This is a genomic window from Agromyces archimandritae, assembly GCF_018024495.1.
In the GTDB taxonomy this organism is placed as follows: Bacteria; Actinomycetota; Actinomycetes; order Actinomycetales; family Microbacteriaceae; genus Agromyces; species Agromyces archimandritae.
The window spans coordinates 1,825,608-1,883,278 of record NZ_CP071696.1 but is presented as its reverse complement, the minus strand read 5'-3'; the positions used below and the strand labels follow the sequence as shown (position 1 = coordinate 1,883,278).

Here is a 57,671-nt window from a genome sequence, read left to right as displayed (position 1 = left end):
ACGCGAGTCGGGGTCCGCGGCGACGATATCGAGGGCGAATCCGTCGGCGGCTGCGCGCCGGGCAAGAACGCGGGGCAGGTCGCCGCCGCCGGTGCCGATGTCGAGCAGTCGCAGGGGCGTCGTGCCCGGGTGGATGCCCTGGCACGCCGATGGGTTCGACGGGCGATCCCGCCCCGCCGCCGATTCGGAGATCGCCACGGATTCGGATGAATCGAGCGGTATCCATCCGGAACCGTGGCGATCTCCGGAACCGTGGTGCGCCGGGTGCGCCGGGTGCGCGGGGTCCGCGGGGTGGATGCCGAGCACGGGGTGCGCGGGATGGATGCCGTCGGGCACCGCCTGACCGACGCTCGGACCAGACCGGCCTGGCCGGCCCGGCCCTCGGGCCGCCACCGATTCGGAGATCGCCACAGATTCGGATGAATCGAGCGGCATCCATCCGGAACCGTGGCGATCTCCGGAACCGTGGTGCGCCGAGTGCGCGGGGTGTGCCGGGTGCGCGTGGTGCGGCGGCCGCGCGGGGTGCGCCGGGTGGATGCCGCGCGCGGGCTGCGCCGGGCGGATGCCCTGGCGCGCCGCGAGCCGGGGGCGGATCTCCCGCCGGTACACGGCGCCCCAGCCGGAGACGAACGCGTTGACGAGGCCGAAGCGCGCGTAGGTGCGTTCGAGGGCGGCCGGATCGGCGTCGGCCGCGTCCATGAGTTCGACCGCGTCGGCGTCGCGCGTGCGGAGCGGCGGCCACACGGCATCCACGGCCCGCATTGCGAGACTCGCCGTGCGGGCGAGGCGGCCGGCGGATGCGCCCGGCCGCCGCCGCCCCGCCGGCTCGCTCACGCCCGCACCGTCATGAGCCCCGTCTCGACGGTGAGACCCGGCCCGAAGGCCATCGCCGCCACGCGGTCGCCGTCGGCGACGGGGCGCGCCCGCGGCACGGCGGCGTCGGGCGCCGCCCCGGCATCCGCACCCGCGGTCGCCCGCGGCATCCACCGCACCCGAGCCCTCGCCGCCGCCGCTCCCGTCGAGCACCGCCCGCAGCACGAAGAGCACGGTCGCGCTCGACATGTTGCCGTAGTCGCGCAGCACCGCGCGCGGCGGTGCGAGCTGCTCGGGCCGCAGCGCGAGCGTCGACTCGACGCGGTCGAGGATGCTGCGCCCGCCGGGGTGGATCGCCCAGTGCCGCACCTCGTCGGCCGCACGCGTGTCGGCGAGGGCCGCGGCGAGCGCCGGTTCGCCGGCGAACAGCGGTTCGAGGGCGGGGGTGATGTATTCGTCGATGATCGCCGGCACCGCGTTCGAGAGCACCATCTCGAAGCCGTGGTCGCCGATGCGCCAGGCCATGTCGCCCTCGCCGACGGGCGTGATGCGGGTCTCGAAGCGGTCGAGCTGCAGGGCTTTCTCGCCGGGTTCCGGCGGGCGGGCGGTGACGATGCCGGCCGCGGCCCCGTCGGCGAAGAGGGATGCGGCGACGATCGAGTCGGGGTCCTCGGAGCTGCGCAGGTGCAGGGTGCAGAGTTCGGCGCTCGCGACGAGGACGACGGCGTCGGGGTCTGCGGCGACGAGCTGCGCGGCGAGCCGGAGGGCGGGCATCGACGCGTAGCAGCCCATGAATCCGAGGTGGAAGCGCTGCACCGAGGAGTCCAGCCCGAGCTCCCGCACGAGCATGAAGTCGGGGCCGGGCGCATAGAAGCCGGTGCACGACACGGTGATGATGTGGGTCAGATCGCCCGGGTGGATGCCGGGGGTCGCCGCGATCGCGGCCCGCGCGGCGTCCGCGTACATCCGGGTCGCGTGTTCGGCGTAGAGGTCGTTGCGGGCGGCGGTTCCGGGCGAGAGCAGCAGCCCGATTGCGCGATCGAAGAAGAGGGGTTCGCCCGGCGCCTCGCCGCCGAGTTCGGCGAGCACGGTGCGGCGGGTGCGGATGCCGGAGGCGTCGAACGCGGTCGTCACGATGCGCTGGGCGAGGCGCCCGAGGCCCGGCTGGTCGCGGAACACATCGCGCACCTCGTCCTGCACGAGCACCGTCGGCGGGACGACGGTGGCGATGCCTCGGAGCAGTGCGGCCATCAGCGCCCCTCCGGCGGGGTGATCGTGTGCGTGGTGCCGGCGGCCGCCTGCACGACCACGAGTTCGGTGGGCGCCTTCGGCTTGAGGCGGCCGAAGAGCCAGACCATGGTGATGCCGAGGGCGCACCAGATGCCCATCGAGATCATCGACCAGGAGAATGCGGCGGCGAGCGCGTCGGCGTCGGCCCAGCCGGCATTCGTGCGGCGCATGTCGACGCCGGCGTACACGGAGGCGATGATGGCGGTCATCACGGCCGAGCCGACGTAGCGGGCCATGTTCGAGATGCCGGAGGCGGCGGCGACCTGGCGGGGTTCGACGCAGGAGGTCGAGATCGACGAGCACGGTCCGTTCTGCAGGCTCATGCCGACGGCGAGCGCGATGAGGGGCACGACGAAGAGGGCGTACCCCCAACCGGCGTGCACGAAGGCGAGCACGATGCACGCTGCCGTCATGATGACGAACCCGACGCCGATCGTGGTGCGTGCCCCGATCTTGGCGACGATCGGGGTGATGAGCGGCGAGAGCACTACGGCGGCGGCCGCGACGGGCAGGGTCGCCAGGCCCGCCTGGAAGGAGTCCATGCCGAGCGCGTCGGGGTCTTGGAAGTACGGCTGACGACGTACATGATCGCGTTGATGGTGCCGGCGCCGAGCAGGATCGACAGGGTCGCGCCGACGAGCACCCGGTTCTTCAGCAGTTTCAGGTCGATGAGCGGGGCCTTCACGCGTCGTTCGACGAGCACGAATCCGATGGCGGCGGCGACGGTGATCGCGAAGCAGAGCAGCGTCGGCAGCGACAGCCAGCCCCACACGTCGCCGTTGGTGAGGGCGAAGATGAGCGGAGCGAGCACGGCGGCGATGAGCACGGAGCCGGCGAAGTCGATGGATCGGGGCCGGTCGGGGTCGTTGGATTCGGCGACGGCGGCGAGGGCGACGGGGATGCAGGCGGCGCCGATGGCGGCGTCGATCCAGAACAGTCCCTGCCAGCCGAGGGTGGATGCCAGCAGGCCGCCGACGAGGGGGCCTGCGGCCGCGCCGACGGCCGAGGCCGCACCCCAGAGGGTCACGGCGCGCAGTTGGGCTTTGCCGGTGTTCGCCGCGGAGATGAGGCTCATGCCGCAGGCGAGGATCGTGGCGCCGGCGGCGCCCTGGATGCAGCGGCCGGCGATGACGGTGATGCCGTCCTGGGCGAGGGCGATGAGCACGCAGGAGCCGACGAAGAGCACGAGCCCGCCGAGGAAGATCTTGCGGCGGCCGAAGACGTCGCCGAGGGATCCGGCGGTCACGATGACGGCGGCGCCGACGAGGGAGTAGCCGGTGACGGCCCATTGCAGGGTGGTCGCCGGGGTGCCGGTGTCGTCGGCGATCGCGGGGATGAGGATGGCCACCGCCGAGGTGTTGGCGTTCACGACGAGCGCCGAGATGCACGTCGCGATGAGCGCCCCCATGGCGTTCCGTTTCGCCGTCGCCGTCTGTTCGCTCACGTGGTCCCCCCGACTCGTGCGCCTGTCTGGAACGTACCCCGGACGGGGTGGGCGGTCAATGGATTGCGAGCACGATGAGGCCGCCGCCGTGAACTCCGCCGCAAGCGCAGCGCCCGCCCGGCATCCGCCCCCGCCCTCACCGGCGAGGCCGCCGCCGGCCGCTGACCCGCCTGCTCCGCAGCCTGGCAAATCTACGACGAACGCCCCGCGAACCTACGACGGGCTCGCATCGGCGCCGCGAGCACGACGCGCCGACTCACCCCGCGAGCCGGCTCGCCGCGAGCCGATTGAGCGAGACCTGCTGCTCGGCCGCATCGATCGCGAGCCGCCGGTGCACCTCGGGGGGCACGCGCACCATGAACTTGCCCGAGTAGGAACGATCCGCCAGCGCCTCGGGCGGCATCTCCCCCGAGTCGCGCATGTCGTCGAGCACTTCCGCCACGAGGTCCCGGATGCCCTGGAACGCTTCTGCCTGATCCTCGGCGAGCCAGGACAGCGAGGGGAATTCGGCGACCGTGCCGACGAACTCGTCGTCCTCGGCCGACCAGCGCACCCGGTAGGTGTAGTGATCTGCGTTCACGATGCCTCTCCTTCCAGCTTGTCGATCGCGGCGAGCACCTGCCGTACCTGGTAAGGCTTCGCCGATCCGTGGTCGTTCTGGATGTTCACTCGCGGGTCGCCTCTCCACGGCATCCGATACACGCGATGCGAGGTGCCCTGCTGCCGGGGTTCTCCGAAGTAGTGATCGCATACCTTCGCGAGGTCCGCGAACCGGATTCCCTTCGGACTGTTCCGCATCTTGCTCAGCAGCGTCGCAATCCCCGGCATGCAAAGATGATATCACTATTGATACTGCAATCGGGATCACCCCCTGGCAAAGCTACGACGAACACTCCGCGAACCTACCGAACACCCCCTGGCAAATCTACGACGGACGCCCCGCGAAACTACGACGGGCGGATAGGGTGGCCCCATGGAGCTCATCAAGCGCCACATCACCGGCTTCGCCGAGGAGGTCCTCGACGCCTTCCCGGCAACCGTCATCCAGGGCGCACGCCAGGTCGGCAAGTCGACGCTCGCCGCGGAGCTCGGCGCCACCCGCAACGCCCGGTTCTTCACCCTCGACGATGAACGGACCCGGGCCGCCGCCGTCGAAGACCCGGAAGGGTTCGTCAATCAGCACCCCGACGGCCTCACCGTCATCGACGAGGTGCAGCGCCTGCCATCCCTGACCCTCTCGATCAAGGCCGCCATCGATCGCGACCGCAGGCCGGGGCGTTTTCTGCTCACCGGCTCGAGCGACCTCCTCCGACTCGCCGGCCAGAGCGACAGTCTCGCGGGTCGGGCGGTCACCGTTCGCCTCCGACCGTTCTCGCAAGGCGAGATCCGCGGCGTCCACGATGATTTCGCCGCACGCTTCCGCGCGGGCATCCCGTTCTCCGACGTGACGACGGAAGTCGACCGCGCCGCATACGCGCAGATGATCGTCACCGGCGGTTACGCGAACGTCCAGGGGCTCACCCTGAAACTCCGCGGCGCCTGGTTCGATGCGTACGCGGAACGGCTCGCGACCCGCGACGCCCCCGAAGTCGCCGGCATCACCGATCCGAGCCGACTCGGCTCCCTGCTCCGTCTCCTCGCCGCGAACCAGGCCGGCGAACTCGTGAAGGCTCGCCTCGCGCGGGCGGCCGGCATCCCTCCGACCTCGATCACGGCGTACCTCGATGCGATCCAGACCCTCTATCTCATAGACGTGCTTCGCCCGTTCACCGCGAACCTGACGAGCCGTGAAGTCGGCCGAGTGAAGGCGTCGGTCGCGGATTCGGGACTTGCCGCCCGCCTCTCGCACGTCACCGCGGCACAGCTGCTCCCGATCGACGGCACCGCGAACCATCTGGGCGGCCTCCTCGAAGGGTTCGTCGTCGGGGAGCTCCTGAAGCAACGGTCGTGGTCGAGCGAGGAGTACGAGCTCTCGCATTACCGAACCCGCGACGGTCATGAAGTCGATCTCGTGCTCGAGTTCGCCGACGGGCAGATCCTCGGTCTCGAGGTGAAGGCGGGCGAGACGTTCCGGCCCGACCACTTCTCGGGACTGAGAACGCTGCGCGACCGGCTCGGCGATCGCTTCGCCGGGGGAATCGTGCTGAACACCGGCAGGACCGGGTACCGCTTCGCCGAACGGCTCTGGGGATTGCCCGTCTCGGCCCTCTGGGAACCCCTCCCCTCTTGACGCGCCACCGCCCCACCCGGTTACCTGAGAACGACGGCGTGGGGGCGCCGACCGAGGGGGGACGATGGCCCAGGGCATCTCGAGTGGAGAGGCGCTCGCGACGAACGCCTACCGCTACTATTTCCCGCTCGTGCGCAACCTCGGGCAGGTCGAGCGCTTCGTGACCACGGGGCTCGACGCCATGCCGCCGGCCCGCTTCAACGCCTTCTCGCACGCGCGCGGGCTCGCCGGCCCCGCCGACGACACCCCGCGCTCGATGGCGCAGCTCGACCTCTCCGTCGGCCCGCTGCTGCTCGACGTGCCCGCCGCCGGCGACCGCTATTTCGTACTGCAATTCGTCGACGCCTGGACGAACGACATCGCCTACCTCGGCACCAGGAGTTCGGGTGCGGATGCCGTGAGCGCCGTCATCCTGCCGCCCGGCCGCACCGGGCCGCTGCCGGCCGGCGCCCCGGCCGATGCGATCGTCATCCCGGCATCCACCGGCATCGTCTCGATCGTCGGCCGATACGCGTGCGACGGCCCCGCCGACCTGCCGGCCGTGCACGCACTGCAGGAGCAGCTCGTGCTCTCGCAGCTGCGCGAGAGCTTCGCCCCGGCGGCAGGCATCGCCCTGCCCGAGGAGGTGGATGCCGAGCTCACCTTCTGGGAGCAGGCGCGCTGCTGGTCGCTCGCCTACCCGCCGGCCGAGCACGACGTCGAGTACGCGCTGGCGTTCGCCGACCTCGGGCTGGTCGATGCCGACTCGCCGTTCCCGCAGCTGGATGCGCCGACGCGCCGATTCCTCATCGCCGGCGCCGAGGCGGGCCGCTTCGCGGTCGAGACCGCCGTGCAGGACGCATGGGCACCCGGCATCCACGCCCACGACTACAACGTGGACTTCTTCGGCCCGGGCACGATCGACGCCCCCGAATGGCGCATCGACGACCCCGAGGCGCGCTTCACCGCCCGCGCCGTCGCCGCCCACGCCGACCTCCGGGGCGCGCACGGGTACGAAACCGAGTACGCGCGCGAGCACCGCGCGCCGCACCGGCCGGCCGGCCCGCCCGCGGCGGCCGCGCCGGCATCCGCACCGGCATCCGCACCCCCGCCGGTCTCGACGCAGCCGTTCTCGGGCTGAGCGCCCCGCCGCACCCCCTGGACCCGGGCCGGGCGTTGCACTAGATTCGCGAGTGAGCGCTCGGGGGAGCGCACGCGGAGCCCGGCTCCGCACGGGGGGAGAGCACCATGAGCTTCTGGCAGAGTTTCTGGGACGTCATCTGGTGGTTCCTGTGGGCGTTCGTCTTCATCGCCTACCTGTTCGCCCTGTTCGCGGTCATCATCGACCTGTTCCGCGATCAGAAATTGAACGGGTGGTGGAAGGCCGTGTGGATCATCTTCCTGATCTTCGTGCCCTTCCTCACGGTGCTCGTCTACCTCATCGCGCGCGGATCCGGCATGGCCGAGCGCAGCGCGAAAGAGGCCGGTCAGGCGCAGAAGGCGACCGACGACTACATTCGCGACGTCGCCGGATCGAGCCCGTCGGACGAGATCGCCAAGGCCAAATCGCTGCTGGATGCCGGAACGATCACACCCGAGGAGTTCGCCTCGATCAAGGCGCACGCCCTCAGGCGCACGGGCACGCCGGCCTGAGGCCGCGGGCGCTGCCGCACGGCGGCCTGGGTCTCGATACGGCCGCGAGCGGCCTACTCGACCGGCGGTCGTCGGTCGAGTAGCGGCGTATCGAGACCCGGCGGTGCCGTCGGTCGAGTAGCGAGCGCCAGCGAGCGTATCGAGACCCGGCAGTGCGGTCGTCGGCGGGTCTCGATACGGCCGCGAGCGGCCTACTCGACCGGCGGTCGTCGGTCGAGTAGCGAGCGCAAGCGACGCGATCGTCGGTCGAGTAGCGAGCGCCAGCGAGCGTATCGAGACCGGCTGCCGCGGCCCCACGGCATCCACTCGCCGCCCGCGCCTACCCGTCGGTCGGGTCGAGCACCTCGAGCATCGAGCCCTGCACGAACCCGGCCCACTCGTAGGCGGCGCGCAGATAGTCGTCGCGGCGAGTGTCGCCGTCGATGGCCACGACCGTGTCTTCGTCGAGTCCGACGCGTTCGGCGAGGATGAGGCGCAGGTCGGTGAGGAAGGTCAGCCAACCCCATGCCTGCGATTCGTCGAGCACGATCTCGACGCCGTCGGCCTCCTCGTCGAGCGAGGTCGCATCCCGCACCGCCTGCGCCGCCTGGCGTTTGCCGTCGAGGAGCCCGTCGCGCGTGTACCGGGCGAACTCGGCGGCGGCCTCGCGGTCGTCCGGGTAGGCGTTCGGCAGCAGCCGGCCGAGGGCGGGGTCGTCTTCGGCGCCGAGCAGCAGCACCGAGTCGACCTGGTCGGCGAGTTCCGACAGCAGCAGCGCCTCTTCGGATTCGAGGACGAGCTTGACGCCCTCGCCTCCGGGGCGCGTGGCGACGATCATGATCCGCTCCGCTGCAGGGTGGCCTGCAGGCCGTAGCCGTGCATGGCCTCGACGTGGCGTTCCATGGCCTCGCGGGCGCCGGTGGCGACGACGGCGCGGCCCTCGTGATGCACGCACAGCATGAGGCGTTCGGCTTCGTCGGCGCCGAATCCGAAGTAGCTGCGGAAGACATAGGAGACGTAGGTCATGAGGTTGACCGGATCGTCCCAGACGACGACGTTCCACGGCACGGCGCGGCGGGCGGATGCCTCGGCCTCCGTCTCCACGGCTTCGAGCGTGTCGGTCACCCTTCCAGATTGACACGATTCCCCGCGCCGGGGAGCCTTTGCCGCCCCTCTTCCCCCTTTTCCCAGCCTCCCCGCGCTGCGCCTCCCCGCCGCGCCTCGCCTGCTCCCTCCCCATCTGCTCCCTCCCGTCTCTCTGCGCAATGCAGGAGCGCACACGTGTCGCGAGCGGTTCTGCCGCATACCGGGAGGCGACACGCCGTGCGGCTTCCTGCATTGCGCAGAGAGCAGGCGGGGGTGGATGCCGGGGCGCGGTGCGGATGCCGGGGCACGGCGCGGATGCCCGGGCGACAGTGCGGATGCCGAGGCACAGTGAGGATGCCGGGGGCGATGCCCGGGGCGATGCCGGGGCACGGCGCGGATGCCCGGGGCGCGGCGAGCCCCGGGCCCCCTCAGCGAGCGCGCGTCGAGGCGGTGACGGTGAACTTCGCGTTGCGCGCGATCTGGCGGGTGGGGCCCACGATGCGTTCGAGCCGGCCGCGGTAGCGGAGGTGCGAGTTCCAGACGCACCAGAGCTCGGCGCCGGGCGCGAGGGCACGGGCGGCTTCGGCGAAGAGGTGCTCGGCGATCCCCTCGCTGAGGGCGGCGCCGGAGTGGAAGGGCGGGTTCAGCACGACGAGCCCGGCCGCGCCGTCGGACAGGAACTCGAGCCCGTCGGCGCGGTGCACCTGCACCTCGACTCCGTTCGCGGCGGCGGTCTCGCGGGCGGATGCGGCGGCGGCGGCCGAGCGATCGCCGGCGACGACGTCGAACCCGCGGCGGGCGAGCCATGCGGCGACGATTCCGGTGCCGCAGGCGAGGTCGACGGCGGGGCAGGGCCGTGCCCCGGCATCCATCGCGTCCCGGCGGCCGTCCGCGCGCCCTGCCTCGTCGCCACCATTCCCGAGATCGCCACCATTTCGGAGATCGCCACCGATTCGGATGGATTCAGCCCCATTCATCCGAATCCGTGGCGATCTCCGAATCGGTGGCGGCCCCCCGGTGTCTCCTGCGGCAGCGGGTGCCGGGCCGGGCGAAAGCGCCCCGGCATCCGGCGCCGGGCCGGGCGAGAGCGCCCCGGCATCCACTGCGGCATCGAGCTGCTCGAGCAGGAACCGCGTGCCGATGTCGACGGACGCGCCCGCGAACACGCCGCCGTGGGCGACGATCTCGAGGCCGAGGGCGTCGTCGCGGCTCCGCTTCGGCCAGGCCACGGCGCCCGGCACGGGCTCGCGCGCGATGAGCACGCGCGATTTCTGCCGGGCGAGGCTGACGTCCAGGCGCCGGAAGTGCCGGCCGAGCACCTCGTTCATCGCCGTCGTCATGTGCTTGAGGCGACCGCCGGCGACGACCGCGACGCCGGGGTCGGCATGGCGGGCGATGAGGGCGGCGAGCTCGTCGAGGCGGTCGAGGGAACGCGGCAGCCGGAGCAGCACGAGGCGCGCGCCGGCGAGCAGCTCGGGGCCGAGCGGCAGGGTGCGGATGCCGCGAGCACCGACCCGTTCGGCGTTCGCCGCGATGGCCCGCTCCCCCGTGATCGCGTCGGTATGCGCGCGAACCCCCTGCCCCGAGTGGATGCCGTGGCGCGCCGCAGCACCCGCCGCGCCCATCGCCGCCGCACCCGCGGCATCCGCCCCCGCCGCACCCGCGGCATCCGCCGCCGCTGCGCCCGCAGCACGCGCAGCATCCGCCCCCGCCGCACCCATCGCCGCCGCATCCGCGGCATCCACCGCACCCGCGGCATCCGCCGCCACCGCCTCGACGGCGCCGATCGTGAGCGCGCCGTATGCATCGTCGAGGGTCACGACCTCGTCCGGCGCAGCCTCCGCGAGCCACGGCGCGGCCTCGTCCAGGATGAGCGCGTCGGCGGCATCCCAGGCCCGCAGCCCCTCACCCTCGGGGTCGGGCCACCGCCGCAGTCGATCGAAGTCCACCCTCCGACCGTAATCGCACGCTGCCCGCGGGGTCGTCACGGCGCTCGAGGCTCCGCCCCACCCTCGGCGCCGGAATCTCTGCGCAATGCAGGATCGCGCACGGCGTGTCGCGGCGCCCATGCGGGAGACGGGGCCGCGACACGCGCGCACTCCTGCATTGCGCAGGGGGTATGGAGGCGCACAGCATGGGGGGCGCACAGCATGGGGGGCGCAGGCGGCACGAACCACGATTGGGCCAAGCTCGTGCTCGTCGACGGCGGCTGGCCGGTCACCGAGGAGAACGTCGCGGTGATCACCCGGTGGATGCGGCAGGAGAACGGCCCCGACAACTGGTGGAACCGCAACAACCCGTTGAACAACGGCTACGGTTCGGGCGGCGGTTCGGGCCTGGGCAGCTACGGCACCCTGGTGGATGCCGCCCGGTACGCCGCCGACAACCTGAAGGCGCGTTCCTTCTATACCGACATCGTCGCAGGCCTCGAACACGGCGACGACGCGGATGCCACGGCGGCGGCGATCTGGGCCTCGCCGTGGGCGTCGAGCCACTACGGCAACGGCACGCACTGGTCGACGACGCCGGTGCCGGTCGTGACCGCGCCGGCCGAAGCCTGGGGCTGAGCCCCGGCGCGTTCCGCATCCCCGAGTGGATGCCCCACGCGCCGTACGCGCGGGCGCGAACCATACCGCATCCACCCCGGAACATCGTGGCGTGATTGCGACACCGATCCACTCGCTTTGGCGGCGATGAGTCGCGCTCTCGCACGCCGTGCTGCAGATTATTGCGCCGGAAACGTGTCGGAAACGCGATTCGATCACGATCTTGCGAAGGAATCGCACATCCTCGCCACGTGTGGTTAGACTCCGATTCATCCTGCCGTGACGCAGGAACCCGACACATTCATCACTGCGATCCCTAAAGGGGGGTACCCGGGCTGTGATCAAGTACCTGTTGCGACGCACGGTCAGCTGGCTGCTGCTGATCTTCGTCGCGACCAACGTCACGTATTTCCTGGCCTGGGGATTCCTCGATCCGCGGAGCAACTACGTCGGCCGGCGCCCCCCGCTCAGCTACGACCAGATCTCCGCGATGCTCGAACCGCACAACCTGAGCGACGCCGTGCCCCTCGCCGAACGCTGGTGGACGTGGCTGACCGGCATCTTCCTGCGGTGGGACTGGGGCGTCAGCGCCGTCGGCGACTCCGTGAACGACCAGATCGCCTACCGCATGTGGGTCAGCGCCGAGCTCATGCTCGGGGCGACGATCATCATGACGGTGCTCGGCATCGGCCTCGGCGTCTACACCGCCTCGCGGCAGTACAAGCTCGCCGACCGCATCGGCCAGGCGACCTCGATCATCACGATGAACATCCCGATCATCGTCGCCGCCCTCGCGATCGTCATCATCGCGATCGACATCAACCAGGCAGTCGGCACCCGCATCTTCTACGTGACCGGGTCGGCGAACCCCGAGATCACCGGCTTCTTCCCCGCCCTCATCGACGTCCTGCAACACCTGATCCTGCCCACGCTCGCGCTCGTCCTCACCGGCTACGCGGCGACGCACTTCCTGCAGCGCTCGCTCCTGCTCGACAACATCAACGCCGACTACGTGCGCACGGCCCGCGCCAAGGGCCTGACGAAGCAGCAGGCGATCCGCAAGCACGCGCTGCGCACCTCGCTCATCCCGGTCGCCACGCAGGTCGCCTTCTCGATCCCGGCGATCTTCACGGGCGCGATCCTGACCGAATCGATCTTCGGCTGGAACGGCATGGGTCGCTACTTCATCACGACCATCGCGACGAACGACGTCCACGGCGTCGTGGCCGTCGCGGCCTTCGGCGCGGTGCTCACCGCGATCGGCGCCCTGCTCGCCGACATCGCGGTCGTCATCCTCGATCCTCGAGTGCGGGTGAGCTGACATGTCCGATATGACCACCGATCCCCTGCAGCACGGCGACACCGACGTCGCGGCGGTCCAGCCGCTCGGCGAGGGCGGCCCGTCCCCCCGCAAGCGCATGTCGAAATGGCGGCTGTACACGCGCCGTTTCATGCGGAACCGGCCCGCCGTCGCCGGCGCGATCATCTTCGTGATCATCGCCCTGTTCGCGATCTTCGGCGACCTCATCGCGCGGTACCCGTACCAGGATCTCGACTTCCTCTCGATCTCGAAGCCGCCGTCGGCCGAGCACTGGTTCGGCACGAACGACGTCGGCAACGACACCTTCGCGCAGGTCGTGCACGGTCTGCAGCGCTCGCTCATGATCGCCCTCATCGTCTCGATCGGCACGACCGTGATCTCGGCGATCATCGGCGCCTCGGCCGCGTTCTTCGGCGGGGTGTACGAGCGGGCGATGCTGCTGCTCATCCACTTCCTGATGGTCATCCCGACCTTCCTGCTGCTGTCGATGATCTCGAACGACTCGGGCGGCGACTGGCGGGTGATCGCGTTCGCGCTGATCATCATCGGCTGGTTCTTCCCGGCCCGCACGATCTGGACGCTGTCGCTGTCGATCCGCGAACGCGACTACATCGCCGCCGCCCGATACACCGGGGTCGGCGGGTTCAAGATCGTCATGCGGCACATGCTGCCGAACATCGGCTCCCTCCTCGTCATCCAGTTCACGCTCGGCGTCGTCAGCGCCGTCATGACCGAGACGGGCCTGTCGTTCATCGGCTTCGGCGTGAAGACCCCCGACGTCTCGCTCGGCTCCCTCATCGGCCTCGGCGCGAGCTCGATCACGAGTTCGCCGTGGCTGTTCTACTTCCCCGCCGGCGTGCTGACCCTGCTGACCGTCTCGATGGCGCTCGTCGCCGACGGCCTGCGCGACGCCCTCGACCCGACCTCCGCGGCTGGAGGTCGCGCATGACCGCCCCCGTCCTCTCCGTCCGCGACCTGCAGGTCACCTTCCCCTCCGAAGCGGGGCGGGTGGATGCCGTCCGCGGCGTCTCCTTCGACCTCGAGGCCGGGCGAACGCTCGGCATCGTCGGCGAGTCGGGCTCCGGCAAGTCGGTCACGTCGCTCGCGATCATGGGCCTGCTCGCAGACACCGCCCACGTCGAGGGTTCGGTGCGCTTCGACGGCAAAGAGCTCATCGGCCTCACCGACCAGCAGATGTCGCGCATCCGCGGCAACGGCATGTCGATGGTGTTCCAGGATCCGCTGACCTCGCTCACCCCCGTGTTCACGGTCGGCGACCAGCTCGTCGAGGCCCTCACCATCCACAAGGGCATGTCGAAGCGGCAGGCGTGGGCGCGTGCGATCGAACTGCTCGAGCTCGTCGGCATCCCGAACGCATCCAAGCGCGTGAAGTCGTTTCCGCACGAGTTCTCCGGCGGCATGCGCCAGCGCGTCGTCATCGCGATCGCGATGGCCAACGACCCGAAGCTCATCATCGCCGACGAACCGACGACGGCCCTCGACGTCACCATCCAGGCCCAGATCCTCGACCTGCTGCGCACCGCGCAGCGGGAGACCGGTGCCGCGGTCGTCATGATCACCCACGACATGGGCGTCGTCGCGAACATCGCCGACGACGTGCTCGTCATGTATGCGGGCAAGCCCGTCGAGCAGGCCCCGGTCGGCGAACTGTTCGCCCACACGCGGATGCCGTATTCGATCGGTCTGCTCGCCGCGATCCCGCGCGTCGACAAGTCCGAGAAGACCCCGCTCGTGCCGATCAAGGGCAACCCGCCCTCGCTCGTCGAGCTGCCGAAGGGCTGCCCGTTCGCCCCGCGCTGCCCGATCGCGATCGACGCATGCCGCGAGGCCGAGCCCGAACTGCTGCCGGTGCCCTCGCTCGTCGAGGCCGGCACGCACGTCGCCGACCACAAGGCGGCCTGCATCCGCGTCGCGGGCATCGAAGACGGCCTCATCGACGGCGAGCCGGTCTTCCCGGTGCCCGAGATCCCCGAGTCCAAGCTGACCCGCACGCCCCGCGAGGAGCGCCCGATCACCCTCGAGGTGAAGAACCTCCGCAAGGAGTTCCCGCTGCTGAAGGGCGCGTTCCTGAAGCGCCGCGTCGGCACGGTCTACGCGGTCAACGGGCTCGATTTCGACGTGCGCCAGGGCGAGACGATGGCGATCGTCGGCGAGTCGGGTTCGGGCAAGACGACGACGCTGCTGGAGATCATGGATCTCGCCAAGCAGCAGCACGGCGACATCAAGATCGGCGGCGTGAGCGTCGCCGATCTGAAGAGCCGTTCGGCCGAGCGCAAGCTGCGCCGCGACCTGCAGATCGTCTTCCAGGATCCGATGGGCGCGCTCGACCCGCGCATGACCGTCGGCGACGTCATCGCCGAACCGCTGCGGACCATCGGGATGAAGACCGACCCGGCCGGGCGCCGCGTCGACGAGCTCATGGAGCTCGTGGGCCTGAACCCCGATCACGCCGACCGGTTCCCGGCCGCGTTCTCGGGCGGGCAGCGCCAGCGCATCGGCATCGCCCGTGCGCTTGCGAGCGAACCGAAGATCGTCGTGCTCGACGAGCCGGTCTCGGCGCTGGACGTGTCGATCCAGGCCGGCGTCATCAACCTGCTCGACGAGCTGAAGGTCAAACTCGGCCTCTCCTATCTCTTCGTCGCCCACGACCTCTCCGTCGTCAGGCACATCGCCGACCGGGTCGCGGTCATGTACCTCGGCTCCTTCGTCGAATACGGCGATGTCGACGCCGTATTCGACAACCCGCAGCACCCGTACACCGAGGCGCTGCTCTCGGCGATCCCGATCCCCGATCCGGTCGCGGAACGCGGGCGCGAGCGCATCGTGCTCACCGGCGACCTGCCGAGCCCGACCGACGACAGCCCCGGCTGCAAGTTCGTCAGCCGGTGCCCGCTGTACCAGACCCTCGACGACGCGCGGAAGGCGCGCTGCGAGACCGAGACCCCGGCACTGACCGGCGCGGAGGGGGTGCACACGAACGCCTGTCACTGGAGGTGACGGGCGCCGGGCATCCACTCCGCGAACCCCCTGCACTGGCATTCCCCCCGAGAGGAGCACGAGCGAAGAGCATTGAGCGTGACCCACTGACAACACATTCCATTCCAACCGGAGCGCCCACGAGGCGTGAAAGGAACATCATGAAGCTCAAGAATCTGGCCGCGATCGCGGCGGGCGCGGCACTCGTGCTCACCGTCAGCGCGTGCAGCAGCGGTGGCGGCAACGAGGCCACCGAGTCCAAGGCCCCGGCCGAGACGAAGACCGCCGACTACAACCCCCAGGAGCGCGACGCGCTGCAGGAGGGCGGCGAGGTCACCTTCCCGATCGGCGAGATCCCGCCGCAGATGAACCCGTTCCAGGCGGACGGTTCGGTCGACACCTCGACCCTGTGGGACTGGTACAACCCGCAGCTCATCCTCTTCACCCCCGAGGGCGAGGCGTACAAGAACGACGCCTACCTCGACGGATGGGACATCGAGACCGAGGACGGCAAGACCGTCGTCACCTTCACGTTCAACCCCGACGCGCACTACAACGACGGCACGCCGATCGACTGGACCGCGATCGACACGACGTGGAAGGCCAGCAACGCGACGAACGAGGCCTACCAGGCCTCCTCGACCGACGGCTACAAGCTGATCGAGTCGGTCGCGGCCGGCGCCGACGACAAGCAGGCCGTCGTCACCTTCGGCCAGGAGTACGCCTGGCCCGAGGGTCTCTTCAACAACATCCTGCACCCGGCCGTGAACTCGCCCGAGGTGTACAACACCGGCTACCTGAACACGCCGAACGAGCAGTGGGGCGCCGGGCCGTACACGATCGACAAGTTCGACTCGAAGGGCGGCACGATCACCTTCGTGCAGAACCCCGAGTGGTGGGGTGAGAAGGGCCTGCTCGACAAGGTCACCTTCCGCATGCTCGACGACACCGCCGAGATCAACGCCTTCAAGAACGGCGAGGTCGACATGGCCGCGACGGGCACGAAGGACCGCCTCGCGCAGGTCGAAGACCTCGACGGCGTCGTCACCTACCGCGCCATGCGCACGGCGACGAACCTCTTCACGCTCGACGCCGAGAACCCGCTGCTGTCGGACCTCGACGTCCGCAAGGCGATCTTCATGGGCATCGACCGCGACGCGCTGAAGGAGGTCGTCTGGGACGGCCTCGACTACAGCGAGGAGCCGGCCGGTTCGTTCACGCTGTTCCCCTTCCAGGAGGGCTATGAGAACAACCTCGACGCCGCCGGCTGGTCGTACGACCCCGAGGCTGCTGCGAAGCTCCTCGAGGACGCCGGCTGGGAAGAGGGCGAAGACGGCATCCGCGAGAAGGACGGCGAGAAGCTCTCCCTCACGCTGCCGCTCTTCGGCGACGACCCCATCGTGGAAGCCCGCGGCAAGGTCATCAACGCGCTCCTCAAGGAGATCGGCGTCGACATCAAGATCGACGTGCGCCCGTCGTCGGACTTCTCGACCGACTACAGCTCGAAGAACTGGGACGTCATGATGCTGGGCTTCAGCTCGTCCGACCCGTTCGGCTTCGCGTACTTCTGCCAGCTGTGGTGCTCCGACTCGGGTCTGAACCTCTCGGGTTCCGGCACGCCTGAGCTCGACGAGAAGATCCACGCGCTCGAGGCCATCGGCGACCCCGCCGAGCAGATCGCGGAGGGCAACAAGCTCGAGGCCGAGGCGTTCGCCGAGACCTGGGGTATCTTCCCGCTGTACGCCGGCCCCTCGATCTTCACGGTCAAGGAGGGCCTGGCCAACCTGACGCCCGAGTTCTACACCGGTCTCGACGGCTTCGGCCGCCAGCCCGTGGAGAACGTGGGCTGGGAGAAGTAACCTCTCTCGCACCTCGCAGGGGGTCGGCCTTCGGGCCGGCCCCCTGTGGCGTTGCCGAGTGTGGATGCCCCGGCGCGCCGCAGCTCAGTCGTCGCCGCGTTCGAGGGGCCGCCAGACGACGACTGCGGTCTCGCGGCGGGTGCGGGTGCCGGCGCGGAGCGTGATGACCTCGCCCTCGGTTCCGGCCGCGAAGACACGCCGGCCGGGGCGGTTCAGCATCTCGTCGGCGAGCGCCGATTCGAGTTCCCGCACCCGTGCTTCGAGCTCGGAGACCCGGTCTTCGAGGCCGAGCACGCGGCGGATGCCCTCGAGGCCGACGCCGTCGGCGGAGAGCTGCGCGATCTCGCGGAGTTGTTCGACGTCGCGCATCGAGTAACGGCGGGAGCGGCCCGCGGTGCGCCGCGGCGAGACGAGCCCGAGCCGGTCGTACTGGCGGAGCGTCTGCGGGTGCATGCCGGCGAGTTCCGCGGCGACGGAGATCACGAACACGGGGCTTGCGCGATCCATGTCGTCCTCCGTTCTTCTCGTTGCCGCCGTTCTTCAGCGGCGCCGTCGCTCGGCGGGTACCGTCCGGCAGTCATCGCCGCCCGGCATCCGCCGGCTCAGTCCTCGGCCCGCTCGAGCAGCTCGGCGCGCGGGTCTTCCTCGGGCAGTTCCGCGTCGAACGCGCGAAGCTTCTCCTCGGCATCCTTCGACAGATGCGACGGCACCGCAACCTGCACCTCGGCGAGGAGGTCGCCGGTGCCCTTCTGGGTCTTCACGCCGCGACCCTTGACCCGCAGCACGCGGCCGCTCGGGGTGCCGGCGGCGACCTTCAGCTTCACCGGGTCGCCGCCGAGGGTCGGCACGCGGATGGTCGCGCCGAGCACCGCCTCGGCGAAGGTGACCGGAACCGTCACGCGGAGGTTCAGTCCGTCGCGTTCGAAGACGGGGTGCTTGCGCACCGAGACGGTGAGCACGAGGTCGCCGTTCGCGCCGCCGTCGGGCGAGGGGTGGCCCTTGCCGCGCAGGCGGATCTTCTGCCCGTCGGCGACGCCGGCGGGGATGCGCACGGTGATCGGCTTGCCCTCGGGGGTCTGCAGGGTGATCTGGTCGCCCTTGGTGGCGGTGATGAAGTCGAGCGTCGTGGTCGCCGCGACGTCGCGGCCGGGGGTCGGCCCGCCCGCACCGCGGTAGCCGCCGGTGGACTGGCCGAAGCGACCCGAACCGAACAGGCCGCCGAAGAGGTCGTCGTAGTCGGCGCCGCCGCCGCCCTGCTGGAAGGTGAAGCGCTGACCGCCGCCGCCCTGGTTGAACATGCCGCCGAAGACGTCTTCGAAGCCGCCGGCCCCACCGGCGCCGCCGCCGGGCGCGGTGAAGCGCGCCCCCGAGCCCATGGCACGGATCTGGTCGTACTCCTTGCGCTGCTCGGCGTCGGAGAGCACCGAGTTCGCCTCGCTGATCTCCTTGAACTTCGCCTCGGCGGCCGTATCGCCTGGGTTCTGGTCGGGGTGGTATTTGCGCGCGAGTTTGCGGTACGCCTTCTTGATGTCGGCGTCGCTCGCGTCTTTGGAGACGCCGAGCACCTGGTAGAAGTCCTTGTCGAACCAGTCCTGGCTGGCCATCGGCACCCCCTTCTGTGTGTTCGTTGGTATGTGGACGCCGGTCGAGGAGCGAAAGTGGGGCGGGACCCTGGAAAGGGGGTCTCGATACGCTCCTTCGTCGCTACTCGACCGGCGGAGGTCGCTACTCGACCGGCGGAGGTCGCTACTCGACCGGCGGAGGTCGCTACTCGACCGGCGGAGGTCGCTACTCGACCGGCGGAGGTCGCTCCTCGACCGGCGGGAGGGGATGCGGTTACGCGGGCGTCTTGACGACGACCTTCGCCGCCCGAAGCAGCGTCGAACCGAGCGTGTAGCCCGTCTCGACCACCTCGGCGACGGTGTCGACCTCGACGTCGGACGAGGGCTGCTGGAAGATCGCCTCGTGCCTGGTCGGGTCGAAGGGCTCGCCGGGCTCGCCGAACGGCTCGAGCCCGAGCTTGCCGACCGCCGCGCGCAGCTTCGCCGCGATCGTCGCGAACGGGGCGTCGCCCTCGAGGTCGCCGTGCTTCTCGGCCCGGTCGAGGTCGTCGAGCACCGGCAGCAGCACGGCGACGGCGGAGCCGACCGCACGCTCGCGTTCGACCTCTCGGTTCGCCTCGGTGCGCTTGCGGTAGTTCGCATACTCGGCGGTGACCCGCTTGAGATCGGCGAGGTGCTCGTCGTTCGGCTCGGCCGTCTCGGCATCGGCCGCGTTCAGGATGTCTTCGACGGTGAGGGGCGCCTCATCGGCATCCGCACCCTCGGCATCCGGTGCCGCGGCATCCGCACCCGAATCCGGGGCGGCCCCGGGCGCCGCATCGGCACCCGGGGCGGCAGGCTGACGAACCTCGCCCGTCTCGGGGTCGATGCGCCGCCCAGCACCCTCAGAGGGCTCAGGGCGGATCACCGGCTCTTCGGGGTTGGTGTTCTCGTCGGTCATGGCCTTACTTCTTCTCGTCCTCGTCGTCGATGACCTCGGCGTCGACGACATCCTCATCGGAGTCGGCCGGCTGCTCGCCGGCGGGCTCGCCGCCCTCGGCACCGGCAGCGCCCGCGGCATCCGCCTGGCCCTGCTGGTAGATGGCCTCGCCCAGCTTGGACTGCGACTGCGAGAGCTTCTCGAACGCGGTCTTCACCGCGTCGTCGTCGTCGCCGGCGAGCGCCGTCTTCAGGGCGTCGACGTCGGCCTGCACCTCGGACTTCACGTCGCCGGGCAGCTTGTCCTCGTTGTCCTTGATGAGCTTCTCGACCGAGTAGGCGAGCTGCTCGGCGGAGTTGCGCGTCTCGGCGGTCTCGCGACGCTTCTTGTCTTCGGCGGCGTGCTCCTCGGCCTCGCGCACCATGCGGTCGATATCCTCCTTCGGCAGGCTCGAACCGCCCGAGAGGCGGATCGACTGCTCGCGACCGGTGCCCTTGTCCTTCGCGGTGACGTGAACGATGCCGTTCGCGTCGATGTCGAAGGTGACCTCGATCTGCGGGATGCCGCGGGGGGCCGGGGCGATGCCGGTCAGCTCGAAGGTGCCGAGCGGCTTGTTGTCGCGGGTGAACTCGCGCTCGCCCTGGAAGACCTGGATCGCGACCGACGGCTGGTTGTCGTCGGCGGTCGTGAAGGTCTCGGACCGCTTCGTCGGGATGGCCGTGTTGCGCTCGATGAGCTTGGTCATCATGCCGCCCTTGGTCTCGATGCCGAGGCTCAGCGGGGTGACGTCGATGAGCAGCACGTCCTTGCGCTCGCCCTTCAGCACACCGGCCTGCAGGGCCGCGCCGACGGCGACGACCTCATCGGGGTTGACGCCCTTGTTCGGGTCCTTGCCGGTCTCCTTCTTCACGAGTTCGGAGACGGCCGGCATACGCGTGGATCCGCCGACGAGCACCACATGGGCGATGTCGGAGACCTTGATGCCCGCTTCGCGGATGACGTCTTCGAAGGGCTTCTTCGTGCGGTCGAGCAGGTCGCTCGTCATGTTCTCGAACTCGGCGCGCGTGATCTTCTCGTCGAGGTTCGCCGGGCCCGATTCGGTCAGCGACAGGTACGGCAGCTGGATGCTCGCCGACATGCCCGAGGAGAGCTCCTTCTTCGCCTGCTCGGCGGCCTCCTTGAGGCGCTGCAGGGCGATCTTGTCGTTCGAGACGTCGACGCCGCTCGTGTCCTTGAACTTCTTGATGAGCCACTCGACGACGCGCTGGTCCCAGTCGTCGCCGCCGAGGCGGTTGTCGCCGGAGGTCGCGCGCACCTGGATGGTCGAGAAGTCGTCGTCCTTGCCCACCTCGAGGAGGGAGACGTCGAAGGTGCCGCCGCCGAGGTCGAAGACGAGGATGAGCTCGTCCTCCTTGCCCTTGTCGAGGCCGTAAGCCAGGGCGGCCGCGGTCGGCTCGTTGATGATGCGCAGCACGTTCAGACCCGCGATCTCGCCGGCCTCCTTGGTGGCCTGGCGCTCGGCGTCGTTGAAGTACGCGGGGACGGTGATGACGGCATCCGTCACCGTGTCGCCGAGGTACTGCTCGGCGTCGCGCTTCAGCTTCTGCAGGATGCGGGCCGAGATCTCCTGCGGCGTGTACTGCTTGCCGTCGATCGACTCGGTCTTCCAATCGGTGCCCATGTGGCGCTTGACCGACGAGATGGTGCGGTCGACGTTGGTGACGGCCTGGCGCTTGGCGGTCTCGCCGACGAGCACCTCGCCGTCCTTCGTGAAGGCGACGACCGACGGGGTCGTGCGGAAGCCTTCCGCGTTGGCGATGACGACGGGCTCCCCGCCCTCGAGGACCGAGACGACCGAGTTGGTCGTGCCCAGGTCGATTCCTACTGCACGTGACATGTGTGTTTCTCCTTCTTTCCGATGCGTTCGCCCGTTCGGCACCGCATCGGCGTGTGGCCCGGCCTGTACCCGACCCGCAGCCGAAAAGTCGTGCCCGTCAGAGTTGAGCCCTGACGGCTCAAGCTTTTCAGGCGCTCATTCGAGTGTCAAACTCGCTCCTCGAAACTTCAGTGTACTTGACTCAACTCTGTCGAGACCCCCGATATTCCCCCTCGTATCCCCCGAGTGGATGCCGCATGCGCACCCTGAGCCACATGCAAGCCGGAGACCTTGCGAATCACCTGGACGCAGCCGCCCCCGTTCGGGGGTCTCGACGCGCGTGCCGGCACCTCGCCCGCCTCACACGCCCCCGAAGAGGCACGTCACACCCGGCAGCTCGTCGAATCCCGCCGCGCGATCGGTGGTGAGCACGGTGCGATCGGTGGCGACCGCGGTCGCGGCGATGAGGAGATCGTGGGCGCCACGGGGGCGACCGGCCCGGTGGACGTGGGCGAGCAGGCGGGCGTGCGCTTCGGCGACCTTCGTGTCGTACACCTCGACCGGCAGGAGTTCGAGGGCCGCACGCACGAACTCCAGCCGTGACGCGCGCCGGGGTTCGGCGGCGAGCTCGACGCCGGTATGCAGTTCGGCGACGGTGACGGCGGCGACCGCCACGTCGTCGTCGGGCTCGATGAACGACCCGATCGCCCGACGCTCGCGCTCCGACGCGATGAGCACGCCGGTGTCGACGATCAGTCTGCGGGCCATGCCGGCTCGTCGAGTCGGACCGCCTCACGGGCCGCGCGGACGTCCGATGCGAACTCGAGGTCGACGCCCGTGCTCCACAGGAAATCGGCGAAGACGCGCCCGTTGCCCGCCCCCGCCGGGCGGATCTCCGCGATCCGCCGCCCCGCCCGGGTGACGATCACGGACTCCCCCTGCTCGACCCCGTCGAGCAGTGCCGCGAACGAGCGGCTCGCCTCGGTTGCACTCATCACTTTCATCGAATCAGATTATCTGATTCATCGAGCGTGCGCAATCCTCCGGCCGGCGCCGCGCCGAACCGCTACCCTGACGACGACGGACGGTTGGGGGAACCATGCGTGTCTGGAAAGCCGGAGCGGCGATGCTCGCCGCTGGAGGCCTCGTACTGATGCCGCTCGCTCCGGCGAACGCGGCCACAACGGTGACGGACTGCGACGGCCTCGTCGCCGCGCTCGGCGCGGGGGAGGATGTGCTGCTCGGCGCCGACATCGGCACCCCGGCCGGAGACTGCCCGACGGCGACCGTCGTCGGCGACGTGCGGCTCGACCTCGCCGGCCACACCCTGCAGCTCGTCTCGGCAGCCGTGAACGGCAGTGCCCTCCAGATCAGCGGCAGTGATCGCATCACCGTGGCCGGCCCCGGCACCCTCATCGCCGACGCGAGCGGCACCGACGCGGGTGCCGGCATCGGCGACGGCACGGGCCGGGCCGGTGGAGGCCACATCGTCATCGAGAGCGGCGACGTGATCGCCACCGGCAGCGAAAACGGGGCTGCCATCGGCGATCCGCTCATCCTGAAGCCGGCCGAGGGGTCGATCCTCATCGCGGGCGGCACGGTGCACGCGAACGGCGGCTTCCGCGCCGGCATCAATTCCCCCGATATCCGCATCACCGGCGGCGAAGTGACCGCAACGGTCGGCGCGGGCGGCGGCGGGGCAGCCATCGGCAGCACATTCTTCAGCGCGGGCGAGGTGCACATCAGCATCGAAGGCGGCGTCGTGGATGCCACGGGCAGCGATCGGGGGGCTGCCATCGGTGCCGGCTACTTGTCAGAGCACGCCGCGGTGACGATCACCGGCGGCACGGTCACGGCACGAGGGGGCGACCTCGGGTCCGCCCTCGGCGGCGGCGACATCTTGACCGGCGGCTCGGTGACGATCTCGGGCGGCGAGGTGAACGCGATCGCCGGCGCGAACGGCCGCGCGATCGGCGGCGGCGCCGGCTCCGGCACCGTCGCGTTCGCCCTCGACGGCCCCGCCGCGCTCACGACCGGCGGTATCAGCACGGCGACGACGACCGTGTCGAGCGGGTCGATGGATGCCGGCGGCGATCCATCGCTCGAAGCCTGGCCGACGACGCCGGGCGGCGACCCGGCCTACCTCTGCACCGTGCGGGTCGTGGGCGAGGACGGCGAGCCGGCCGACGGCGCCCTCGTCACCGCCGGCGCCGACTACCTCGCGCCCGCGCCGGGCGGCACCTCGTACACCTGGCTCCCGCTCGGAGCCGTGACGCTCGGCGCCGAATCCGGTGGGCTCGTCGCCGGACCGCTCGAGGCGACCGTCACCGAGGACGGATGCGGCGAGCCGGTCCTGCGACTCGGCGAGCCCGAGCCGACGCCGACGCCTACGCCCACGCCGACGCCGACGCCGACGCCCGAGCCGACCCCGACTCCCTCGCCGACGCCCGTGCCGCCGGGCCCCCGGCCGCCGAGCGACGACGCATCGCTTCCGGCGACGGGGCCGTCCCTCGGCGGTGCGCTCGCGATCGCGATGCTCGCCCTCGCGGCCGGCGCCCTCATGCGGCGACGGGCCCGCACCGCGCGCTGAACCCCGCCGGTTCCGTTCCGGGGGTCATTTCCCGCCATCGAACACGCATTTCGCGCATCGATGTGGCGGGATTCGACCCCCGGAACGCGGATACGGCGTTCCCAGAAGCGCCGCCGGGCGGATGCCGGGTGCGCCGTCAGGGCGCCGCGTCGGCGGCGAGGCGGAAGCCGAGGTGGCTCATGCCGGTGTCGATCGCCTGGGGGCGGCGGGCCGCCGGCCGGTAGCGCAGACAGTATTCGTCGGCGCAGAGGAAGGAGCCGCCCTTCACGACGCGACGCGGCACGCCGCCCGGTTGCGCCGCATCGACGCTGGCCTCGCGCCTCGCATCGGGCCCGCAGCATCCACCGGACGCGGATGCGGGCCCGGACGCGGATGCGGATGCGGACCCGGACGCGGATGCCGGGGCGCATCCGCACCCGCCGGCATCGCACGTGCACGCGCCCGGGCCGCAGCCGCAGCCGGTGCCGAACAGAGCCCACCAGTCCGACGTCCACTCCCACACATTGCCGGCCGTGTCGAAGAGGCCGAAGCCGTTCGGCGGGAACGAGCCGACCGGCAGCGTCGACCCCGTGCCGCGGTCGGGCCGCCACGGGAAGCGGCCGCCGCGCCAGTGGTTCGCGAGCGGATGCCCCTCGCGCTCCGGCTCGTCGCCCCACGTATACACGGCGCCCTCGAGGCCCCCGCGTGCGGCGAACTCCCACTCCGCCTCGCTCGGGAGACGCCCGCCCGCCCAGGCCGCGTACGCCTCCGCATCCTCCGCCGCGACGTGCACGACGGGATGCTCGGGACGATCGCCGATCGAGGAACCCGGGCCGAAGGGCCGCCGCCAATTCGCCCCCGGCATCCACACCCACCACTGGCTGAGATGCCGGAGGTCGACGGGGCCCGGCGTGCCGGTGAACACCATCGAACCGGGCACGAGGTTCTCGGCCGGGGCGCCCGGGTAGGCGGCCGGATCGAGCGGGTGCTCGGCGACCGTGCGGTACCCGGTCTCGCGGACGAAGCGCGCGAACTCGCGGTTCGTCACCTGGGCGGCGGCGATGCGGAACGGGGCGACGTGCGCGGGGTGCGCCGGCGCCTCCTCCGGATAGTGCGCATCGGACCCCATGCGGAACGTGCCGCCGGCGAGCGCCACGAAGCCGTCGGGGCGCGTCGCGGCATCCACCCCCGGACGCTCGGGGCGCGTCGCGGCATCCGCACCCGACGCCGCAGGCGCATCCACCCCCGAACCGGCCCCGACCGCGATGTCAATCACCGCCCGCGAGCGCCGTGAGCCGCTCGATCGCCTGATCGATGCTGAACGACGCCGGGCGCTGCCTCGGCGGGAACTCGGCGAACGTCGCCACGAACTCCGTCATGATCCGGTTCGCCGCGAAGATCAGGTAATTGTTGTCGAGGAACCAGTCGTAGTAGGTGTTCGAGGTCACATCGGCCCGCTCGTACGGGTCGGTGCGCAGGTTGAACAGCTTCGGGATGCGCAGCGGCACGAACGGTTCCGCCCAGATCGCCAGGGTGCCCTGGGCGCGCTGCTCCATGAACACCGCCTTCCAGTTGTCGTAGCGCAACGCGAGCACATCGCCGTCGTCGGAGATGTAGACGAGCCCGGCGCGCGGGCTGCGATCCGTCTCGCCCGTGAGATACGGCAGCAGGTCGTAGCCGTCGATATGCACCTTGAAGGTCTTCTCGCCGACCTCGGCGCCCTGCTTCATCGCCTCGACCGTCGTCGTGTCGCCGGCCGCCGCGAGGAACGTCGGCAACCAGTCGTGGTGCTGCACGATCTCGTTCGAGACGACCCCGGCGGGGATCCGCCCCGGCCAGCGGATCAGCTCCGGCACCCGGAAGCCGCCCTCCCAGTTCGTGTTCTTCTCGCTGCGGAACGGGGTCGTGCCGCCGTCCGGCCACGAGTTCACGTGCGGCCCGTTGTCGGTCGAATACACGACGATCGTGTCGTCGGCGATGCCGAGCTCGTCGAGCTGATCGAGCAGCCGCCCGACGATCTCATCATGGTCGACCATCGTGTCGTGGTACGGCGACTGCCACCGGCCCGCCCGGCCCAGGCTCTCCGGCTTCGGATGCGTGCGCAGATGCATGTGCGTCGTGTTCATCCACACGAAGAACGGCGTCTCGGCCGCAGCCTGGCGCCCGATGAAATCCATCGCCGCATCCGCGAACTCGTCGTCGATCGTCTCCATGCGCGTGCGGGTCAGCGGCCCCGTATCCTCCACGCGCTGCCGGCCGCGCCGCCCGAACCGCCCGTCGACCGTGTCGTCGTCCACATCCGACGCGTACGAACGGATGACGCCGCGAGGCCGCGCCTGCTCCTGGAAGTCCGGGAACTCGACCGGATCCGGCCAGTTCGGAAGCTCCGGCTCCTCCTCGGCGTTCAGATGGTAGAGGTTGCCGTAGAACTCGTCGAAGCCGTGCACCGTCGGCAGGAACTCGTTCTTGTCGCCCAGGTGGTTCTTGCCGAACTGGCCGGTGGCGTAGCCGAGCGGCTTCAGCAGCTCCGCGATCGTCGGATCCTCGGCCTGCAGCCCGACATCCGCACCCGGCACCCCCACCTTGCTGAGGCCCGTGCGATACACGCTCTGCCCCGTGATGAACGACGCGCGCCCGGCCGTGCAGCTCTGCTCGCCGTACGAGTCCGTGAACCGCATGCCCTCCTCGGCGATGCGGTCGATGTTCGGCGTCCGATACCCCATCAGGCCGTCGCTGTAGCAGCTCAGATTGCTGATGCCGATGTCGTCGCCCCAGATGACGAGGATGTTCGGCTTCCCGTTCGGCATGATCCCCCCGATCCGCGCCGCCCCCCGGCGCCTGCCCTGCTGCCACGCTAGCCGAGCGGAGGCGCGGGCGGTAGCGCTCACCGCCCGGTGCGCTCGCGCGGCGCCCGTCAGGCGGGGGTTTCCTCGCCGTCGACCGTGACGTGCGTGTAGGGCAGAGATGCCTCGGGGCCGGCGTCGCCGCCCAGGCGCCCGACGAGGCGCTCGCGGGCACGGCCGAGGTGCACGGCCAGCAGCGCCGCTGCGGCGTCCCCGTCGCCGGCGCGGATGAGCCGGAGGAGTTCCTCGTGCTCGCCGGCGATGACGGCCGTCGGCAGGAGCGACGCGCCCTGCACCTGCGACATGCAGAAGACGACCTCGGAGGCCAGGGAGTCGTAGAGCCGGCTCACGCGTTCGCTGCCGACCGCGTCGATGAGGCTGCGGTGGAAGCGCATGTCGGGGTCGACGATCTCGCTCGGCGACCCGTCGGCGAGCGCGGCGATCTCGGAGTTGGCGGCCAGCGCCGCCGCCGGCGCTTCTCCTGCGGCGGCGAGGCGGCGGAGGACTTCGGATTCGACGATCTCGCGGGTGCGGTAGATGTCGCGCACATCCTCGGGGGTGAGGCGCACGACCCGGGCGGTCTTGTGGGCGCTGCGGTCGAGCAGGCGTTCGCGGACGAGGTTCTCGATCGCGGCTTTCGCGGTGGGGCGGGCGACGTCGTAGGCCTCGGCGACCTCGACTTCGGCGAGGGGCGCCCCGGGGGCGAGTTCCCCAGAGAGCACGCGGGATCGCAGCTGCTCCGTCACGGCATCGATGACGGAGACGACCGCGAGTTTCGCTGGCATGTCTCGATGATAAGCGGCCGGCGGGCGGTCAGATCCTCCAGAGGTGCTGCTCGAGCCATCCCGGAGCGACCCCCATCGATCCGATGTCGAGCACCGCATGCTCCGGGAACGCGCGGAGGTGCTCTGCGGCCCGGGGCGCCCATCCACCATCCGGATCGATCGTGCGAAGGAGATAGGCCATGACGGCGAGCGCACTGTAGGAACCGAATTGCTTCGGCGCATCCGACTCGCTGAGGTGAGCCAAGAGCGGAACCAGAGCGGGTTTCGGTCTCTTCGGGGCGGTGACGAGCTTGCGATTGAAGAGTCGTGCATGGTGAGCCGCGATGTTCCTGACGTAATTGATCGTCGCGATCCAGCTCTCCATCAGTCGCTTCGTCGGAACGCCGAATGCACCGGCGATCTCCGTCGCGAGGTCATTCCGCAACCCGGCGTAGAGGCGCGAGAGGTGCCCGAGTTCGAGCAGCTCGGTGAGCGCCCAGATCGGCATCTGATCGTCGTACTTCGTCCGGAAGTGCGCCACGAACGCCTCATCGGAGCTGTCTCGACGCTCCTGAACTCGCACGAGCCACTCCTCCAGACGACTGGCTCGTGCCGCACCTGTCACCGTGTCGATGCGCGGCTCATCGAATGCGGCGACGAACGCAGAGGCATCTTGATGGGCGAAAGCGCCGAGCCTCCCGACCGTGTACCCGATCTGGGTGCGCAGTGCGATCTCGATCCGCTCGACCCCATCGAGCACCAGAAGCCGGAGTTCGCGATCGAAGTCGATCAGCCGGTCAGCAGCTTCGACCGTGGTTCCCTCACGATACGTATTCAGGACGCGTATGCGCTCGCGTCCGCCCTCGTCGAGGAACGTCTCGGAACTGCGGGACGGATAGAGGTAGCCGGTCAGCCGGTAGTAGCCGACCGTCCGCAGAAGCTCTGCCGTCCTCGCTCGATCGGTGACGATGACTCCGCGCGCACTGAGTCTGTCGATCTGCTCATCGATCGACAGCCACGGTTTGGCATAGTCCGCCATCGGACCCCTCGGGACAAGAAAATCGGCCCGAGCCAGGAGGCGAGCGGGCCGATCGTGATGGAACGAGTGTAGCAGGAACCTGTTGGGAGACACCCCGGCACAAACCCTCTCGAGATTCCGAGTCGGAACTCTTGACGGACGTGTCTACTTGTCTAACAATCTAGATGTCCGCAATGCCGCGCCCCCCAGAGATCCGCACCGACGCGGCCCCGCTCGAAACTCGATGAGGAGTTCGATCCAATGTTCCAGCAGATCCTCGACCCGGTCCTCGGGTCGCTGTGGCTCTCAGCGCTCGTCGCGGTGATCCCGCTCGCGACGCTGTTCGTCCTGCTCGGCGTCTTCCGCATGTCCGCATGGAAGGCCTCCCTCGTCGGGCTGGCCCTGTCCATCGTGCTCGCCATCCTCGTCTGGCGGATGCCGCCGATCCAGACGATGAGCGCGACCCTCGAAGGCGCCCTCTACGGCATCATCCCCATCCTCTGGATCCTCGTGAACGCCCTCTGGGTCTACCGCCTCACCGTGGTGACCGGCTGGTTCGAGGTGCTCGGCGAGCGGATCCGCGCCATCAGCGACGACCAGCGCATCCTCGCGATCCTCATCGCGTTCTGCTTCGGCGCCCTGCTCGAATCGCTCGCCGGCTTCGGCGCCCCCGTCGCCATCTCGATCGCGATGCTCATGGCCGCCGGCATGAAGCCCGTCAAGGCCGCCATCGTCTCGCTCCTGGCCAACACCGCCCCCGTCGCCTTCGGCGCGATGGCCGCCCCGATCATCGCCCTGTCGTCGGTCACCGGCATCGACATCCACCTGCTCTCGCAGATGGCCGGCCGCCAGACGCCGTTCCTCGCGCTCTTCGTCCCCCTCGTCCTCGTCTTCATCGTCGACGGCAAGCGCGGTGTCAAAGAGACCTGGCCGGTCGCCGTCGTCGCCGGCATCGTCTTCGGCCTTGCGCAGTTCGTCACCTCGAACTTCATCGCCGTCGAGATCACCGACGTCGTCGCCTCGGTCGCCACCGTGCTCGCCGTGCTGCTGATGCTGCGGGTGTGGAAGCCGGCGCACGTCGTCACCTTCGCGGCCGAGGACGGAGCCGGCGACGCCGACACCGCCACGGGTGGATCGGGCTCCGGCTCCGGTACCGGCGCCGGCGCGGGGTCGCGCGGCACGCGCACCGGCCTCGCGGTCAAGGAGGTCGCCGAAGCCGTGCAGATCGACCAGTCCCGCTACTCGAAGGCCGGGCTGACCTGGAACGCCCTGATGCCCTACGTCGTCATCATCGCCGTCTTCTCGATCTCGCAGATCCCGGCCGTCAAGGCGTTCCTCGCGGCGGCCACCACGATCCAGTTCCCGTGGCCCGGCCTGTCGATCACGGACGCCGCGGGCAACGCCGTCGCCACCGAATACAAACTGAACATCGGCGGCGCCGCCGGCACGCTCCTCCTGCTGTCGGGCGTCATCGTCGCGATCGTCTACCGGCTGTCGGCCAAACGCGCCGCCCGCGCCTACTCCGCCACGATCCACCAGCTGCGCTTCACGATCGTCACCGTCAGCGCCGTGCTCGCCCTGGCCTACGTCATGAACCTCTCGGGGCAGACGCAGAGCCTCGGCGCCGCCCTCGCCGCGACCGGTGCGCTCTTCGCCGTGCTCTCGCCCGTCATCGGCTGGCTCGGCGTCGCGATCACCGGATCCGACACCTCCTCGAACGCGCTCTTCGGCCTGCTGCAGGCCACCGCCGCCGAGCAGGCCGGCATCAACCCGATCCTCACCGCCGCGGCCAACTCGTCCGCCGGCGTGCTCGGCAAGATGCTCTCGCCGCAGAACCTCGCCGTCGCCGCCGCGGCCGCATCGATGGGCGGCAAGGAGGGCGACCTGTTCCGCAAGCTCATCTGGTGGAGCCTCGGCCTGCTCGCCGTGTTCACCGTCTTCGTGTTCCTGCAGTCGACGCCGGTGCTCGGCTGGATGGTGCCGACCGCACCGTGAGCACCTTCATCGCACCAGCGACGCTCGCGACGCCGGGGTCCGTGCACCCCGGCGTCGCCGGCGCCGTCGCCGACGCCGCCCGCATCAAGACCCGCGCCATCGACCGCGCCGCGTATGCGAGCGACGCATCGCACTACCTGCTCACCCCCCGCGCCGTCATCGTCGCCGACGACGCCGCCGAGGTCGCCGCCGTGCTCCGCGCCGCGAGCGCCGCCGGCACCCGCGTCACCTTCCGCTCCGGCGGCACCAGCCTGTCCGGGCAGGCCTCCGGCGGCGATCTGCTGATCGACACCCGGCGCGCCTTCCGCCGCATCGACGTCCTCGACGGCGGCCGGAGGGTGCGCGTGCAGCCCGGCGCGACCGTGCGACAGGTGAACACGCGTCTGCTCCGCCACGGAACCCGCCTCGGCCCCGACCCGGCGAGCGAAGCCGCCTGCACCATCGGCGGCGTCGTCGCCAACAACTCCAGCGGCATGGCCTGCGGCATCACCGAGAACACCTACCGCACCCTCGAATCGATGGTGTTCGTGCTGCCGTCCGGCACCATCGTCGACACCGCCGACGCCGACGCGAACCGGCGCCTGCGCGAGCTCGAACCCGAACTCTTCGACGGGCTGCAGCGCCTGCAGCGACGGGTGCGGGCCAACCCGGAATCGGTCGCGACCATCACGAGCCGCTTCGCCATGAAGAACACCATGGGCTACGGCGTCAACGCCTTCCTCGACCACGACACCCCCGTCGACGTGCTCGCCCACCTCATCATCGGCAGCGAGGGCACCCTCGCCTTCGTCGCCGAAGCCACCTACCGCACCGTGCCCGTCTCATCGCGCATCACGACGGCCCTCGCCGTCTTCCCGACGCTCGATGACGCCACCCGCGCCCTCCCCGCCCTCGTCGAGACCGGCGCGGCGACCCTCGAGCTCATGGACTCGACCAGCATCCGCGTCGGGCAGTCCCTCGCCGACGCCCCCGCGCAGATCCTCGGCTTCGACGTCACCGCCGAAGCCGCCCTGCTCGTCGAATACCACGCATCCACCGACGAGGAACTCGACGCCCTCACCGCGCGCGGCGACGAGGTGCTCGCCCACCAGCCGCTCCGCTCCCCCACCGCCCTCGCGACCGACCCAGCCGAACGCGCACTCGCCTGGAAGCTCCGCAAGGGCCTCTACGCCTCCGTCGCCGGCGCGAGGCCGCCCGGCACCACCGCCCTGCTCGAAGACATCGTCGTGCCGGTGCCGTCGCTCGCACCCACCTGCGATGCGCTCCAGGGGCTCTTCGAACGGTACGGATACCGCGACTCGGTCATCTTCGGGCATGCGAAGGACGGCAACATCCACTTCATGCTCACCGACCGCTTCGTCGGCGACGAGGCGATGGGCCGGCTCGCAGGCTTCACCGACGACATGGTCGACCTCGTCCTCGGCGAAGGCGGCAACCTCAAGGCCGAGCACGGCACCGGCCGCGCCATGGCGCCCTACGTCGAACGCCAGTACGGCGCCGAACTCACCGACGTCATGCGCGAACTCAAACGGCTCTGCGACCCCGCCGGCATCCTGAACCCCGGCGTCATCCTCGACGACGACCCCGCAGCCCACCTGGCCAACTTCAAGCATCCCGAACCCATCGAGGACGAAGCCGACCGCTGCGTGGAATGCGGGTACTGCGAACCCGTCTGCCCGTCGAGGGATCTCACCCTCACCCCGCGGCAGCGCATCGTCGTGCGCCGCGAGATGGCCCGCGCCGCCGCCCGCGGCGACGACGCCCTCGTCCGCGAACTCGACCGCGACTACGACTACGCAGGCATCGACACCTGCGCCGTCGACGGGATGTGCGTGACCGCGTGCCCCGTGCAGATCGACACCGGCACCCTCGTCAAACGACTGCGGCGCGAACAGCAGAACCCCGTGCTGGCCGCCGGCTGGAAGGCCGCTGCCCATGCCTGGGGGCCCGTCACGCGGGCCGGATCCGCCGCGCTCACGGTCGCGGACGGGATGCCGGCCGGCCTCGTCACCGCGACGACTACCGTCGGCCGCGCCGTGCTCGGCGCCGACACCGTTCCCGCCTACTCGCCCGAGCTGCCCCGCGGCGGCCCCGCGCGCCGTGCCCGACGGGGGCCGGCGGGATCCGGCATCCACGACCCCGTCGCCGTCTACCTGCCCGCCTGCGTGAACAGCATGTTCGGCACCGCCGGCGACGGCATCGGCGCGACCGAGGCGTTCACGCGGCTGCTGGACCGCGCCGGCATCCGCGTCGTCGTGCCCGACGGCATCGAATCCCTCTGCTGCAGCACCCCGTGGACCTCGAAGGGCTACCCGGGCGGGCGGGAGGTGATGCAGCGGCGCGTCGTCGACGCCGTGCGCGAGGCGAGCGACGGCGGCCGGCTGCCCGTCATCAGCGACGCCTCGAGCTGCACCGAAGGCTTCGTGCACCTCTTCGCCGACGCCGGGCTCGAGGTGCGCACCGAAGACGCCGTCGCCTTCGTGGCGCGCGAGGTGCTGCCGCGGCTCGGTGAGATCGCCCCCGTCGTCGACTCGCTCGTGCTGCACCCCACCTGCTCGTCGACGCAGCTCGGCCTGAACCCGGCACTGCTCGAAGTCGGCGGCGCGGTCGCCGCCGCCGTCACCGTCCCCGACGCCTGGAACTGCTGCGGCTTCGCCGGCGACCGCGGCATGCTGCACCCCGAGCTGACGGCGTCGGCGACGGCAGCCGAAGCGGCCGAGGTCGCGGGTGCGGATGCCGCGGCGCACGCCTCCTGCAACCGCACCTGCGAGCTCGGGATGACCCGCGCGACCGGGCGCGAATACCGGCACGTGCTCGAGCTGCTCGAGGAGGCGACGCGCGGGGCGCGGTGAGGGGGCGGGGTCTCGATACGCTCGTGCCTCGCTACTCGACCGGCGGGGTCGGGTGAGGGGCGGGGTCTCGATACGCTCGTGCCTCGCTCCTCGACCGGCGGGGTGAGGGCGGGGTCTCGATACGCTCGTGCCTCGCTACTCGACCGGCGGGGTGAGGGGCTGCGGAACCCGGAACCCGGGGTTCTCGCACCCGGCGGCCGGTAGGCTGCCCGCGTGGAACCCGGCTTCGTCTTCGCCCTCGTCTGGGCCGTGCTCGCCGTCGCGATCGGCATCGCGCTCATCACCCGGCGCGACTGGCTCGCCGCACGCATCCGCGCCGAACGCGAAGCCCCCGGCATGCGACCGGGACTGCGGAGCCCGAAGCCGTGGCTGTTCCTCCTGCTCGGGCTGCTGTTCGCCGCGATGGGCGTGTTCATCATCATCGTCGCGGTGTCACTGGGCTGAGCGCGCGGAGCCGTGCGCCGCGGCATCCGCACCCGAGCCGAGCCGCGCGCCGCGGCATCCGCACCCCGCCGGCAGGCGCCCCTACGCGAGCGCCGCGACGTCGCCGCAGACGTGCACCTCGATGCCGAGGGCGTCGAAGGCGGCCGCCTTGGCGATGAGGGCCGCATCGGCATCCGCACCCGACGGCGCATATGCCACGTTCAGGTGGTTCGCCTTGTGCCTGGCCATGAACTGGTCGCGGCTCACGCCGTGCAGCACGGCGTGCATGATCGGCCATTCCGGGTTCGTCGCCTGCCGGCGGCGCTCCGTCTCCTCCGGCGGCAGCTCCACCGCCGACGCGCGGCCGAGATCGGCGTGCAGCCGGCCGCCCTCGATGTACACGCGCGACCACACGATCTCGCCCGGCCGCGAAACGCCGTTCAGCGTCGAGCCGCCGAGCGGGAAGTACACCGGATCCTGCCGCATGCCGACCGCGCCGGCGTATCCGCCCGCGAGATGCGAGGCCGGCACCGACCCCGAGATCTCGTACACCCACACGAACCGTCCGTCGAAGTCCTCGCCCCAGCGCACGTCGTGCAACGTCGTCGCCGGATCGAAGCCCATGCCGCGCCACACGCGGTTCGTCACGAGCGCATCCACCGCGACGCCCTCGTCCGCCTCGTTGAAATGCGGCAGCGCCTGGCCCTCCCACAGCACGCGCGAGCCGTCGCGGCTCGTCACCGGCGGTCGCTGCGTGTTGTTCAGCAGGCCCTCGGCAAGATCGGACGCGGGGCAGATGTCCTTCAGCCCCTGCTGGTACTGGATGCCCACGGCATCCAACCCGAAATCATCGGCGATGCGCAGGGCCGCGATGTACATCTTGTACTGCCAGCGCAGCTGCGACTCGGTGAGCTCGCTCGCCTCGTCGGTGCCGAGCTCGAATCGCATGCCCGCGTCGGCGAGCCAGGCGCCCACCGCATCGGCCTCGGCGTCGGGCACGCGCTGCATCTCGGCCCACAGCGCCGACTGCGAGAGCCGCTCCTTGTATATGCCGAGGGCATTCAGGAACTCGTCGTCGAAGATCGCGTTGTACATGCCCATGCAGCCCTCGTCGAACACGCCGATGATGGCCTTGTCGGTCTGCAGCTGGGCGGCGACGGCGCGGCCGAGGCCCTGCTCGTCGGGGTGGGCATCGAGGCCGGGCAGCGGATGCACGTGGGCGGCGTCGTGGGTGATGCGGCCGGTCTCGGTCCATTCGCGGAGGCCCGCCGTGAACCAGTCGTCGGTGAAGTCGACGCTCCAGATCGTCGAGTAGGCCGTGCCCATCTTCGTCAGGCCCGCGTTCAGACCGAGGAGGCCTACGAGCCCCGGCCAGTCGCCGACGAAGTTCGCGACCGTGAGAATCGGGCCCCGATGCGTGCGGAGGCCGGCGAGCACGTGATGGCTGTACTGCCAGACGGCCTCGGCGACCACGAGCGGCGCATCGACCGGGATGCTCGTGAAGGCCTCCAGGCCCATGCGCTGGCTCGAGATGAACCCGTGCCCCGTGGTCGCGTCGACCGGATTCGCGCGCACGATGCTCCAGCCGAGCTCACAGAACGCCGCCGTGACGGCATCCTCGAGCGCCGCCTGCGTCGGCCACGCGGCGGTGTTCGCCGACTCGCGCAGGTCGCCGGACGCGATGAGGTAGGCGGTCTTCGGCGGCGCGGCGGCCGGTCGCGGGGCGGGTTCGGGGAGGGTGTAGCTCATGGGGCTCCTTCTGCGTGCGGGCTTCGATGGCCGCGGGTGGATGCCGGGAGCGCCGCGCATCCGCCACGTGCTGTCACTCTGGCAGAAATCGATTTCAGGAGCAAGGGGGCGGCAGCTGCCGGGGTGCGGGCGCTCCCCAAGACCCCGGCCCACGGCCATGTCGGAGAAAGCCACGGATTCGGATGGAAACCCACGCATTCATCCGAATCCGTGGTTATCTCCGAATCGGCGGCGACGGTGCCGGGCGCCCGAGCACGCCAGGACGGGCGCGCCCGCGCGGCGGGCGCGCTACTCGGTGGCGGCGGGCGCGGCGGCCGCGGGGGCGGGGGCGGCCGCCGGGATCAGTTCGCTGCGGAGGACGACGGTGCGGGCGGGCTCGCGGTCGCCGCCGATGCGTTCCATGAGCATGCGCGCCGCGGTGACGCCGATGTGGCGCGCGGGCAGTCGCACGACCGAGACGGCGGCCGGCGAGATGGTCGTGAACGGCAGCCCGCCGACGACGCCGACGCCCACCTCGGGCGGGGTGAGGCCGCGTTCGGCGAGCAGTTGCAAGGCGCCGACCGCCATGAGGTTGTTGGTGGCGACGACGGCGTCGGGCGGCTCGGGAAGGGCGAGCAGCTCGGTCATCGCCTCGCGGCCGCCCTCCACTCGGAAGGTCGAATAGCGCAGGTAGCCCTCCGGCATCCGCTCGCCGACGACCTCGCGCCAGCCTGCGGCGCGTTCGAGAGCCGTCTCGATGCCGTCGGGGCCCGTGATGCACGCGATGCGGCGATAGCCGGCTTCGAGCAGGGCGGATGCCGCGGCGCGCCCCGCATCCCGGTTCGACACGACGACGGCGTCGATGTCGTACGCCGAGGCACGGTCGACGGCGACGACGGGCCGCCCCGAGGCGACGAAGGCGTCGAGGTCGGTCTGGTCGGAGGCGGGGGCGAGGATGACGCCGGCCATGTTCTCGGAGACGGCGACGGCGAGGTAGCGCTGCTCTTTGTCGGGCCGTTCGTCGGTATTGCAGAGCACGACGGAGTAGCCGGCGGCCTGTGCGACGTCCTCGACGCCGCGAGCGAGCTCGGTGAAGTAGGGGTTCTCGATGTCGGGGATGACGAGCGCGATGACCTCGGAATTGCGCCTGCGGAGCGTGCGCGCGGTGCGGTTCGGCGTGAAGTTCAGCTTCTCGGCGGCCTCGCGCACGGCCTCCTCGCGCTCGGGCGAGACGCGGGTGCCGTTGAAGACACGCGACACGGTCGCCGGCGACACGCCCGCGAGTTCGGCGACCTCGTAGATGGTGGCCATCGGGCGCTTCCTTCCTCAGTGGATGCCGCGGGCGGGCGGTTCGGTGCGAGTCGTCTCGGGATGCGCCGGGCCGGCGTCGGGGCGGCCCGGCACCGGGCGGCCCGGGTCGGGCGGTGGATGCCCGGATGCGGCGTGCGGGCGGGCCGCGGCCGGTCTCGTTGACACCCGCCGAGCCCAACCCTACAGTGTTGAAATCGGTTTCAACGCGGCGTGCCGCCGTGCGGCGGGCCACGGCATCCGCACCCGGAACCGTGCGACGACACGACGAAGTGGAGCACACGTGCCAGGCGACCTCGGCGGGCTCTCCCGCATCCGACGACTCGAAACGCGCTCGATCAGCCCCGAGAACTTCGACGGCTCGCCCGGCGGCGGCGGCCGCGCGACGAACGGAACCGGGGCATCCGCCGCCCGCGACCTCGGCCCGGGCTGGAAGATCTCTCCGAGCGTCGACATCCCCGCCGGCGAGACCTTCGACCTCGCCCGCATCGACGGCCCCGGCCGCATCACGCACATCTGGATCACGACGCACACCGACCACTGGCGCACCCTGCTGCTCCGCGCCTACTGGAACGGCGCCGAGGAGCCGGCCGTCGAGGTGCCCTACGGCGACTTCTTCTGCAACGGCTGGGGCGTGTTCGCGCAGGTCGACTCGCAGCCGATCGCCGCGAACCCCCACGGAGGGTTCAACTCGTATTGGCCGATGCCGTTCCGCACGGGTGCGCGGCTCGCGCTCGAGAACGTCTCGGACGTGGACGCCCGCGTGTACTACCAGGTCAGCTATGAAATCGGCGACGAGCTCGAGCACGACGGGTACTTCCACGCCCAGTGGCGGCGCAGCAACCCCCTCGCCGACCGCACCCCGCACACCATCGTCGACGGCGTCGAGGGATCGGGTCACTACGTCGGCAGCTACCTCGCCTGGGGCGTGAACTCGAACGGCTGGTGGGGCGAGGGCGAGATCAAGTTCTACCTCGACGACGACGAGGACTACCCCACGATCTGCGGCACCGGCACCGAGGACTACTTCGGCGGCGCCTGGAACTTCGATATTCCCGGCAAGGGATATACCGAATACTCGACCCCGTACCTCGGGATGCCGCAGGTCATCCGCCCCGACGGGCTCTACGTCTCTCAGCAGCGATTCGGGATGTACCGCTGGCACGTGCTCGACCCGATCCGCTTCGCCTCCCGCCTGCGCGTCGACATCCAGGCCCTCGGCTGGCGCAGCGGCTGGCGCTACCTGCCATTGCGGGACGACATCGCCTCGACGGCGCTGTTCTACCTCGACCGGCCCGTCGCGGCCCGGCCGCCCGTGCCCACCGCCGACGAGCTCGAGATCCACCTCGGCTCGGCGCCGGTGCCCGACATCGGCGCGACCCCGCCGCGCGCGCCGCGGGACTGACCGTGCGTGGGGTGCTGCGCCCGGCGGGCCACGGCGGGGCGGCGCGCCACCGCATCCACCGCGGGATCGCGAGCCTCGCCGCGGGCGGGATGCTGCTGCTCGCCGGCTGCACGGGCGCGCCGGGCACGGCCGCGCCGGGAACGCCGGACCTCGGTGAGCCGCTGCCGGGCGCCGCGTTCGCCGCGGAGATCGACCGGCACGTCACGGCGAGTGCCGTGTCGGACGGCGACCTGTGGCCGAGCTGCTGGGCCGACGACGGCGAGCTGTACGCGGCCAACGGCGACGGATCGGGCTTCGGCAGCGAGGTCTTCGACATCGCGGTGAACCGGGTGACCGGCTCCCCCGACGAGGAGGGCGAGCTCGACGGCGAGTTCCTGGCGGGCGGCGATGCGGTCGGGCAGGTGTGGTCCGGCGAGGGGTTCACGCGCAAGCCGACCGGGATGCTGTGCGTGGGCGGATCCATCTACCTCGCCGTGCAGGATCTGCGGCTCGACTTCAACGAGGCGCCGGCCGCGACCATCGCACGCAGCGACGACGGCGGCAGAACCTGGGTGTGGGACCGGTCGATGCCCATGTTCGACGAGCACGAGTTCACGACCGTGTTCTTCCTCGACGCAGGCCAGGGCAACGAGCACGCCCCCGACGGGTACGCCTACGCCTACGGGCTCGACGGCAACTGGCGCGACTCCTTCGACGACAGCGTGCCCGACCCGACCGAGCTGTTCCTCGCCCGCGTACCCGTCGATGCGGTGCAGGACGTCGACCGCTGGGAGTTCTACGCCGGCCGACCGGGCGACGCCGAAGCGAGCTGGACGGCCGACATCGCCGACAAGCGGCCGGTCCTCGTCGACGACCGGCGGCGGTACCCCTCGGAATCCGGGCAGGGCGCGGCCCCCGGCACCGCCGACCTCAGCGTCGTCTCGCAGGGCGGCGTCACTAACCTGCCGGCGCAGGACCGCTACGTGTACACCTCATGGACCGAGCTCAGCTTCGAGTTCTCCGAAGCGCCGACGCCGTGGGGGCCGTGGACGCTGTTCCTCTCGGAGGATTTCGGCCCGTACCCCTGGACCGACGAGTCGTTCGGGGGCTACGGCACGACCATCCCGTCGAAGTTCGTCTCGGACGACGGCACGCGCATGTGGGTGCAGTCGAACGTGTGCCCCTGCGCGCCGGCGGGCATGAGCTCCTATTGGTTCGGCCTGCGCGAGCTGCGGCTCGACCGGCAGTAGGGCGCTCACCAGCGACGAAGGCCGTCGACATCAACATCGGCGGTCATGACATCCACGTCGCACGGTGGGTCGATTCGCCACCCTTGCGCCCGAAGCTCTTCAGCAGCGATCACCTGGTGTCGGGACACCACCGTGCGCAACTGGAGCGTGCGCCATACCTGCCGAGAATCGTGCAGCGCTCTCTGCCAGCCCGACACGGAGTCGGCGCCGCAATCACGGATCGCGAGTTCGATGATGTCCTCGATGCAGGGGCGAAAACGCCCACCACCCACGGGGATATGCAGGCTGGAGAGCATATGCGGAGCCTTGACACGCTTCGGATCACTCCGATGCGCCATCGTCAGCATCGAGGAGAATGCACCCCGCTCGGCATGAATCTGCCAGTGCGCCATCGGCTCCGTGTTCATCTCGGCGTTGTAATCGCAGCGAATCAACGGCTGCCGATCGAGCGTCGAGTGCAAGGCGAACGTGCTGCCGCTGGTCTTCAGATGAGCATTGTCGCGGTCGAGGGCGAGGTGATACCTGAAACTCAGCCCCGCGACGACCTCGCCGGAAACGGAGAGTGGAATCCGCCGGTCGTCCTGCGAGGTGACGACGACCCGATTCCCGGTGTTGAGGGCAACGGTCTGCGGTACATCTGGCAACGACGCCCGTAGGACATCATCCACTCGCTGTGTGAAGAGCTCCGCCTGCCCGAGAAGGCCGCTCACGCGTCGCCGAGCGCACCGAGGAGGAACTCCACGGAATCCAGAGCTTCCTTGATCGACCACTCGGCGTCCGAAAGGACACCGTTCGATGCATCCTCGCGAAAACTCTCGACCGGCCGCTCGAGCGCTCCAAGGAGCTCTGTGCGACGCCGTTCGAGGTCTTCCCTCGTCAGCTCGATGACTGCGCTCATGGTTTGTTCTCCCTCCACGAAGAGTAGAACAGGGACCACCGACATTCCAACGCCGCACCGGCGAATCCGCAGTTCAGCACGCGGATCCAAGGCGGTGCGACTCGCCTGCGGCGAGCGAGACCCGGCCGAGCGACCGCGCGGCATCATCGGCGCCGAGCACCACCTCGGCGTCGAGGGTGCCGCCGTGGCAGTGCAGCGTCACGGCATCCGCCGCGGCATCCACCACCCCGAACCCCGTCGACGTCAGCCACGGGAAGCGGCCCGCGCGGGTGAGCGCGAGGGTGCCGGCGACCGCATCCCAGCGGATGCCGGTGAGGGCGTCGAGCACCGTCCAGCCGGCCATCGCGCGCACGTAGTGGTCGCCGCATTCGATGTCGTTGTAGGGGTTGCGGCGGCGCCCGTCGGTGCGGGTCCAGAGGGCGTCGAGCACGGCGCGCCCCTCGTCGACGAGGCCCTCGAAGAGGCAGTGCGCGGCGATCTGGTATTCGGATCCGCACCACACCTCGTCGGCGTACCGGGTGGGCACCTCGGGGCGGCCGCCGTCGGGCCAGCTGCACATGAGCAGCCCGGAATCGTCGGCGGCGTCAGCATAGACGCGGTATGGATGCCGGAAGCCGTCGAAGCCGTGACGGAGGTTCACGCGGACGATGTGGCGCAGGGCGCTGCGCACATGCTCGGCGGGCAGGATGTGGCCGAGGCCGAGCTGGTGCGCCCACCACTGCCCGACGAGCTGGTCGCTCAGCACCCCGGTGAGCCACTGGTATTCGACGGGGTCGCCGTCGTCGAGCTTCTGAATGTAGTGCCGGCCGTCGAAGAGCGTCGCATCGTAGGCGGCCGTGCCGCGCTCGAAGCGCGCCCGGGCATCCACCGCGGTCTGTTCGTCGCCGACGAGGCGGGCGAGCTCTTCGAGGGCGCGGAGCGCGGCGAGCCAGAGCGAGCCCATGAACGGGTTCACGCCGGCGAGGTCGATGTCGTGCGTGCTCGACTGGATGCCGCGGAGCACCCCGTCGTCGCGAATATCCCATTTACGGCATATGTGGGTGTAGAGGCGGGTGAGGGCCGGCCAGCGGCGTTCGAGCCAGTCGAGTCCGGCGCCGCGGCGGACGTCGCGCAACGACTTCAGGATCGTGGCGAGCATGCCGTCGAGCGCAGACTCCTCGGGCCCGCCGACATCTTCGTGCTGCATCTGCGGCAGGTAGACGGGCACGCGCAAGCGGTGCGGGATCGACCCGTCGGGCGCCTGCAGCACGTCGAACTCGGTGTCGCGCATATCGCGTTCGAGCTCGGGCCAGAGCGCGGCGAGCGCCGCCTCGTACTGCCAGACGTGCGTGCAATTGAGCGGGCAGGAGCCGCCGAACACGCCCGACCACATGGTGGTGGATGCCCCGAGCGACCCCTCGTAGCCGTAGAATCGCCCGTCGGCGCCCCGGAAGCACGTCGGCGAGCGCACCACGATCGCCTGCGCCGCCATCCGCTCGACGGTGCGCACGTCGAGCTCGCCCCCGGCGAGCGTCGCCGTCCACGCCTCGGTGCGGGCGACGAGCCCCTCCCAGTCGCGGGCGACGTGCTCGAAGGCGTCGGCCGCATCCGCGAAGCGGGTCGCGTAGCGGTTGCCGATCCAGAACCTCGAGGCGCCCCATTCGCCGTGCGGGCGGCCGAACTGCTCGACGTCGACGAACCGGTTCGGAAACCACCACGTCATCGCGAACCGCACCCGCCGCGTCTGCCCGGGTTCGATCCAGAACGGCACGCCGATGACGGCCGCCCAGCTGCGGCCCGCCGGGCTCGGCCCGGTGCCGCCGCGCGGCGCGTGCAGTTGCGGATCCGGGATCGTCGCGGCCGCCGCCGCCTTCGCCCGCCCGTCGTTCAGCGCCCTCGACTCGAGGAACGCGCGCAGTTCTGCGAGGCTGCCGCAGCGGGGCATCGCGGCGGCGGATTCGTCGTCGGCGGCGAGCAGCATCTGCCCGGCCGCCGCGTCGTCCTCCCGGTAGTTCGGGTTGTCCATGGCCACGCGCGCCCAGCCGCGCCCGCGCGAGAAACGGTTCACGTTGCCGCCGAGCCCGCTCGCAGTGAGGTCGGTGCCGATCGGGGTGACGCCGTCCCACCCGACCGCGTTCAGCAGCGACCCGGCGAGGGTGCCGTGCACGGCGACGTCGCCCGTGTTCGTCAGCGCGAACTCGAACATCCCCGTCGGGATCGCCGACACCTCGGCATCCAGCGGCTCCATCGGGTTCAGCACCCGCATCCGCACCGCCAGCGGAATCGCCGGATCGGCCAGCGACACCTCCGCGAACGGGTACACGCCGCTGAAGCGCGCCTCGGCGAAGGTGCCGACCCGGCCGGCGGCATCCAGCATCCACTCGGGCACCTCGCCGTCGGTGACGAGCGGCGCACGCGGGTCGGCGACCGGCGCGGCCTGCAGCATGCGGATCTCGTCGAGCGGCGGTTCGATCTGCGTCGTCCGCAGCCAGAACCCGCTGAGCGGCAGCGCGCCGCGGTGGTTCGGGATGCCGTGCAGCTGCCACTGCCTGAGCGACCCGTCCGCGTTCACCGCGAACCCTCCGGTGCCGATGCCGCCGACGGGCATCGCGAGCGCGGGCGCCTCGGTGTGCGGGATGGGCGGGGCGGGGTGGGTCACGCGGAGTGCTCCGTTTCGTTCGGGATGCGGATGCCGGTCGTGGGCTCGGGCTGACCGGCGGCGGCATGCTCGGGCGGAGCGGTCTCCGCCGAGTGGATGCCGAGGCGCACCGGCACGACACCGATGCGCCCGAGCGCGGTGGCGGCCGCGGCCCAGCACAGGGCGACGGCGAGGCCGGGCACGAGGGCGAACAGGCCGATCGTGGAGACGAGGCTCGCCCAGGCGGCCGCGGCGGTGAAGGCGAGGACGCCGATCGCCGGGATCGGCGTGCGCGCGGTGGCGTGCAGAGCGACCCGCCACACCGAGGAGAGGCGCGCCTCGTCGCGTTCGACGGCGAGCGGCAGGGCGGCGACCGCCGTCAGCAGGGTCAGGATCGTCGCAGCCAGGCCGAGAAGTGCCGATGCCATCATGCCCGGGATGCCCGAGCGCACCGCGATGTCGCCGGCGGCGACCGTGAGGCCCGCGGCGAGCGCGGGCACCGCGAGCACGGCGGCCGCGCGGCGTGCGTCGCGCCACGAGGTGCGGGCGCGTCGCCCCTCGGTCTCGGCGGCGAGGTGCCGCGTCGCCCATGCGGCGAACGGTGCGGCGGGCAGGGCGATCGCAAGCGGCAGCAGCGGGCTGCCCGCCCCCAGCAGGTGGAGCGCGACCAGCACGACGGCGGCGATCGCGACGCTCGCACCGAGCAGCACCGGCAGGGCGCGCCAGAGTGCGGGGAAGAAGCGGGCGAGGGCCGGGTCGCCATGCGCCGCGGCATCCACCGCAGCACCCGAACCGGGCCCCGGGGCATCCACCGCGGCCGCACGCCCGCGCCCCCCGGCATCCGCGCCCCGCACCGCGCTCACCCCTTCAGTCCCGTCGAAGCGATGCTCGACACGAACTGCTTCTGGAACAGCAGGAACACGATGAGCACCGGCAGCACCACGAGCGTGATCGCGGCGAACACCACCGCCGCCGGTGCCGCGCCGAAGCCGTTCTGCAGCACGACGAGGCCGAGCGGCAGCGTCATGTTCTCGGGGCTCGAAAGGAAGATGAGGGGGCCGAAGTATCCGTTCCACGATGCCTCGAACGACAGGATCGCGAGGGCCGACAGCGCCGGCCCCGACAGCGGCACGAGCATCCGGAACAGGATCCACAGGTGCCCGGCGCCGTCGATCGTCGCCGCCTCGTCGAGCTCCCGCGGAATGGATCGGAAGTACTGCGTGAGGAAGAAGATCTGGAAGACGTTCACGAGCGCCGGCAGCCAGAGCGCTGCGAGCGTATCGACCAGACCGAGCTCGCGCATCATGATGAACACGGGGATGATCACGAGCTGCGCCGGCACCATGAGCGCCGACAGCATGAACACGAGCAGACCCCGGCTGCCGCGGAATTCGACGCGGGCGAACCCATACGCGGCGAGCACCGAGAAGAACAGCGAGCCCGCGGTGCAGATCACGGCGAGCAGCACCGAATTGCCGAACTGCTGCCCGAACGGCATGTAGTCGAACACGTCGGCGAAGTTCTGCAGGCTGAACGGGATCGGCAGCCAGCTCGGCGGCGTCGGGAAGGCCGCCGACGGATCCGTGAGGCTCGTGACGATGAGCCACACGAGCGGGGCGATCATCACGACGCCGAACACGGCGAGCGCGACGTCGAGCACGATGCTGCCCGTCGATGTGCGCCGGTGTCGGCGCGGCGCGCGATCGATGCGCGTCAGCAGATCCGGCCCGGGGGTGGATGCCGTGGGCCGGCCGGTCTCGAGATCGAGCGTCATGCTTCGTGCACCCACTTCCGCCTGCCGATGAACTGCAGCAGGGTCACGCCCATCACGATCACGAACACGAGGATCGCCACCGCCGCCGCGTACCCCATATCGAACGCCTGGAAGCCGCGCTCGTACAGATACATGACGATCGTCTTCGTCGCATCGTTCGGGCCGCCCTGCGTGATGATCTGGATGGGCTCGAAGATCTGGAACGCGCCGATGAAGGTGATGATCGTCGCGAAGAACAGGGTCGGCGACATGAGCGGCAACGTCACCCGCCAGAACGTCTGCCAGGCGTTCGCGCCGTCGGTGCGGGCTGCCTCGAGCAGCTCCGTCGGCACCGTCTGCAGGCCGGCGAGCATGATGATGAAGGTGAAGCCGAGCGTATGCCAGAGGTCGATGACGATGATCGCCGGCAACGCCCACGCCGGGTCGGTGAAGAAGTTCGGGGTGTCGATGCCGACGACGGCCCCGTACTGGGCGACATAGCCGAAGGTGGGATCGAGCACGTACTTCCACAGCAGGGACACCGCCGCCCAGGAGATGAGGAACGGGAAGAAGATCGCTACCCGCAGGAAGTAATTCAGCGTTCGGCTGACGACACGGTTCACGGCGATCGCGAGCAGCAGACCGAACACGATGTGCGTGACGACCGACGCCAGGGCGAACACGAAGGTGTTGCCGAGCACCTGCGGCAGCACGGGATCGGCGAAGAGCGCGGCGAAGTTGTCGAAGCCGATGAACTGCGGATCGGTGAGCAGATCCCACTTGAACAGGGCGAGTACGATCGCGAAGGCGAACGGGCCCGCGATGAACACGAGGAACAGCAGCAGGGCCGGGCTGACGAACATCCACCCGGCCGCCTCGGTGCGACGCCGCCGGAGCATGGCCCCGGGGCGCCGCACCAGCATGGTGCTCTCGGTCACTCGACGAGACCCTCGAGGGTCTTCTGCGCCTTCGCGAGGGTGTCGGCGGCATCGCCGTTGCCGGTGATGATCGTCTCCCACGCCTCCTGGATCGCCTTCTGCGCTTCGGCGCCCCGGTCGATCGAGGGGATCGGGGTGGCGAACGCCATCGCATCGCTCAGGCGCGTCGACCCCGCGGGAGCGTTCTCGGTGAACGCATCCGATTCGACGACGGAGGTGCGGGCGGGCACGATCGTGCCGCCGATGCTCGCGAAGTACTCGCCGGCCTCCTGCGACATGAGGAACTTGATGAACGTCCACGCGGCCTGCTTGTTCTCGCTCTTCTTCGCGATGTTCCAGGCATCCCAGCCGACCGGCGATCCATTGCCGGTTTTGGTCGGGAAGTTCACGATGACCGTGTCGTCGACCATGTCGATGTTGCGCATGCCGATGGTCGGCCAACGGCCGCCGCCGATCGACGCGAGCTTACCCTGTTTGTACTGCGTCTCGGCGTCGAACTGACCGCCGGGCTCGGGCGCAAGGCCCTCCTCGACGAGCTTGCGGACGAACTCGGCCGACTCGACGGCCTCGGGCGAGTCGTAGGTGGGCTCGCTCCAGTCGTCGTTGAAGGTGCTCGCGCCGTTCGTCGTGAGCCACGGCATGACGTCGGTGAAGTAGCCGGAGCCGGCGCCGAAGAGGTACGCCCCCGTCTTCTCCTTGATCTGCGTGCCGGCGGCCTCGAATTCGTCCCACGTCCAGTTCCCCTCCTCGGGGATCGGCACACCGGCCGCCTCGAACACGGTCTTGTTCAGGTAGAGCCCCATCGTGTTGAAGCCGCCGGGGATGAAGAGGGTCTCGCCGTCGGGCCCGGATGCGAACTGCTCGTTGAACTCGACGAGTTCGGGGTTGATGTCGGCGAAGTAGTCGTCGACGTAGTCCTGATCCTGTTCGATGAAGGGCTCCAGCGGTTCGAGCACGCCCTTCGAGGCGAACAGCCGCTGGCCCTCGGTGGCGACCTGGATGATGTCGATCTTCTGCCCGCCCGCAAGGCGCGTGGCGACGGTGTTCGAGAACACCGACCAGTCACCGCTTGGGATGCCCTGCGCCTTCAGCTTGATGCCGGGGTACTGCTTGTTGAACTCCGCGAAGAGCGCATTGAACGCCTTCTGCTGGTCGGCGTCGCCCATGTAGACGAAGGTGAGTGCGCCCTTCTCGGGGTCGCCTTCGGCGCCGCCTGACGAACCCCCGCCGGAGCACCCGGCGAGCGCGAGGCTCGTCGCGGCGACGGCCGCGATGATGCCCGTGATCCTGCTGAACCGCTTGTGCCTCTTGTGCATCTTCCCTCCTCAGGGATCCGGCTCGTCGTCGAGCCGCCCGGACTCCCGGCCGCAACGGCCGGATCCCGCGGATCGCGTCCCGGTCGGAGTGCAGCCGGATCGTCGGCGATCAGCGTGGCACCAGGGTTCCAGAAATCGATTTCAACGTCAAGGGATCGGGGCGGCCCGTGATCGGGGCGTGATCTCTGCGGGCGCATAGATCGCGCCGCGCGGCGCATCGTGAAACCGATTGCAGTGGATGCGGCGGTGCGGGTGGGCCGGCGACAGCGACATCGGGGGGCGGCACGCGGCGGCACGGTCCTCCCGCCGCCCCGCTCCTGGCGCCGCCGCCTTCGCAGGAGTGCCGATCTCCCGCGGGAGTGCCGGGAGGTCGGCACTCCCGCGGGAGATCGGCACTCCTGGCTGGAGCGGCGCAGGCTGCGCGCGGCGGCGCGGGCAGCGGGGCGGGCAGCGAGCAGCGACGGGCCGAGGCCTCGACAGTGGATGCTCGAGCGCATACGATGAGCGGAGTCGCGCCGATCGGCGCGCGCCGGCTCCGGCCGCCGAAGAGGGGAGGGCGATCATGACTGTTCTCGTCGCACGCCACGCATCCGCTTCTTCATCCAGCGAGGTCGCGCACACCGCCTGACCGGCGGCGCTGCGCAACGGCATCCATCGACCGCGGCGTCCGCGCGTCACGGCACGCATCGCCCCAGGGCATCCGCACCCGGACAGCGTGCTCGCGGCCAAGCGGTACCGCGCGGGCGAGCGCAGCGATTTCCACCGCTCGACGATCTACACCGAGGGCCGTTCGACGCGTCGCAGCCGCGACGCGCGCGCCATGGCGCGCCGCACGGGATACGGGCGCAGTTTCGCCGCAAGCCAGTGGGCGAGCGCCGAGTTCGATGCGCTCTGCCGGCTCGTCGAGCTCGGCGTCCCGGTGCCGTACCCCGTGCAGGTGCTCGGCACCGAACTGCTCATGGAGTTCGTCGGCACCGGCCGTGTCGCCGCCCCGCGCCTCGCCGAGACGCGCCTGCGCGGGCCGGAACTGCGGCCGATGCTCGAGCAGCTCACCGACGCCATGCACCGGCTCGCCGGCGCGGGCCTCGCGCACGGCGACCTCTCGCCGTACAACCTGCTCGTCGACGGCGACCGCCTCGTCATCATCGACCTGCCGCAGCTCGTCGATGTCATCTCGAACCCGAGCGGCATGGACCTGCTGCACCGCGACTGCGTCAACGTGTGCACCTGGTTCACGCGGCACGGGCTCGAATGCGACGCCGAGGAGCTCTTCGCCGAACTCGTCGGCGTCCTCGCCTGGTGAGCCGGGGGGTTCCGGGGGTGGATGCCGGTGCGCAGTGGGTGCCGCATCCCACCCCTTCCGGGGGTCATTTCCTGCCAGTTTTCCGCGCCGAACCCCGTGAATGTGGCGGGATATGACCCCCGCAAGCAGGGACAGGGTGTGGATGCGGCGGCGCCCACAGCACGGGGATGCGGCGGAGCCCGGCGGGTAGAGGCGGCGCCCGCCGGGTAGGGGGCGGCTGGCCCGTGCGGTTGGAGAGTGGGCACAATGCGGCGACCCCGCGGGTGGATGCCGTTGTGCACTGTCGACGAATGCGGCACCGGGCCATAGGCGGCCGATAGCCTGCGTCCAGTCTCGTACACCGTCGTTCGAGGAGGATCTGTGAGCGAACGCATCCGCACCATCCGCACCCCCGGCATCCGCACCCGCCGCCGAACACCCGACCACGACACCGCCCCGCCTCGGCCCCGGCTCGCCCGTGCGCTCCGCACGCTCGCCGTCGCCGCGACGGCGGTCGCCCTCGCAGGCACCGGCCTCGCCCCGGCGGCGGCGAGCCCGACCGTAAGCCCGGCGGCGAGCCCGGTATCCACCGCAGCCGCCGCATCCGCGCCCGCGGCAGCCGCAGAAACCCCCGCCCCGGCGGAGGACCTCGACGGCGCGTGCGTCGCCCTTCGCCTCGGCAGCGGCTACGTCACCCGCAAGACCGCCGGCTACGGCACGAACGGCACGGCCGCGAAGGCGGCGAAGATCCGCTTCGAGGCGACGGGACTCGGCACGTATTTCCTCGTCGATCAGCGCGGCAGCCACCTGTATCTGAGCATCTTCAACACCGTCATGCCCGGTTCCAGCTACGGCGAACGGGCCGACTGGGCTGCGGTGCGCAGCAGCGACGGGCTGCAGCTCGCCTCCACGTTCAACGACAAGCGCATCGGCGCGAAGCTCGGGCTGCTGGCGGCGGCGAGCGGTTCGTTCACGGCCGAGCCGGCCGATGGATGCGCGGAGGTTCCCGACATCGCCACGGGCGTGAGCGGCACGCCCGAGCCCGCGGTGAACGCCGACGGCACGCTGAACGGTTTCATCGACGCGCACATGCATGTGACGGCCGCCGCCGGTTTCGGCGGCAAGATGCGCTGCGGCAGCCCGTTCGCGGCGGGCGGCGTGGAGGAGGCCCTGAAGGGGTGCCTTTCGCACTCGGCCATCGGCGCGAGCGGGTGGACGGGCGCGCTGATCTCCGGTACGGACCCGTTCATGGACTACCGCGGCTGGCCGAGCTTCAACGATTGGCCGGAGCCGAAGACGCTGCTGCACGAGCAGGCGTACTTCCGCGGCATCCAGCGGGCGTGGGAGTCGGGCGAGCGCATCATGAACGCCCTGCTCGTCGCGAACCGGGTGATCTGCGAGGCCTACCCCGAGAAGGTCACGAGCTGCGATGAGACCGAGCAGATCCGGCTGCAGGCGCAGTATCTGCGCGATATGCAGGACTACATCGACGCGCAGTCGGGCGGGCCGGGGCTCGGCTGGTTCCGCATCGCGACGACTCCGGACGAGGTGCGGCGGATCGCGGCCGACGGCAAGCTCGCCGTCATCGTGGGCGTCGAGAGCTCCGAGCTGTTCGGCTGCCGCGAGGTGAACGGCGCCCCGCTGTGCACGACCGCCGACATCGACGCCGGTCTCGACGAACTCGTTTCATATGGCGTCAGCGGAATATACCCGGTCCACAAGTTCGACAACGCCTTCGGCGGCACCCGGTTCGACTCGGGCGCGCAGGGCGCGGCGGTGAACATCGGCAACAAGCTCTCGACGGGCCACTGGTGGCAGACCGAGGCGTGCGCGGGCGACGCGCACGACAACGAGCAGCCGCTCCGCAGCGACGAGATCGCGGCGCTGCTCGGCTCGTCGGGCCTGCCGGCGGGCACGATCGCACCGATCTACCCGGAGGGCCCGGTGTGCAATGTGCGCGGGCTCACGGAGCTCGGGCGGCAGCTCGTCGACCGGGCGATGGATCGCGGCCTCATGATCCACATCGACCACATGAGCGTGAAGACGGCGGATGCCGTGCTCGGCATGGCCGAGGAGCGCGGCTACCCCGGCGTGCTCACCTCGCACACCTGGGCGGACCGTTCGATGATCGCCCGCATCGCGAACGTCGGCGGGTTCGTCGCGAGCTATGCGAACGCCGCGCACACGCAGGGCGACCGCGAGGGCTTCCTCGACGAGTGGATCGCCAACCGCGAGGCGGCGCCGGGCGTGATCGACGCGTACGGCTTCGGCACGGATGTGAACGGGCTGGGCCCGCAGGCCGCGGCCCGTGAGGATGCGGCGAGCGATCCGCTCGTCTACCCGCTCACCGCGCTGAACGGCGTCACCCTCGACCGGTACGTCATGGGCGACCGCGTGTTCGACATCAACACCGACGGCGTCGCCGGCTACGGCCAGCTCGCCGACTGGACGGTCGACGTCGTGCACAAGGCCGGCGCCGATGGCCCGCTGCTCGAGCAGCAGCTCATGGCCGGCGCCGAGGGGTACGTGCGCGTGTGGGAGGCCGCGATCGCCTGGTGAGCCGCAGGCGCGAGTGGATGCCGGTGCGCGCCGGCATCCACTCGCCGCGCCCGGCTCGCATCCACTCAGGGCACGGGCACCGCTGCCCATGTCGGTCGCGGCGCAGCGCCGATATCGTCGGCTCGGCGCCGGCGGCACCGCTGCGCCCGCGCCGCGACCATGCACACCAAGACACAGGAGCACGGAACATGGAACGAACCCGAACCAAGCGCACGCTCGGCGCCCTCGCGGCGGGCGCCCTCAGCGTCGGCCTCGTCCTCGGGGCGGCGATGCCGGCTCAGGCCGCCGTCAACCGCGAGGTCAAGCGCTACACGACACAGGCGCAGTGCGCGGCGGTCTTCGCCGTCAAGTACACGAACCTGCTGATGAAGGGGTATCAGACGAAGGTCTACCACTCCTGCAAGTACAAGGTCGACAACGCGTCGCGCCCGTGGATGTGGGAGATCTCCTACTGGTGACGCCTCGGTGAGTGGATGCCGGTGCGCCCCGGCATCCACTCGCCCCCGCGGCCCGGCCGCGATACAGTGCACGGGATCGACGCGGATCGCCGCGCCGGGTCGCCACCCGTTCACCCGAGCCCGGAAGACTGCGAGCATGAGCGATCCCACCCCAGACCCCGAGCGGCCGCGCAACTTCCCGCCGCCGCCCCTCGCGCACGAGGATGCTTCGGCCGCCGCGATCGGCGTGCCGGCCGAGCAGGTCGACGCCGTGCGCGGCGCCGGCCTCCGCAAGGGCCGCATCTTCGCCTGGGCGCTGTGGGACTGGGGGTCGGCGTCGTTCAACGCCGTCGTCACGACGTTCGTGTTCACCGTGTACATCACGAGTTCGGCGTTCGGCCCGAAGGGGCAGCTTGAGGCGTGGCTCGGCTGGGCGCTCGCGGCGGCCGGCCTGCTGATCGCGGTGCTCGCGCCGGTGACGGGGCAGCGTTCCGATACGAGCGGGCGCCGCAAGCTGTGGCTCGCGGTCAACACCTATCTGGTGGTCGCGATCACGGCCGCCCTGTTCTTCGTGGAGGCCTCGCCGGAGTTCTTCGTGCTCGGCCTCGTGCTGCTGGCGGCCGGCAACATCTTCTTCGAGTTCGCCGGCGTCAACTACAACGCGATGATCGCGCAGGTGTCGACCCCGGCATCCATCGGCAAGGTCTCGGGCTTCGGCTGGGGCATGGGCTACGTCGGCGGCATCGTGCTGCTGCTGATCCTCTACTTCGGTTTCATCTCCCCCGAGGTCGGCTGGTTCGGGGTGACGGGCGAGAACGGCATGGACGTGCGGATCTCGATGCTCATCGCCGCCGCCTGGTTCGGGATCTTCGCCCTGCCGGTGCTGTTCGCCGTGCCCGAGTACCGCGGCACGGGCACCGCGCGCGAGAAGGTGTCGTTCTTCGCGAGCTACCGGCGCCTGTTCGGCGATATCGCGGGCCTCTGGCGGGAGCGCCGCAACACGGTGTGGTTCCTGCTGGCGAGCGCCGTGTTCCGCGACGGCCTGGCGGGGGTGTTCACCTTCGGCGGGGTGCTCGCGGCGTCGGTCTTCGGGTTCTCGGCGGGCGAGGTCATCATCTTCGCGGTCGCCGCGAACGTCGTCGCGGGGGTTTCGACGATCCTCATCGGGCTGCTCGACGACCGCCTCGGGCCGAAGCCCGTCATCCTCGCGTCACTCGTCGGCATCGTCGTGTTCGGGTTGGTCGTGTTCTTCCTCCACGACGGCGGGCAGATCGTGTTCTGGACGGCGGGCCTCGGGCTCTGCCCGTTCGTGGGGCCGGCTCAGTCGGCGAGCCGTTCGTTCCTGGCGCGCATCATCCCGGCCGGGCGCGAGGGCGAAGTCTTCGGCCTCTACGCGACGACGGGCCGCGCGGTCAGCTTCCTCGCACCGACCGCGTTCGCCCTGTTCGTCGGTATCGGCGGCGAACCGTACTTCGGCATCCTCGGCATCGTGCTGGTCGTCGCGGCCGGCCTCGCACTGCTGATCCCGGTGCGGGCGGAGTCGCGACAGCTCTCGTGACGGTGCCGGGTGCCGTGGATGCCGGTGCGCTCGCGGAGCGGTTGCGGGCGGCCGGATCGGTGTTCGCCGAGGAGGAGGCGCGACTCCTGATCGCCGAGGCGGCGGATGCCGGTGCCCTCGAACGCATGGCGGTCCGCCGCATCGCGGGCGATCCGCTCGAGCAGATCCTCGGCTGGGCGGAGTTCGCGGGCCTGCGCATCCTGCTCGAGCCGGGCGTGTTCGTGCCGCGCCGACGCAGCGAGTGGATCGCCGAGCTCGCGATCGCAGCGCTCGACGGCGGGGTGCGGATGCCGCGGGCCGCCCCGATCGTCGTAGAGCTGTGCTGCGGGTCGGCCGCGATCGCGGCGGCGGTGCAGCACCGGCATCCGCACGCCGTCATCGTCGCGAGCGATATCCAGGCGGCCGCGGTGCGGGCGGCGCGCCGCAATCTCACCCGGCCGGCGACTGTCGTGCGCGGCGACCTGTTCGACGGGCTGCCCCGCGGCATCCACCGCCGCATCGATCTCGTCGTCGCGAACGCGCCCTACGTGCCGAGCGGCGAGATCGGCCGCATGCCGCCCGAGGCGCGCGACCACGAACCCCGCATCACCCTCGACGGCGGCGCCGACGGCCTCGACATCGCACGCCGCATCCTCGCCGGCGCGCCCGAGCGCCTCCGCCCCGGCGGCCGCCTCATCATCGAGACGAGCCGGCGCCAGGCGCCCGAACTGCTCGCACTGTTCGCCGCCGCCGGCTTCGACGCCGGCATCCGCCGCGACCCCGACGACGACCGCAGGGGCACCGCCGTGGTGGGCGCGCTCGCACCCCGCTGACCCGCGCGGGCACCGCGGTGCGGCTACCCCCAGAAGTCGTCCGGTTCCGATGGGCACGTGTTCAGCGACGTGAAATTCTCCTGCGAGAGGCCGTCGATCGCATACGCGAGCCGCCGCCCCCATTTCTCCCGCCCCGCCCAGACTGCGCAGAGCCCCACTATGAGTGCCACACGTTATGGGTATTGAGCAATGTCGAAGCAAGTCATAACCTCTCCATAGACACCAGAGGATGGGAATGATTCATGAACATCGAAAACCGATAGTCACCATGATTCCCGGACTCGCGGCCGGAAGCTGCGCCGCACTGGGGCTCGCCGCTCCAGCTCAGGCGGCCCCTGTGGGCAGCTGTTCTGCCGGTCCATACTGGGACAACAACCTGTCAGCGGGAATCGCATCATGCAACGGAAGCAGTTGGCGCCTTGGAGTCAACTGCTTGAACAACGGCACGATCTACGGTCCCTGGGGTGGTCCTCGCACTGCCGCTACTCTTCACAAAGGGTGCAAGGACAATTGGTTCGTGAACGTTTGGGTCGAATGACCAATATGTCGGTCAATGAGGTGCGCCAACACATTGGGAGAACCGCCCATACCCGACAGATGCTTGCAGTTTCGCTCGCGTTGGCATTGACCTTACTGCTCCCAGGGTGCACATCTCAGCAGAATCCCGCAAACCTTTCGAGTACCGCAAAGGTCGTATTCACTCCCAAGGATTACCAAGACGTGATGTGGGACTCGATCATGGCACGGTTTCCCGATGCGGTCCGTCCCGAGGTCCCAATCGTGCGGGTCATTACTGATGAGGATTTCGCTCCGCTGTATGAGCAATGCATGCATGAAGAGGGGTTCGAGGTCGAGGTATACGAGGACACCGGGTTCAAGGCATTCGTCCCCGAGGGCCAGGATGAGCCATTCTCGCTCGCCATGTACATCTGTGAAGCGAAGTACCCACGACCGACGGAAATGGGCGTGGCCGAAGACGACGCGAGTGGGCATCTGCTGTATTCCTACTATCGTGATTCGCTCATCCAATGCCTCACCGACCAGGGATTCGAACCGGAACCACTGCCGAGCGAGACGAAGTTCCTCGATGCAATGAGCACCGACGAACGCTACGACCCCTACGCCGGCCTGCTCCGCACTGGCGGCCTGAATTTCTCCGATTGGGAAACTTTGAACGAAGAATGTCCACAACGACCAGCTGAACTCGAGTAACCGGCTCTTCGCAGTCGAGGGTGTCGGTCGGTCTGGCGCGTCGGTCCACGGATAGGGGCCTGACCACTTTCGCTCAACTGGGAAGAGCCGGTTTACGGTCGGTTTGCGGGAGCGGGCGCGGGCGAACAGTTGACCCCCGAACCGGGGAATGCGCCACGTCTCTTGGAACCGTTAGCATGGCGCGCAATCATCGGCACACCGAGCAAAGGAGCGCCTGAGCCATGCCGCGAGATCGCAGCCGAGCCATCGCGGCGTCGATAACCCTCGTTGCGATGGCCATCGGGTTCGCCGGGTGTGCCGCAACCTCCGAACCGGTCATCCCCACCCCCGACGCCCTTTCCTCGGCTGAAGCAGACGCCCTGATCGACGCCGCGATAGAGCAGTCCTGGAAGGCCTATGGTCCGCCCGGTCAGGAGCGCCCCGACGTGCCGCTCATCAGGACCATCGAGCTCGACGAATGGGGATCGGTCATGGCGCCGTGCATGCGCGAACAAGGGTTCGACGTTTCGATCGGCGCGGGCGGCGGCATGCAATCCGGTGACGTCGCGAACGAACAGCTCGACGCCTATAACTTGGCGATGTTCGTATGCGAGGCGTCGTATCCGCTCGACCCGAAGTACAGCGCAACCCTCAACGAAGCGCAGCGCGCCTATCTGGCTCTTCGGAGATCTGGTGGGGGTGAGGTGTCCGGGGCGTGACTGGCGTGTAGGGGTCGAGGTCCCCGAGGATCAGAAGCGCTAACCACCTGATTCCGACCGAGGACCTCGACGTGCTTCACCTTACTTCGGGGCGCGTTGACGCGCGTCCGGCTGCTGATCCCTGTGACCGTTGTGACCTGCTGCTGGGCCTGGACGGGGTCCACGTCGAGCATGTCGATCGCCGTGACGGCCTGCTGACGGTCACGGTCTCCAGCCCGCCGGGACCTGCCGGGTGCCCATCGTGCGGGGTGATCGCGACCGGTCGTGGCCGCCGACGCCGGGTGCTGCGGGACGTGCCTGGCGCTGACCGGGTGCGCCTGGTATGGCGGCAACGCGTCTTCCGCTGCGAGGACACCGACTGCGGCCGGAAGACGTTCATGGAACAGCTCCCGTCGTTGGTCGCCCCACGCGGATCGATCACGGCCCGTGCCGTGGTCTGGGCGATCGGGCAGTTGCGTCGCGAACACGCCACCGTCCAAGGCTTGGCTCGTCAGCTCGACACGTCGTGGAAGACGCTCTGGCGGGCCGTCGAACCCGAACTCGAGCAGCTTGCCGCCGACGAGTCCCGGTTCGACGGGGTCAGCACCCTCGGTGTCGATGAACACATCTGGCACCACGTCGATCCGCATGCGCGGCCCGAAGGAGTTGACCGGGATGGTCGACCTGACCCGCGACGAGCACGGCAAGACGCACGCCAGGCTGCTGGACCTCGTGCCCGGCCGTTCCGGGCGCGTCTACAAGGCCTGGCTGGACCAACGCGGCGAGGACTTCCGTCGGAACGTGAAAGTGGCCGCCTTGGATCCCTTCGCCGGCTACAAGGCCGCCATCGACGACAAGCTCCACGACGCGATCGCCGTGCTGGACGCGTTCCACGTTGTGAAGCTCGCTACCGCCGCCGTCGACGAGGTCCGCCGCCGGGTCCAACAGGACACCCTCGGCCATCGCGGCCGGAAGGGCGACCCGCTCTACGGGATCCAGACCATCCTCCGCGCCGGGGCCGAGCACCTCACCGACAAGCAACGAGCACGTCTGGTCGCCGCGATCAACGCCGACCCCGCCCACGAGGAAGTCTTCATCGCCTGGCAGTGTGCACAGCAACTCCGCGCCGCCTACCACGCGAAGGATCTGGCCCAAGGACGACGGATCGCCGTCACCGTCGTCGACACGTTCCACACCTGCCCGATCCCCGAGATCGCCCGCTTGGGCCGCACCCTGAGACGGTGGCGCGACGCGTTCCTGGCCTACTTCACCACCGGCCGCTCATCCAACGGCGGCACCGAGGCCGTGAACGGCATCATCGAACTCCACCGCCGCCTCGCCAGAGGCTTCCGCAACCGCCACAACTACCGCCTCCGCATGCTCCTCGCCGCCGGCGGCCTCACCCCATGACCCCCACCGGATGTCCGAAGAGCCGCCTATCTGTACGAGTACCTGTCTGAGACGCTGCTCGATTGTCTGCGCGAAGAGGGTTACTCCCCCGAAGGCGCACCCAGCCGGCAGCGATTCGATGAGCGTCTCGACGACGGGACGATGTGGACCCCCTACTCCAGTCTGGGGCAACTCTCGTCGCGTGAGTTCGCGAAACTCGATGCCGCTTGCCCCCAGACGCCGGATGGGCTCTACGGCTGACCGGGATGAGTGCTGGCACAGATCCTCGGCGGCCCGCTAGGCTCTGGCCCATGCCCGAGGGGAAGGACGCGAAGCGGCGCCGGTGGCCGGCGTTCGCGGCTGTGGGCGTCGCAGTGCTCCTCGTCGGCGGGGTAGCCGGATGGGCGGCCGCCGAGGTCTTCGCGCCCCGCACGGATGTGATCGCCGAGAGCCCGTTCACCTTCGTCGAACTCGTCGAGGGCGAGGTCGGGTCATCGATCACGCTGAACACGGTCGCGGAATGGAAACGTTCGCC

Annotated in this window: 50 protein-coding genes and 1 pseudogene (2 of these 51 cut by a window edge); 23 read left to right on the top strand and 28 right to left on the bottom strand. The window is 70.2% G+C overall.

What is annotated here, in order from left to right:
- The 5 genes from G127AT_RS16315 to G127AT_RS08505 form a co-directional block, all read right to left on the bottom strand.
- Positions 1-2,064, bottom strand: partial view of a methyltransferase domain-containing protein gene (locus G127AT_RS16315; protein WP_342344033.1) — the 5' portion only. Its footprint begins 414 nt before the window's first position; only the first 2,064 of its 2,478 coding nucleotides appear in the window; the start codon lies at positions 2,062-2,064; its stop codon lies off the left edge, out of view.
- Positions 2,064-2,645 (bottom strand): MFS transporter, encoded by a 582-nt coding sequence (locus tag G127AT_RS16115; RefSeq protein WP_244857497.1) that lies wholly within the window; start codon positions 2,643-2,645, stop codon positions 2,064-2,066. Before G127AT_RS16115 ends, G127AT_RS16315 begins: the two co-directional genes overlap by 1 nt.
- On the bottom strand, positions 2,591-3,547 hold the full coding sequence (locus G127AT_RS16110) for an MFS transporter (RefSeq protein ID WP_244857496.1): 957 nt from the start codon (positions 3,545-3,547) through the stop codon (positions 2,591-2,593). Before G127AT_RS16110 ends, G127AT_RS16115 begins: the two co-directional genes overlap by 55 nt.
- A 256-nt stretch (positions 3,548-3,803) precedes the next feature.
- Positions 3,804-4,127, bottom strand: coding sequence for a type II toxin-antitoxin system HicB family antitoxin (locus tag G127AT_RS08510; RefSeq protein WP_210895975.1), 324 nt, complete (start codon positions 4,125-4,127; stop codon positions 3,804-3,806).
- On the bottom strand, positions 4,124-4,375 hold the full coding sequence (locus G127AT_RS08505) for a toxin HicA (RefSeq protein ID WP_244857495.1): 252 nt from the start codon (positions 4,373-4,375) through the stop codon (positions 4,124-4,126). Before G127AT_RS08505 ends, G127AT_RS08510 begins: the two co-directional genes overlap by 4 nt.
- Before the next feature lie 145 nt (positions 4,376-4,520).
- Between G127AT_RS08505 and G127AT_RS08500 the strand changes: the two genes are divergently transcribed.
- The 3 genes from G127AT_RS08500 to G127AT_RS08490 all read left to right on the top strand — a co-directional run bounded on the left by G127AT_RS08500 (position 4,521) and on the right by G127AT_RS08490 (position 7,409).
- Complete coding sequence (locus tag G127AT_RS08500) at positions 4,521-5,777, top strand: ATP-binding protein (RefSeq protein WP_210895973.1); 1,257 nt, start codon at positions 4,521-4,523, stop codon at positions 5,775-5,777.
- Positions 5,778-5,841: 64 nt separating this feature from the next.
- The gene (locus G127AT_RS08495) at positions 5,842-6,897 is read left to right on the top strand and encodes a DUF1254 domain-containing protein (protein ID WP_210895971.1); all 1,056 of its coding nucleotides are present in this window, start codon (positions 5,842-5,844) and stop codon (positions 6,895-6,897) included.
- Positions 6,898-7,004: 107 nt separating this feature from the next.
- A complete protein-coding gene (locus tag G127AT_RS08490; RefSeq protein WP_210895969.1) occupies positions 7,005-7,409 on the top strand; it encodes an SHOCT domain-containing protein in 405 nt (134 codons plus the stop codon).
- A gap of 319 nt (positions 7,410-7,728) precedes the next feature.
- On the opposite strand, the gene G127AT_RS08485 is transcribed toward G127AT_RS08490, so the two are convergent.
- The 3 genes from G127AT_RS08485 to G127AT_RS16100 form a co-directional block, all read right to left on the bottom strand.
- Positions 7,729-8,226, bottom strand: a complete 498-nt coding sequence (locus tag G127AT_RS08485; protein ID WP_210895967.1) for a DUF2017 family protein — start codon at positions 8,224-8,226, stop codon at positions 7,729-7,731.
- Positions 8,223-8,513 carry an ATP-dependent Clp protease adapter ClpS gene (gene clpS / locus G127AT_RS16105; protein ID WP_425305847.1) on the bottom strand — a complete coding sequence of 97 codons (291 nt, stop codon included), beginning with the start codon at positions 8,511-8,513 and terminating at the stop codon, positions 8,223-8,225. Before clpS ends, G127AT_RS08485 begins: the two co-directional genes overlap by 4 nt.
- A gap of 389 nt (positions 8,514-8,902) precedes the next feature.
- The gene (locus G127AT_RS16100; protein WP_244857494.1) at positions 8,903-10,423 is read right to left on the bottom strand and encodes a class I SAM-dependent methyltransferase; all 1,521 of its coding nucleotides are present in this window, start codon (positions 10,421-10,423) and stop codon (positions 8,903-8,905) included.
- A 201-nt stretch (positions 10,424-10,624) separates the two neighbouring features.
- On the opposite strand from G127AT_RS16100, the gene G127AT_RS08470 reads away from it, so the two are divergent.
- From G127AT_RS08470 to G127AT_RS08450, 5 genes are all read left to right on the top strand, one after another.
- The gene (locus G127AT_RS08470) at positions 10,625-11,041 is read left to right on the top strand and encodes a hypothetical protein (RefSeq protein ID WP_244857493.1); all 417 of its coding nucleotides are present in this window, start codon (positions 10,625-10,627) and stop codon (positions 11,039-11,041) included.
- 316 nt (positions 11,042-11,357) lie between these two features.
- Entirely contained in the window at positions 11,358-12,341 is a 984-nt protein-coding gene (locus G127AT_RS08465; protein WP_210895963.1) for an ABC transporter permease, read from the top strand.
- Between the two features lie 10 nt (positions 12,342-12,351).
- On the top strand, positions 12,352-13,290 hold the full coding sequence (locus G127AT_RS08460) for an ABC transporter permease (RefSeq protein WP_244857492.1): 939 nt from the start codon (positions 12,352-12,354) through the stop codon (positions 13,288-13,290).
- Positions 13,287-15,359 (top strand): dipeptide ABC transporter ATP-binding protein, encoded by a 2,073-nt coding sequence (locus tag G127AT_RS08455; RefSeq protein WP_210895961.1) that lies wholly within the window; start codon positions 13,287-13,289, stop codon positions 15,357-15,359. Before G127AT_RS08460 ends, G127AT_RS08455 begins: the two co-directional genes overlap by 4 nt.
- A 140-nt stretch (positions 15,360-15,499) precedes the next feature.
- Positions 15,500-17,197: an ABC transporter family substrate-binding protein gene (locus tag G127AT_RS08450; protein WP_210895959.1), complete on the top strand. Its 1,698-nt coding sequence runs from the start codon at positions 15,500-15,502 to the stop codon at positions 17,195-17,197.
- Positions 17,198-17,281: 84 nt separating this feature from the next.
- Here G127AT_RS08450 and G127AT_RS08445 read toward each other — a convergent pair whose 3' ends face one another.
- From G127AT_RS08445 to G127AT_RS08420, 6 genes are all read right to left on the bottom strand, one after another.
- Positions 17,282-17,704: a heat shock protein transcriptional repressor HspR gene (locus G127AT_RS08445; RefSeq protein WP_210895956.1), complete on the bottom strand. Its 423-nt coding sequence runs from the start codon at positions 17,702-17,704 to the stop codon at positions 17,282-17,284.
- A 95-nt stretch (positions 17,705-17,799) separates the two neighbouring features.
- Positions 17,800-18,801 carry a DnaJ C-terminal domain-containing protein gene (locus G127AT_RS08440; RefSeq protein ID WP_210895954.1) on the bottom strand — a complete coding sequence of 334 codons (1,002 nt, stop codon included), beginning with the start codon at positions 18,799-18,801 and terminating at the stop codon, positions 17,800-17,802.
- Between the two features lie 232 nt (positions 18,802-19,033).
- On the bottom strand, positions 19,034-19,699 hold the full coding sequence (locus G127AT_RS08435) for a nucleotide exchange factor GrpE (protein ID WP_210895952.1): 666 nt from the start codon (positions 19,697-19,699) through the stop codon (positions 19,034-19,036).
- 4 nt (positions 19,700-19,703) lie between these two features.
- Entirely contained in the window at positions 19,704-21,575 is a 1,872-nt protein-coding gene (gene dnaK / locus G127AT_RS08430) for a molecular chaperone DnaK (protein WP_210895950.1), read from the bottom strand.
- Between the two features lie 339 nt (positions 21,576-21,914).
- Entirely contained in the window at positions 21,915-22,322 is a 408-nt protein-coding gene (locus G127AT_RS08425; RefSeq protein WP_210895947.1) for a PIN domain-containing protein, read from the bottom strand.
- A complete protein-coding gene (locus tag G127AT_RS08420) occupies positions 22,307-22,549 on the bottom strand; it encodes a type II toxin-antitoxin system Phd/YefM family antitoxin (RefSeq protein ID WP_244857491.1) in 243 nt (80 codons plus the stop codon). The genes G127AT_RS08425 and G127AT_RS08420 overlap by 16 nt, the downstream gene beginning before the upstream one ends.
- Positions 22,550-22,680: 131 nt before the next feature.
- Between G127AT_RS08420 and G127AT_RS08415 the strand changes: the two genes are divergently transcribed.
- Positions 22,681-24,144 carry a hypothetical protein gene (locus tag G127AT_RS08415; RefSeq protein ID WP_210895943.1) on the top strand — a complete coding sequence of 488 codons (1,464 nt, stop codon included), beginning with the start codon at positions 22,681-22,683 and terminating at the stop codon, positions 24,142-24,144.
- Between the two features lie 136 nt (positions 24,145-24,280).
- On the opposite strand, the gene G127AT_RS08410 is transcribed toward G127AT_RS08415, so the two are convergent.
- The 4 genes from G127AT_RS08410 to G127AT_RS08395 form a co-directional block, all read right to left on the bottom strand.
- Positions 24,281-25,252, bottom strand: a complete 972-nt coding sequence (locus G127AT_RS08410) for an SUMF1/EgtB/PvdO family nonheme iron enzyme (protein ID WP_210901969.1) — start codon at positions 25,250-25,252, stop codon at positions 24,281-24,283.
- A gap of 139 nt (positions 25,253-25,391) precedes the next feature.
- Entirely contained in the window at positions 25,392-26,930 is a 1,539-nt protein-coding gene (locus G127AT_RS08405; RefSeq protein WP_210895941.1) for an arylsulfatase, read from the bottom strand.
- Positions 26,931-27,037: 107 nt separating this feature from the next.
- Positions 27,038-27,751: a GntR family transcriptional regulator gene (locus tag G127AT_RS08400; RefSeq protein ID WP_210895939.1), complete on the bottom strand. Its 714-nt coding sequence runs from the start codon at positions 27,749-27,751 to the stop codon at positions 27,038-27,040.
- A gap of 28 nt (positions 27,752-27,779) precedes the next feature.
- On the bottom strand, positions 27,780-28,769 hold the full coding sequence (locus G127AT_RS08395; protein WP_210895937.1) for an Abi family protein: 990 nt from the start codon (positions 28,767-28,769) through the stop codon (positions 27,780-27,782).
- Positions 28,770-29,009: 240 nt separating this feature from the next.
- Here G127AT_RS08395 and G127AT_RS16095 point away from each other — a divergent pair, with 240 nt between their 5' ends.
- From G127AT_RS16095 to G127AT_RS08385, 3 genes are all read left to right on the top strand, one after another.
- Positions 29,010-30,743: an L-lactate permease gene (locus G127AT_RS16095; RefSeq protein ID WP_244857490.1), complete on the top strand. Its 1,734-nt coding sequence runs from the start codon at positions 29,010-29,012 to the stop codon at positions 30,741-30,743.
- Entirely contained in the window at positions 30,740-33,595 is a 2,856-nt protein-coding gene (locus tag G127AT_RS16090; protein WP_425305846.1) for an FAD-binding and (Fe-S)-binding domain-containing protein, read from the top strand. Before G127AT_RS16095 ends, G127AT_RS16090 begins: the two co-directional genes overlap by 4 nt.
- A gap of 213 nt (positions 33,596-33,808) precedes the next feature.
- Positions 33,809-34,039 (top strand): hypothetical protein, encoded by a 231-nt coding sequence (locus G127AT_RS08385; RefSeq protein ID WP_210895935.1) that lies wholly within the window; start codon positions 33,809-33,811, stop codon positions 34,037-34,039.
- 81 nt (positions 34,040-34,120) lie between these two features.
- On the opposite strand, the gene G127AT_RS08380 is transcribed toward G127AT_RS08385, so the two are convergent.
- The 3 genes from G127AT_RS08380 to G127AT_RS08370 form a co-directional block, all read right to left on the bottom strand.
- On the bottom strand, positions 34,121-35,767 hold the full coding sequence (locus tag G127AT_RS08380; RefSeq protein ID WP_210895933.1) for a fucose isomerase: 1,647 nt from the start codon (positions 35,765-35,767) through the stop codon (positions 34,121-34,123).
- 288 nt (positions 35,768-36,055) lie between these two features.
- Positions 36,056-37,057 (bottom strand): LacI family DNA-binding transcriptional regulator, encoded by a 1,002-nt coding sequence (locus G127AT_RS08375; RefSeq protein ID WP_210895931.1) that lies wholly within the window; start codon positions 37,055-37,057, stop codon positions 36,056-36,058.
- Positions 37,058-37,072: 15 nt separating this feature from the next.
- Positions 37,073-37,222 (bottom strand): hypothetical protein, encoded by a 150-nt coding sequence (locus tag G127AT_RS08370; RefSeq protein WP_210895929.1) that lies wholly within the window; start codon positions 37,220-37,222, stop codon positions 37,073-37,075.
- Between the two features lie 115 nt (positions 37,223-37,337).
- On the opposite strand from G127AT_RS08370, the gene G127AT_RS08365 reads away from it, so the two are divergent.
- A complete protein-coding gene (locus G127AT_RS08365) occupies positions 37,338-38,459 on the top strand; it encodes a glycoside hydrolase family 172 protein (protein ID WP_210895927.1) in 1,122 nt (373 codons plus the stop codon).
- An 11-nt stretch (positions 38,460-38,470) separates the two neighbouring features.
- Positions 38,471-39,688: a glycoside hydrolase family 183 protein gene (locus G127AT_RS08360; protein ID WP_210895925.1), complete on the top strand. Its 1,218-nt coding sequence runs from the start codon at positions 38,471-38,473 to the stop codon at positions 39,686-39,688.
- Positions 39,689-39,693: 5 nt separating this feature from the next.
- Here G127AT_RS08360 and G127AT_RS08355 read toward each other — a convergent pair whose 3' ends face one another.
- From G127AT_RS08355 to G127AT_RS08325, 7 genes are all read right to left on the bottom strand, one after another.
- Complete coding sequence (locus G127AT_RS08355) at positions 39,694-40,398, bottom strand: hypothetical protein (protein ID WP_210895922.1); 705 nt, start codon at positions 40,396-40,398, stop codon at positions 39,694-39,696.
- On the bottom strand, positions 40,395-40,586 hold the full coding sequence (locus tag G127AT_RS08350) for a hypothetical protein (protein WP_210895920.1): 192 nt from the start codon (positions 40,584-40,586) through the stop codon (positions 40,395-40,397). Before G127AT_RS08350 ends, G127AT_RS08355 begins: the two co-directional genes overlap by 4 nt.
- A 73-nt stretch (positions 40,587-40,659) precedes the next feature.
- Positions 40,660-43,224 carry a GH116 family glycosyl-hydrolase gene (locus G127AT_RS08345; RefSeq protein ID WP_210895918.1) on the bottom strand — a complete coding sequence of 855 codons (2,565 nt, stop codon included), beginning with the start codon at positions 43,222-43,224 and terminating at the stop codon, positions 40,660-40,662.
- On the bottom strand, positions 43,221-44,066 hold the full coding sequence (locus G127AT_RS08340; protein ID WP_210895916.1) for a hypothetical protein: 846 nt from the start codon (positions 44,064-44,066) through the stop codon (positions 43,221-43,223). Before G127AT_RS08340 ends, G127AT_RS08345 begins: the two co-directional genes overlap by 4 nt.
- Entirely contained in the window at positions 44,063-44,977 is a 915-nt protein-coding gene (locus G127AT_RS08335) for a carbohydrate ABC transporter permease (protein WP_210895914.1), read from the bottom strand. The genes G127AT_RS08340 and G127AT_RS08335 overlap by 4 nt, the downstream gene beginning before the upstream one ends.
- On the bottom strand, positions 44,974-45,894 hold the full coding sequence (locus tag G127AT_RS08330) for a carbohydrate ABC transporter permease (RefSeq protein ID WP_210895912.1): 921 nt from the start codon (positions 45,892-45,894) through the stop codon (positions 44,974-44,976). The genes G127AT_RS08335 and G127AT_RS08330 overlap by 4 nt, the downstream gene beginning before the upstream one ends.
- Positions 45,891-47,210, bottom strand: a complete 1,320-nt coding sequence (locus G127AT_RS08325; RefSeq protein WP_210895910.1) for an ABC transporter substrate-binding protein — start codon at positions 47,208-47,210, stop codon at positions 45,891-45,893. Before G127AT_RS08325 ends, G127AT_RS08330 begins: the two co-directional genes overlap by 4 nt.
- A 715-nt stretch (positions 47,211-47,925) precedes the next feature.
- Here G127AT_RS08325 and G127AT_RS08320 point away from each other — a divergent pair.
- From G127AT_RS08320 to G127AT_RS08280, 9 genes and pseudogenes are all read left to right on the top strand, one after another.
- Positions 47,926-48,513 (top strand): serine protein kinase RIO, encoded by a 588-nt coding sequence (locus tag G127AT_RS08320; RefSeq protein ID WP_244857489.1) that lies wholly within the window; start codon positions 47,926-47,928, stop codon positions 48,511-48,513.
- Between the two features lie 360 nt (positions 48,514-48,873).
- Positions 48,874-51,051, top strand: a complete 2,178-nt coding sequence (locus tag G127AT_RS08315; protein ID WP_210895908.1) for an amidohydrolase family protein — start codon at positions 48,874-48,876, stop codon at positions 51,049-51,051.
- Between the two features lie 188 nt (positions 51,052-51,239).
- Entirely contained in the window at positions 51,240-51,509 is a 270-nt protein-coding gene (locus tag G127AT_RS08310) for a hypothetical protein (protein ID WP_210895906.1), read from the top strand.
- 136 nt (positions 51,510-51,645) lie between these two features.
- Positions 51,646-53,046 (top strand): MFS transporter, encoded by a 1,401-nt coding sequence (locus tag G127AT_RS08305; protein WP_210895904.1) that lies wholly within the window; start codon positions 51,646-51,648, stop codon positions 53,044-53,046.
- Entirely contained in the window at positions 53,043-53,858 is an 816-nt protein-coding gene (locus G127AT_RS08300; protein WP_244857488.1) for a putative protein N(5)-glutamine methyltransferase, read from the top strand. The genes G127AT_RS08305 and G127AT_RS08300 overlap by 4 nt, the downstream gene beginning before the upstream one ends.
- A gap of 543 nt (positions 53,859-54,401) precedes the next feature.
- The gene (locus G127AT_RS08295) at positions 54,402-55,070 is read left to right on the top strand and encodes a hypothetical protein (protein WP_210895902.1); all 669 of its coding nucleotides are present in this window, start codon (positions 54,402-54,404) and stop codon (positions 55,068-55,070) included.
- A gap of 272 nt (positions 55,071-55,342) precedes the next feature.
- The gene (locus G127AT_RS08290) at positions 55,343-55,768 is read left to right on the top strand and encodes a hypothetical protein (RefSeq protein ID WP_210895900.1); all 426 of its coding nucleotides are present in this window, start codon (positions 55,343-55,345) and stop codon (positions 55,766-55,768) included.
- Between the two features lie 71 nt (positions 55,769-55,839).
- Positions 55,840-57,157 (top strand): annotated as a pseudogene (locus G127AT_RS08285) (ISL3 family transposase).
- Positions 57,158-57,447: 290 nt separating this feature from the next.
- On the top strand, positions 57,448-57,671 hold the beginning of the coding sequence (locus tag G127AT_RS08280) for a peptidoglycan-binding domain-containing protein (protein WP_210895898.1). It continues 871 nt past the right edge of the window; the window shows 224 of its 1,095 coding nt (coding positions 1-224); it begins with the start codon at positions 57,448-57,450; its stop codon lies off the right edge, out of view.

Coding starts and splice junctions, on each gene's coding strand:
- G127AT_RS16115 (WP_244857497.1), bottom strand. CDS start 2,645: ATGGACTCCTTCCAGGCGGGCCTGGCGACCCTGCCCGTCGCGGCCGCC.
- G127AT_RS08505 (WP_244857495.1), bottom strand. CDS start 4,375: ATGCCGGGGATTGCGACGCTGCTGAGCAAGATGCGGAACAGTCCGAAG.
- G127AT_RS08500 (WP_210895973.1), top strand. CDS start 4,521: ATGGAGCTCATCAAGCGCCACATCACCGGCTTCGCCGAGGAGGTCCTC.
- G127AT_RS08495 (WP_210895971.1), top strand. CDS start 5,842: ATGGCCCAGGGCATCTCGAGTGGAGAGGCGCTCGCGACGAACGCCTAC.
- G127AT_RS08490 (WP_210895969.1), top strand. CDS start 7,005: ATGAGCTTCTGGCAGAGTTTCTGGGACGTCATCTGGTGGTTCCTGTGG.
- G127AT_RS08485 (WP_210895967.1), bottom strand. CDS start 8,226: ATGATCGTCGCCACGCGCCCCGGAGGCGAGGGCGTCAAGCTCGTCCTC.
- G127AT_RS08470 (WP_244857493.1), top strand. CDS start 10,625: ATGGGGGGCGCAGGCGGCACGAACCACGATTGGGCCAAGCTCGTGCTC.
- G127AT_RS08460 (WP_244857492.1), top strand. CDS start 12,352: ATGACCACCGATCCCCTGCAGCACGGCGACACCGACGTCGCGGCGGTC.
- G127AT_RS08455 (WP_210895961.1), top strand. CDS start 13,287: ATGACCGCCCCCGTCCTCTCCGTCCGCGACCTGCAGGTCACCTTCCCC.
- G127AT_RS08450 (WP_210895959.1), top strand. CDS start 15,500: ATGAAGCTCAAGAATCTGGCCGCGATCGCGGCGGGCGCGGCACTCGTG.
- G127AT_RS08445 (WP_210895956.1), bottom strand. CDS start 17,704: ATGGATCGCGCAAGCCCCGTGTTCGTGATCTCCGTCGCCGCGGAACTC.
- G127AT_RS08440 (WP_210895954.1), bottom strand. CDS start 18,801: ATGGCCAGCCAGGACTGGTTCGACAAGGACTTCTACCAGGTGCTCGGC.
- G127AT_RS08435 (WP_210895952.1), bottom strand. CDS start 19,699: ATGACCGACGAGAACACCAACCCCGAAGAGCCGGTGATCCGCCCTGAG.
- dnaK (WP_210895950.1), bottom strand. CDS start 21,575: ATGTCACGTGCAGTAGGAATCGACCTGGGCACGACCAACTCGGTCGTC.
- G127AT_RS08425 (WP_210895947.1), bottom strand. CDS start 22,322: ATGGCCCGCAGACTGATCGTCGACACCGGCGTGCTCATCGCGTCGGAG.
- G127AT_RS08420 (WP_244857491.1), bottom strand. CDS start 22,549: ATGAGTGCAACCGAGGCGAGCCGCTCGTTCGCGGCACTGCTCGACGGG.
- G127AT_RS08415 (WP_210895943.1), top strand. CDS start 22,681: ATGCTCGCCGCTGGAGGCCTCGTACTGATGCCGCTCGCTCCGGCGAAC.
- G127AT_RS08410 (WP_210901969.1), bottom strand. CDS start 25,252: ATGGGGTCCGATGCGCACTATCCGGAGGAGGCGCCGGCGCACCCCGCG.
- G127AT_RS08405 (WP_210895941.1), bottom strand. CDS start 26,930: ATGCCGAACGGGAAGCCGAACATCCTCGTCATCTGGGGCGACGACATC.
- G127AT_RS08400 (WP_210895939.1), bottom strand. CDS start 27,751: ATGCCAGCGAAACTCGCGGTCGTCTCCGTCATCGATGCCGTGACGGAG.
- G127AT_RS08395 (WP_210895937.1), bottom strand. CDS start 28,769: ATGGCGGACTATGCCAAACCGTGGCTGTCGATCGATGAGCAGATCGAC.
- G127AT_RS16095 (WP_244857490.1), top strand. CDS start 29,010: ATGTTCCAGCAGATCCTCGACCCGGTCCTCGGGTCGCTGTGGCTCTCA.
- G127AT_RS08380 (WP_210895933.1), bottom strand. CDS start 35,767: ATGAGCTACACCCTCCCCGAACCCGCCCCGCGACCGGCCGCCGCGCCG.
- G127AT_RS08375 (WP_210895931.1), bottom strand. CDS start 37,057: ATGGCCACCATCTACGAGGTCGCCGAACTCGCGGGCGTGTCGCCGGCG.
- G127AT_RS08350 (WP_210895920.1), bottom strand. CDS start 40,586: ATGAGCGCAGTCATCGAGCTGACGAGGGAAGACCTCGAACGGCGTCGC.
- G127AT_RS08335 (WP_210895914.1), bottom strand. CDS start 44,977: ATGACGCTCGATCTCGAGACCGGCCGGCCCACGGCATCCACCCCCGGG.
- G127AT_RS08325 (WP_210895910.1), bottom strand. CDS start 47,210: ATGCACAAGAGGCACAAGCGGTTCAGCAGGATCACGGGCATCATCGCG.
- G127AT_RS08310 (WP_210895906.1), top strand. CDS start 51,240: ATGGAACGAACCCGAACCAAGCGCACGCTCGGCGCCCTCGCGGCGGGC.
- G127AT_RS08305 (WP_210895904.1), top strand. CDS start 51,646: ATGAGCGATCCCACCCCAGACCCCGAGCGGCCGCGCAACTTCCCGCCG.
- G127AT_RS08295 (WP_210895902.1), top strand. CDS start 54,402: ATGTCGGTCAATGAGGTGCGCCAACACATTGGGAGAACCGCCCATACC.
- G127AT_RS08290 (WP_210895900.1), top strand. CDS start 55,343: ATGGCCATCGGGTTCGCCGGGTGTGCCGCAACCTCCGAACCGGTCATC.